Here is a 57671-nt window from a genome sequence, read left to right as displayed (position 1 = left end):
TGAGGGGATCATCCTCGACGACGAGCAGGCGCATGCATCCAAAGTCTCAGTAAGGGGAAGGGAAAGTGACAGGTTGATGAAAGGTCGCGCTCCTACCATGCCGGTATCGCAACTACCGCTGCGATATACCGATCAGACAGCGCCACCCTGTCGCCATGAACATAAAGCAAAAGGCGCTGTGAAGACAAAAACAACAGCCATCAGGAGCACACCATGCGCCAGTCCCGACGCCTGCCCTCTTCCCTTCGCGACATCACGCCGTTGCGCCTCGCCGCCGCCATGGCAGCGCCGCTCGCGCTGGCCGCGGCAAGCCTGGTCGCCATGCCCGCCGCCGCGGCCGACAAGAGCGAATGCATCGCCCCGGCCAAGCCCGGCGGTGGCTACGACCTCACCTGCCGCCTGGCCGCCAATGGCCTGCTGGAAACCGGCATCATCGACTCGCCGATGATGGTCACCTACATGCCGGGTGGCATCGGTGCGGTCGCCTACAATCACGTCATCGGGGTACGCAGTGATGACCCCAATCTGGTCGTGGCCGCCAGCACCGGTGCCGCCGTCAATCTGGCGCTGGGCAAGTTCGGCAAGTTCAGCGCCGATGACGTCCGCTGGGTTGGCGCACTGGGGGTCGACTATGGCGCGGTGGTCGTCAATGCAGACGCCCCGTGGCAGACCCTCGATGAACTGATGCAGGACCTCAAGGCACATCCCAGCGAGATTCCCTTCGGCGCCGGCGGCACCATCGGCAGCCAGGACTGGATGAAGGCCGCGCTGATCGCCAAGTCCATCGATGTCTCGCCGCGCAAGCTGCGTTACGTGTCCTTCGAGGGCGGCGGTGAAGCGCTGGCGGCACTGCTGGGCAATCACATCAAGGTCTATACCGGTGATCTGTCCGAGCTCAAGTCCCAGCTTTCCAGCGGCAAGATTCGCGTACTGGCCGCGCTGTCCGAAGAACGCATGGACGGCGCCTTCGCCGAGATTCCCACTGCTGCCGAACAGGGCTATGACGTGACCTGGCCGATCTGGCGTGGTTACTACATGGGCAAGGACGTCAGCGATGCCGACTACGACGCCTGGGTCGAACGCCTCAAGCAGTTGAGCGAAAAACCGGAATTCGCCGAGATCCGTGAAGCGCGCGGTCTGTTCCCGATCCAGAAGTTCGGCGCGGATTTTGACGATTACGTGAAAGGCCAGGTCGCCGACTTCAAGACCCTCGCCAAGGAAGTGGGACTGACAAAATGAGACTCGCCGCCGATCGCATCCTGGGCTTCGCCCTGATGGGACTGGCGGCGTTCATCGTCGCCCAGTCCCTGAATATCGAAGTGCCCTTCGCCTACGACCCGGTAGGCCCCAAGGCCTTTCCCATCGGCCTCTCGATCCTGATGGCCATCTTCTCGCTGGTGCTGATCCTGCGTCCCGGCCCGGAAGGTGACTGGCCATCCGCCAGCGTGATGCTGCAATTGGGGCTGGTGATGGTGATCCTGATCGCCTTCGCCTTCTTCTTCGTGCGCCTCGGCTACCCCATCACGGCCGTCGCCGCCATCACCGCCATCGCCCGTCTGTTTGGTGCCCGCTGGCGCGCTGCCTGCGTGACCGGGGTGCTGATGGCCGGCGCAAGCTACGTGCTGTTCACCGCCGTGCTGGAAATCTCGCTGCCGACCGGGCTGTGGTTTTCCTGATTCCGAGAGGGCTTTCTCATGTTTGATTTCATCCTCCAGGGCTTTGGCGTCGCACTGACGCCACTCAACCTTGGCCTGGCCTTCAGTGGCGCACTGCTGGGCACCTTGTTCGGTGCCTTGCCGGGCATCGGCCCCATCAACGGCATCGCCATTCTGATGCCGCTGGCCTATACCCTCGGCCTGCCGGCGGAATCGGCACTGATTCTGCTCGCAGGCATCTATACCGGTGCCGAATACGGCGGCCGGATGTCGAGCATTCTGCTCAACGTGCCGGGGGATGCCGGCGCCGTGATGACCACCCTCGACGGCTATCCGCTGGCCAAGCAGGGCCTGGCGGGACCGGCACTGGGCATCTCGGCGATCAGCTCCTTCGTCGGTGCCAGCATCGCGATCCTGGGTCTGACCCTGTTCGCCCCGATGCTGGCCAAGGTGGCCGTGCAGTTCGGTCCGGCGGAACTGTTCACCATGATGGTGTTCGCCTTCGCGTCCATGTCGGTGATGATGGGCAAGGACCCGGTCAAGACGGCGCTGGGCGCCATTCTCGGCGTGCTGATCGGCACCGTCGGCGTCGATTCCGGCACCGGTATCCAGCGCTTCACCTTCGATATCCCCGACCTCTACGACGGCATCGACTTCGTGGTGCTGATCATCGGCATGTTCGCGATCAGTGAAATCCTGCTGATGCTGGAAAGCCGCCTGCAGCATGGCAAGACCGGCGCCCTGCCTGTCATCGGCCGCGTCTTCGTGACGATAAAGGAAATCCTCTACTGCAAGGGCGCCATGCTGCGCTCCGGCCTGCTCGGCTTTTTGATCGGTGTGCTGCCGGGTACCGGCGCCTCGGTGGCGGGGGCCGTCTCCTACACCACCGAGAAACGTGTCAGCGACAAGAACAATACCTTCGGTACCGGCGACATGCGTGGCCTGGCCGCGCCGGAAGCCGCCAACAACGCGTCCGCAGCGGGCTCCTTCGTGCCGATGCTGACCCTGGGCATTCCGGGCTCCGGCACCACCGCCGTGCTGCTGGGCGCGCTGATGCTCTACAACATCACGCCCGGCCCGATGATGTTCAGCGAGCATCCCAAGGTCGCGGGCGGGCTGATCGCCTCGCTGTACATCGGCAACATCGTGCTGTTGCTGCTCAACCTGCCGCTGGCCGGCTTCTTCGCGCGCGTGCTGACCATCCCGCGCTGGGCACTGGTACCGGGCATCGTCATCCTGTCCTTCGTCGGGGTCTATCAGCTGCATTCCGACATGGGGGCCATCTACCTGATGCTGGGCATCGGCGTGCTGGGCTACCTGCTGCGCAAGCTGAACTTCTCGCTGGCCACCATCGTGCTGGGCTTCGTGCTCGGCGGACTGATGGAAGAGAATCTGCGTCGTGCCCTGGCCATCAGCGGTGGCGACAGCAGTATCCTGTGGCAATCGGGCATCTCGCAGGGCCTGTGGCTGGCCTCGCTGTTGCTGCTGCTCGGGCCTTTCCTGCTGTCACGACTCGGCAAGCGCAAGACGCGTACAGCCTGAGCAAGGCACCCCGTGTGGCACCCCCCAAGCCCCCGTTCTCCCTCAGGAGTCCGGGGGCTTCTTGGTGGCGGACTCCCCGCCTGTGGCATCATGGCCCTCTCCATCTACCAGACAAGCTCCGCCACGGATTCCCCCACAAGCCCTCACACAAGGATTGCCGCGTGTTCGAAACATCGTCTGCCGCCGATGCCATCAGCGTCACCCAGCTGAATCGTGAGTCCAAGCGCCTGCTGGAGCGAGGCTTGGGGGAGCTCTGGATCGAGGGGGAAATCTCGGGTTTCTCGCAGCCACGCTCTGGCCACTGCTACTTCACGCTCAAGGATGACAACGCCCAGGTGCGTTGTGCGCTGTTCAAGAGCCGCGCCCAGTTTCTGCGTGAGAAGCCCAAGGATGGTGACCGGGTGCGGGTGCGCGCCAAGGTGTCGCTGTTCGAGGCGCGTGGCGACTATCAGTTGATCGTCGAGGCGCTGCAGCAGGCGGGGCTGGGGGAGTGGCTGGCGCGCCTGGCGCGCCTCAAGGAGCAGCTGGCAGCCGAGGGCGTGTTCGCCAATCAGCGCGCCCTGCCCCACCCGCCGCGCCATCTGGGGGTGATCACCTCCGCGACCGGCGCGGCGCTGCAGGACGTGATCGCGGTGACCCGCAAGCGCTGGCCTCAGGCACGCCTGAGCGTGCTGCCGGTGGCGGTGCAGGGGCCACAGGCGGTACCCCAGCTGATTCGTGCGGTGGCGATGGCCAATCGCGACAGCGATTGCGATGCGCTGCTGATCACGCGGGGCGGCGGCAGTCTCGAGGACCTGTGGGCCTTCAATGACCAGCATCTGGCGCGCGCGATCTTCCACTCGCGCCTGCCGGTGGTGGCGGCCATCGGCCACGAGACTGACACAACACTGGCGGAACTGGCCGCCGACCTGCGCGCGCCCACGCCATCCGCCGCCGCCGAGGCGCTGTATCCGGATCAACGTGCCCAGATGCAGCAGCTGGCTGCCCTCACGCAGCGCCTATGGCGTGCTCAGCGCGGACGGCTCGATCAGGCGGCACAGCGACTGGATCACGCCCGCTCGCGCCTGCGCCATCCGGCGCGCGAGCTGCAGGCCCAGCGCCAGCAAGCCCGTGAACTGGAGCGCCGCCTGCACGCCGCAGTGCGCATGCGCATGACCAGTGAGCAGCAGAAGGCCGACCAGCTGACCCGCCGCCTGCAGCAGGCCAGCCCCGCACGTGATATCCAGCGCCATCGCCAGCAGCTGGCGATGCTGACAACACGCCTCGACAATGCCCTGCCGCGCCGGCTGGCAGCGGATCGTGAGCGACTGGAAGGCGCGATGCGCGCACTGAACGCGGTCAGCCCACTCAACGTGCTCAACCGCGGCTATGCCATCGTCGAGCGCGTCGGCGGCAGCCAGACGCCGGCAGCGGACGACAGCAAGGTGATCCGCGCCGCCCATCAGACCCAGCCCGGCGAGATGCTCTCGATCCGCCTCGGCGAGGGCCGTCTGGCCGTCGAGGTCAAGCGCCGCTACAAGCCCAGGCCCTGAGTACCTGATCGGCACTGATGCGCCACCAGACCGAAAAAAGCCCCGCTACCGGAACCGGTAACGGGGCTTTTTCATGGGCGGCTCACGTCAGATACACCGGACCGCTCTTGATCACTCGCCTTGCGCACCACTCACACTGACACGCGTGAACGGCTACGCAGGTCTTGACCCTGGTCTTTCGCGCAGCTTCGGGCGCGCTGGATCAAAAATCAGGCGGACCCTGCTCGGCGCCCGGCTTGAAGGCGCCCGGCTCCAGATCATGACGTCCCAGCAGCTTGTAGAAATCGGTGCGGTTGCGCCCGGCGATCCGCGCGGCCTGGGTCACGTTGCCTTCGGTGATCTTGAGCACCTTGATCAGATAGCTGCGCTCGAAACCGGCACGCGCCTCGGAGAAGGACGGCAAGGCGTTCTCTTCCGCGGCCAGCGCCTGGGAGACCAGCGCTTCCGGAATCATCGAGGAGCTGGTGAGCGCGACACACTGCTCGACCACGTTGACCAGCTGACGCACGTTGCCCGGCCAGGCACTGGAGGCCAGCAGATTGAGCGCTTCCGGCGAGAAGCCCTTCACGAACGGCTTGTGGCGGGCAGCCGCCTGGCTGATCAGGTACTTGGCCAGCAGCGGCACATCCTCGGCACGCTCGCGCAGGGCGGGCAGCTTGAGATTGACCACGTTGAGGCGGTAGTAGAGATCTTCGCGGAAGTCGCCGTCATGCATCGCCTTGTCGAGGTTGCGGTGCGTGGCGGAGATGATGCGCACATCGATGGGCACTGACGTCGTGGAGCCCAGCGGGCGGATCTGACGCTCCTGCAGCGCACGCAGCAGCTTGACCTGCAACGCCAGCGGCATGTCGCCGATCTCATCGAGGAACAGGGTACCGCCATCCGCTGCCTGGAACAGGCCCTGGTGCGCGCTGACCGCACCGGTGAAGGAGCCCTTGGCGTGACCGAACAGCTCGCTTTCCAGCAGTTGCTCCGGCAGCGCGCCACAGTTGATGGCGACGAAGGGGCGCGAGGCACGCGGGCTGGCGTTGTGGATGGCCTTGGCCATCAGCTCCTTGCCGGAGCCGGACGGGCCGGTGACCAGCACGCTGACATCGGAAGCCGCGACCATGCGTGCCTGCTCGAGAATCTGCTCCATCTGCGGGGAACGCGTGATGATGCCGGCACGCCAGGCATCGTCACCCTCCTTTACGGGCGGTGCCTGGGCCAGCGCCTCGTCGATGGCCGCGAACAGCTCATCCTTGTCGACGGGCTTGGTCAGGAAGCTGAACACGCCCTGACGAGTGGCACTGACGGCATCCGGGATCGAGCCATGCGCCGTGAGCAGGATGACCGGCATGCCCGGCTGACGCTTCTGCAGCTCGCCGAACAGCGCCATGCCATCCATCTCATCCATGCGCAGGTCAGACAGCACCAGGTCAGGACGCGCCGCCTCCAGACGGCTGAGCGCCTCACGGCCGCTACTGGCGGTGGTGACCTTGAAGCCACGGCTTTCGAGACGCATGCCGAGCAGCTTGAGCAGACTTGCATCGTCATCCACGAGCAGAATATGCGCTTGAGCGTATTTCACACTAACTCTCCTTGCGGGCCTGTCGCTCGGAAATCCCTCCGACGTCAGTCCCGCACAGTCTTGCGTCATGCAGCCGGTTGGGCCAATGACAGTTCGTGGCCAGACACGCCCGGCATCGGATTCAGGGCGTGGTCTGACGGCGAGAATTGATGGCTTCCTCGATGGCGGTCAGCGCCTCGAGCTTCTTGCTGAGCTGGGCGTTCTCGGCACTCAGCTTGCGGCGGACGCCTTCGCTCTTGTCGCGATCCGCGATCAGGCCGCGACGTTCCTCCAGCCCGTTGAGCCACTGGCGCAGCAGCGGCTGCAGACGACTCGGCGCGGTGGGCAGGTCCGCCTTGTAGAGGTCAGAGGCCAGTTTCCAATCGGACTCGTCTCCCCAGCTGAGCACGATGGCACGCGCCAGACGACGGTCATGGCGGTTGCCTTCCAGCTGCATCAGGGTGCTGTCGCGCCACTGATCGTTGCCGCGTTGAGCCTGCAGCGCAAAGGCGACCCACTCATCCAGCAGGCAGTTTCCTTCCTTGAAATCGGGCAGATCGCCCGCCCCATGACAGCTGTCCTGAACGCTGGGAGTATCGGCGACGTGTTCGTTGCCCGGCAAGGTGATATTCGACAGGGCGCCACAGGCACTGAGCAAGCTGACCAGCATGCCGGTGGTGATTCCCGTCAACAGTCGTTGACCCTTCATCACTTCTCTTCCTTGCGTGTCTGATGGCACTCTCGGGTGCCATTTCATGTGGTATGGGGTGCACTGTCACCCCCCAGCAGGACCTGCTCACCTTCCTGACCAGAGGAGGGTGAGCGGCTGGGGGTCGGCAAGGTCAGGCGGAAACAGACGTCGGCCTTGGCGTCCTCCACCAGCGCTAGTTGACCAAACTGGGCGCGAGCACTGTCGGCGGCCACCGAAAGACCGATACCGGAGCCCTTGAGCGGCCCCTTGCGCTTCACCGCGCCCTGATAGAAGGGCTGGAACAGGTGATCGCGGTCCTTCGGAGCGATCGGTTCGCCGCTGTTGGCGACCTCGATCACCAGCTGGCGACGCTCCTTGCGCGCCCTCAGCCATAGATCGCCGCCATCTTCCCCATAGGCGATGGCGTTGGAGATCAGGTTGTCGAGAATCCGGCCGGTACGCGGACGATCCGCCTCCCAGCTGAGGCTGGCGGGTGGCAGGTGCACGCGCATGCCCTTCTTCTCCAGTGCCAGGCGGTGCTTTGACAGCACTTCCTTGAAGACTTCGTGCACATCGAAGCGGCTACGTTCGAGCCCCTGATTGTGTTGCAGCAGATTGTAGTCCAGGAGCTGCTCGATCAGCTTCTGCAATTCCTTGCTGGAGTCATCCAGCAGGCCAAGAATTTCCATCTGATGCGGACTGAGCGGGCCGGCGACCTCATCGATCAACAGGCCGGTGCCTTCACGGATGCTGGCCAGCGGTGTCTTGAGCTCATGCGACATGTGACGCAGGAACTGCTGCTTCTGCTCTTCCAGCTCATCCAGGCGCGCCGCCAGCCAGTCGAGACGCTCACCCAGCTGGACCAGCTCGGCGGGCCCCTTGATGAGCGGACCCTCTCGGTCGGTGCCGCTGCCGAGACCATTGATGCGCCGCTCCAGCTGACGGATGGGACGAATGATCAGCCAGGTGAAGAACAGCATCAGCAACAGACTGATGGAGACGAGCGCGGCCGTCTGCCACCACAGTTGAGTCTTCACCTGGGAGGCGCGCGCACGAATGCCCTCGATGCGGGCATCGACGAGTTCACGGGTGGAGTTCAGAAGGCCGCTGGCCTGGATGGAGAAGGGACCGAAGTCCTCGAGATGACTGCTGACCTGCGCCACGCTCATCTCGGGCATGCGCTCGAGTTGCGACAGCGAGCCCTTGAGTTCGCTGACGCGCGGGTCTCCCTCGCCCAGCAGGCGCGCCTGCTCGTCCAGCAGCTCGCGGAAGGCACTGGCCTTGTCAGCGTAGATCTTCATCAGATCCGGATTTTCCAGCACCGCGTACTGGCGTGCGCTGCGCTCCATCTCGACGGCGAGATTGGTCAGGGTGCGGGCTCGGCGAGTCTGGTCAACCGCCTGGCGAGCGCTGACATCGGCCAGCTCCGAGAGCTCGGAGAGTGCCTGACCCGCCTGGAACATCAGCACTGCAATCGGCAGCATCACCACCATGAATGCCATCAATACCAATTGAAGCAGAGAGCGGGGGCGCCAGTGCCGTGTCACCTTGGAGGCCATTGAAAGAACTCTATGCAGGAAAGGGGTGGTCATCATCGAATCACGTCTTCCAAGGATACCAGAGTTCGCCAGCGCCCATCGCGGTTGCCAGTTCGTTAATCAATATGATTCTGATTTAATTCATCCCCGCTCGACGACAGAAACCGCGCCCGGGCAGGTGTCGTGGATGATTCACTTGACCCATCCTCGTGAAACGCACAAAAAGAGGGCCGGCAAGAGCCGGCCCAAGTACGCAGGGAACTGAAGGGTCAGTCATCACGACGAATGCCTGTTACCTGGAGAGCAGACCTCCATCGTGATTGCTGGGCCTGACAGGTGGTCTGCCTGTCGCTGGCCCGGGAGTCGCCAGTGCCACCTGGTGGTCGTTCCAGGTCAGTTGACACTCGCCTCGGACAGGGTCCGAGCTCCCTATCGGATACATCACAGGGGGGCGATGCATCGCAATGCTTGCGGCGCTCGCCGGGCACTTCCCGGCGCTCACCTGAATTCTGGGGATGGCGGTGACGGATCAAGCATCACCGCATCCAGTATCGGGCATCCATGCCCGGGCATCCTTGCCCTAAAGATACTTTCCATGCCCTCTGGGGGCCGTACCTGTCTCATCGCAACCTGAAGTCACACATCGCGTGGAGCAGACGCTTGGCCTGTCAGCGATCACGGAGCGCACAGGGTAGTGAGTACCGTCATCGCTGGAAGGCCGGAGAAAATGTCCATTTTCATGGGCACTCTCTCGTGCTCAACATGACTATTGCCAACGCCGTGCCAATAACCGCAAAACACATTCAAAAACAATGACTTGAAAAGACACAAAAACCGGAATCGGCGTGGATTCCCACGCACGAGACGTGAAACGATGAAATACACGTCCCTTTCGTCGCAAAATGCCAACAGTTATCGTTGGTATCCGATTTTCTCCTTCCATATCAATCAATTGAAACGTCTCTTTTGCAAGACATCGCGCCACTCACTGATCCAGAAGTGCGACATCGATCCAGAAGCGCGGCATCTTGCCGAAATTTCCTGCGTATCATGCGCAAGACCCCCGTCAGTCACCTGAAAGTTCAGGCGGCTGACGGGGGTCGAGAGTCTTGAGGGCGACGGCAAGCGTCTTGAGCGCCACGTGCTTGGGTCGTGACTAGAGCGCCTTGATCAGCACCTTGGAATTGCGCGCGGAGTTGTAGATCTCTCGTCGAATCGGCGGGAGGTCATCCAGGCCGGCCGACACGAAGCCGTGCTCGATGAACCAGTGCAGGGTATGCGTGGTCAGCGCGAACAGATGCGTGAGGCCACCACGCCGTGCACGCACCTCGATCTCGGCCAGCAGCTGCTCACCCCGCTGGCCACGCCGGTAGTCATCATGCACGGCCACGCAGGCCAGCTCACCCATGGCAGCGTCACGACTGACATGCAGGGCTGCACAGCCAATGATCATGCCGTCACGCTCGAGCACGACATAGTCGTCGATCTCGTGCTCGAGGCGTTCACGCGAGCGAGCGACGAGGATACCGCGCTGCTCCAGCGGCCCCAGCAATGCCAGCAATCCTCCGACATCCTCCAGGCGTGCCTTGCGCAGCTGTTCGTAGCCCTGGCGGGTGATCATGGTGCCGATCCCGTCGCGGGTGAACAGCTCGCCCAGCAACGCATCGCGATCCCGCCAGCTGAGCAGGTGAGTGCGACCGACGCCGCGCCGCGCCGCACCGCAGGCCGCGGCCAGATGACGAGACAGTTCGCTGTCATCCTCGCGTGGCGGTGCCAGGGCGGCGGCCTGTTCAGGGTTGAGCTGACGCAACAGTACGCCATGCTCATCGAACAGTCCCTCCCCTTCTCCCAGCAGGATCAGCTTGTCGGCGGCCAGCGCCACGGCCGCGTGCTCGGCCACCTCGGCCGCATCGAGGTCGAAGACTTCGCCGGTGCTGGAGAAGCCCAGCGGCGGCAGCACCACGATGGCCTGCTGGGAAAGCAGCCCCTGGATGGCCTCGCTGCGCACCCGACGCACCTCGCCACCGTGCAGGAAGTCGACGCCCTCTCGCACGCCCAGCGGCTTGGCCATCACCAGATTGCCCGACACGGCGGAGAGCTCGACACCATGCAGCGGGGTATTGGGCAGCCCCAGCGACAGGCTGGCCTCCAGGCGCAGGCGCAGCGTGGCGACCTGCTGCTCCAGATGCGCGAGGATGTCACGGGTGACGACCCAACGCCCCTGATGACGCTCGGCCTCGATTCCCACCCCCTCCAGCGCTTCCCTGACCTGCGGACGCACGCCGAACACCACCACCAGTCGCACGCCGAGGGTGTGCAGCAACGCCAGATCCTGAATCAACTGCGTTCGTCGTGAGGAAGACAGCGCATCGCCTTCGATCAGAATGACGAAGGTGCGCCCACGGTGAGCGTTGATGTAGGGAGAGGAGTTGCGAAACCAGTCCGCGAAGGGAAAACGCGTGTTCAAGAGCCAGCTCCGTGCAGGAGGGAGGAAAATGACATGTCAGGCATGCCCATGAATCATCATATCAGCGCCGCAGCCTGCACGGCGAGCGACGCCCCTGACATCCATGCGGCCTAAACGAGAAAGGCGACCCGAAGGTCGCCTCTCTTGTTTTTCAAAAACGTTTTTTCAAAAACGTTTTTCAAGTGCGTCTTGCCGATACATCTTGCCGATGCGTCTTGCCGATGCGTCTTGCCGATGCATCTTGCGTGTTTCTCTCATGCAGCGCCCTGTCGCACACCCCGTCGCAAGCCCGGGCGCTGAGGCAGATGTCGGCTTAGCCAAACATGCCCTTGAACATGAAGAAGAACAGGATCGACAGGATCGCGCCGGCCGGCAGAGTGATCAGCCAGGACATCACGATGGTACCGATCACACGCAGGTTGAGCGCTGCCATGCCGCGCGCCAGACCTACCCCCAGCACCGCACCGACGAGGGTGTGGGTGGTGGAGATCGGCAGGCCGGTGCCGGAGGCCAGCACCACGGTGGAGGCCGCTGCCAGGGTGGCCGCGAAGCCACGAGACGGGGTCAGCTCGGTGATGCCGGTACCGACGGTGGCGATGACGCGGCGACCATAGGTGACCAGGCCGACGACGATACCGCCGCCACCCAGCACCAGCACCCACCAGGGCATGCTGGCCTTGGCGCCGATCTGACCGGCGGAATCGACGACACTGATGATGGCTGCCAGCGGACCGACCGCGTTGGCCACGTCGTTGGAGCCGTGGGCGAAGGCCATGGCACAGGCGGTGAACATCATCAGCAGGCCGAAGACCTTCTCGACGCCGCTGAAGTCGAAATCATCCCCGGTGGCGCGATTCTTCTCCTTGAGGCGAGAACGCGCGACCTTGCGCTCCATCAGCACGCCGATCCCCATCACGATGGCACCGATGACGACGGCCAGCAGCAGGCTGGACTCGAAGCTCAGGTGCAGCCCGACATGCTTGAGGCCCTTGACCATGGTCACCATCGAGATGATGAAGCCGACCAGGAACATGTACATCGGGACATAGCGCTTGGCGGCCGCGAACGGGTCTTCATTGTCGAAGATCAGCGTCTGCACGGACTTGAACAGCACGAAGGCGATGGAGCCCGCCAGCAGCGGCGAGACCAGCCAGGAGGCCGCGATCTGACCGACCTTGGGCCACTCGACCGCATCCACGCCGAGACCCGCCGCCGCGAAGCCGACGATGGCACCGACGATGGAGTGGGTCGTGGAGACCGGCCAGCCCTTCATGGACGCGATCAGCAGCCAGATACCGGCGGCCAGCAGTGATGCCAGCATGCCGTAGACCAGGAACTGCGGATTCTGGATCAGCAGTGACGGGTCGATGATGCCCTTGCGGATGGTATCGGTGACTTCACCACCAGCCAGCCAGGCACCGAGGAATTCGAAGATCACGGCGATGACGATCGCCTGCTTGATGGTAATGGCCTTGGAACCAACCGAGGTACCCATGGCATTGGCGACATCGTTCGCGCCTACACCCCACGCCATGAAGAAACCGAATACGCAGGCAAGGATGACGAGCACATCGCCGTATTGAGCAATGATGGACATTAGGGAACTCTTGAGCAGATGGCAGGACGTCCTGACAGCGCTTAGCGCGCCATCAGGATCTGCAGTCGGGTACCGACCTTTTCAGCTTGATCGGCGACATCGCCGACCCAGTCGATAATCTTGTAGAGGAAGATCACGTCGACCGGTGGCAGAGCGGCTTCCAGCGAGAACAGGGTCTGGCGGATCGCGATCTGCTGTTCGTCGGACTGCTTCTCGAGCTCATGCAGCTCATTGATCAGCTTGTCGACCAGCTCGCTCATGTTGCGCCCGAAGCCGGACTCGACAAGATCTTCCAGCTCGCCCAGCGCACGGCGCGCCTGGCAGACCGATTCGACCGCAGTCTTCAGATACTCACGCATGGCGGGCACCAGCGCGGTGGGTATCTGCATGTGGCGACCCAGCATGATGCCGGCGATATCCTTGGTGACGTTCGCGATGGAATCCTGGACATGGATCAGCTCGAGAAGGTCGGAACGGGATACCGGCAGGAACAGCGAATTGGGCAGATTGAGACGCAGCTGCGTCTTCAGTTCGTCCGCTTCACGCTCCAGCTTGCTGATGGTCTGACGAATGCTGGCCGCCTGATCCCAATCACCCTGTTCGCAGGCGTCGAAGAAGGTCAGCAAGTGCTGGGCACAGTCGTCTGTCTTGATGATGTGGGTGTGCAGCGCCTTGAAAGGCGAGCGCCCGAACATCGAAGAGAAAGGGTTGGTCGTTACCATAGTGGCCGTCGGCGTTAAGGATTGACGCGCGGAGTGTAGCAAAGCCTTTGTGACGATCACATAACTTTCATCGTAACGACACGATACCGCCATGCTGTTGTACTTCACGCAACATCAGCGGCAGTCGGGGGGAACTCGAAGGATTCCAGAGGAGAGATTGTCATGTAGCGACAGGACGCGAGGTCGCTGACTGATTACATTGTTCATAATATAACCAAGGAGTTGGCGGCAGGCAATTCATGTCACACAAATGTCACGATAGTGTCATATCACTGTGATTCTGCTGACGGATCACCTGCCGTGGGAAGGCTGGCGACACGCTCCGCGCTTGCCTTGGCAAGGGACAGGCGCGAGCATGAAGCCGCCGGGGGCTGCCTGTCCCGGGATCTCGGACAGGCCGCCAGCGTCCTCGTATCGCTGTCGTCATCCATGCCCGGCCATCTTCATTCTTCATCTTCTCGTACAGGGAGTGCCGTCGTCATGGCGCAGGAAATCGAACTCAAGCTGGCGCTGACCCACAGCGGCCTCGGACGCACGGCGATTCTGGAACGTCTTGCGGACATCGCGGAACTGGCTGGCACCACGCCCCGTCGTCGCTGGCTGGCCAATACCTATTTCGACACGCCTGAGCATGCGCTGGAACGCGCCAAGATGGCATTGCGCCTGCGCCGCAGTGGAGAGGATGCCGACAGTCCGGGACCCTTGCGCCAGACCCTCAAGACCAGTGGCGAAAGCCATGGCGGCCTGCATTCGCGCGGCGAGTGGGAATGGGCGCTGCCCGACGGCCAGACAGGCCTCGATCTCGATGGCCTGCGCGGCCTTCCCCCTCTGCAGGCGCTTGAGGAAGGTGCGCGTGAGCACCTGCTCGGCGCCCTCGCCCCTACCTTCAGCACGGATTTCGAACGTCATGCCTGGCAGCTGGAACTGACGGTGACGCAGGATGGCCAGACACCGGGTGTCGGCGTCGAGATGGCGCTGGATCTCGGTCACGTGAAGGCAGCAGGTCGGGAGACGCACATCCGCGAGATCGAACTGGAACTCACTGGCGGTGACGACCTGAGCGCCGAGCAGCGCGAAGGGGTGCTGTGGACGCTGGCGGAATCCCTGGCCAGCCGACTGGCCCTGCGCCCGGCAGATGCCAGCAAGGCACGCCGCGGTGCCGCACTCAGAGATGGCGAATGGCACGAGAAGACGCTGGATACCACCGACACGAATGCCCTGCTCGCCGCGGCCATCGATGCCCTGGATGCACATGCCGACCGCCAGCAGCAAGATGACATGCGCTGGCACGATCACGCCCTGGCCGCCTTCTCGGCCCTGGCCTCGCGCCTGGCCGCCAGTCAGCATCCCGGTCATGTCCATGCGGTGGCGCTGACGGAGGCGCTGAGCGAATCCCGTGAGCAGGGCACGCCAGACAGCTGGATGACAGCGGTCTTCGGTCAGCACAGCCTGTCGCTGCTGGCGGCATTGCGCAGCCGAGGCCAGTGAGGCAGCTCATTAAAAGCTCAGTGAGACAGCTCATCGAGAAAGCTCGTTGAGAAAGCTCATTGAGAGACCCCGGTGAAATCGCTCGCTGAGCGCCTGGCCATCGCGCCCTCACCTGCCCTGCCCCCACCATCGCGTCGCAGCCCGCCCCGGCGCTGCGACGCCAGTCAAGGAAGCCCGCATGCCTGAACGCCAAGGGCCGGCCAACGAATACGGCAGTACGTCACAATCCGCCACCGCCCCCCCTCGCTCCAGCGATTTCGAGCCGGCCAGCGGCAGGCTGCGTGCCCGGCTGTTCCACTGGATCTTCGAGTCCGACACCAAGGCGGCCAAGGCCTTCGATATCGCGCTGGTCGCGATGATTCTCGCCAGCGTCGCCGTGGTGATGCTCGATAGCGTGCCGTCGCTGAATGCCCGCCATGGGGAGCTGTTCCGTATCCTGGAATGGACCTTCACCCTGCTGTTCACGCTGGAATACGCAGTACGCCTCTATTGCCTCAAACACCCCGGCACCTGGGCGAAGGGCTTCTACGGGGTGCTCGACCTGCTGTCGATCGCCCCGACCTGGCTCTCGCTGCTGATTCCGGGGGCGCAGGCACTGCTGGTGGTGCGCGTGCTGCGTGTGCTGCGGCTGTTCCGCGTGCTGCGCCTGATGGCCTTCGTCGGCGAAGGTCGCATGCTGGTCGAGGCTCTCGCGCGCAGTCGTCGCAAGATCCTGCTGTTCTTCATCACCGTACTCAGCATCATCACGGTGTTCGGCGCCCTGATCTATCTGATCGAACCCCCGGAAGCCGGCTTCACCTCCATCCCCAAGGCGCTCTACTGGGCGGTGGTGACGCTGACCACGGTGGGCTACGGCGATATCGCCCCCATCACGCCCTTGGGCCAGTTCATCTCGGCGATGATGATGATACTGGGCTATTCGATTCTCGCCGTGCCCACCGGCGTGTTCTCGGCCGAGGTGCTCAACGGCCTGCGCATGCAGCAGACCAGCGATGAAGCCTGCCCCGGCTGTGGCCGTGAGGGCCATGATCGCAATGCCAAGTACTGCAAGTTCTGCGGCACCTGGCTGGATGAAGACACGCGTGACCCACGCGAGCCAGAGCCTGAGGCAGACCCAGAACCCGAACCTGAGCCCGACGCCGAGCCGCCAGCGAAGGAGGAGGCCCCCTCCTCAGGCGACGATTCCCCCGACCGCGACCGCAGCTGACGAGGCCGAGTGTCACTCGGCACACGACAACGCCTCGGAAATGACAACGCCCCCGAGACCGCAAGGTCCGGGGGCGTTGTCATTCAGCCGGAAGCCGGCAAGGGCTAGCGGTCAGAGAAGGGCTTGTCCCAGGCGGTCAGCGTGGCCTCGCTCCAGCTGCCGTAGGAGGCATTCGGCAACATGATCCAATCCTTGCCGAAATGCTGCGCCTGCTCCGCGACCAGCGCCTTCTGCTGCTCGGGCGTCTTGTCGGAGAAGTCATCCGCGAAATCATGCAGGCTGTCGCCCAGCTGCATCACGATGTCGTGATCCTCCGCGATCGCCTGGCGACGCACCGACTTGCTCGGCCCCAGCAGGCGCACATGGGCGTCATCGACACCGGGCAGACCCAGGGCTTTCAGCGTGGTGACCGTGGCGTCCTTGTTCTCCTCGTAGCGATCCGACACGTAGTAGATCGCCACGCCACGCGATGCGGCAAGTTCGAGGAACTCCCTGGCACCCGGAATCAGGGTCGGCTTGCCCTCTCGCTCCCACGCCTTCCAGGTGTCCCAGCCCGTGAAGTCATGACAGGCCTTCAGATCACGCACCAGCAGCGCGGAGTTGTCGATCACGGTTTCATCAAGGTCGGTCATGATCGCGGCAGGTTTCTCGTCATCACGCGATGCCAGCAGTGTCTCCAGCTGACGTGTCGCCAGCGCATAGCTCTGACGCTGCAGGGCCGCGACTTCCGCCGATTGCTGCTGATAGCGCAGTGCCATGGCATATGCTGCCGGCGGACACTGCGCTGCCTCGGGTATCTCGGCCGCCTGACTGACGGGAGCGACTCCCAGGCCCATGATTCCTGCCAGTGTCGCGACCCTGGTGGCTCTCGCCAGCAATGAGACACGCGCTTGAGATGAAGACGTGATCGGCATCGATGATCCTCTGTGCATGATAGGTATGTCGTTGAATTATCAAGACAGCCGAATATTAACACTCAGCGTTATTGAATTCCTGTTCAACGACCTCGCCTGCCATGTCGCCACCCGCTTCTCGTCGTCATGAGCATCTCGCCACGCGCGTCACGCGGTGTGCCTCACTCGACGAAGTTCGAGATGTCGCCTCGTCCCTCACGCACGATGACGGGCGGCAGGTCGCGCAGGTCCACCACGCTGGTGGCCTCCAGACGGCAGGCCCCACCATCGATGATCAGATCCAGCGCATGCCCGAAGCGCTGACGGATCTCTTCCGGGTCCGTCATCGGCAGCTCCTCGCCCGGCGGAATCAGCGTCACGCTCATCAGAGGCTCGTGATGTGCCTCCAGCAGGGCATGCGTGATGGCATGGTCCGGCACGCGCACGCCAATGGAGCGACGCTTGGGATGCAACAGCAGGCGTGGCACTTCGGTGGTCGCGTGGAGGATGAAGGTGAAGGCTCCGGGCGTGTGGCTCTTGAGCAGTCGGAAGACGGCATTGTCCACCTTGGCGTAGGTACCGATTTCCGACAGATCCGAGCACATCAGGGTGAAGTTGTGCTTGTCATCGAGTTCACGCAGACGCTTGATGCGCTCGATGGCTTTCTTCTCGCCCAGGTGGCAACCCAGTGCATAGCCGGAATCGGTCGGGTAGGCGATCACGCCCCCCTGCCGAATGATGGCAACCGCTTGATCAATAAGACGTTTCTGCGGGTTTTCAGGGTGTATCTGGAAAAACTGTCCCATGCGGCGCTCCTTGCGTCAGCACAGTGCGCCGGACACTGGCGCACTGATCTCGGCGAACTCTCGGCGAACTCTCGGCAAATTCTCGACAAGACCGGCCTGACACGACGCGACACGTCAGCCAGGCCGGTCCGGCCATCTCTATCACATGGTGGCGGTGGCGGCCGCAAAAAAGGGTGCGAGGCGCGGATGACACCAGACGGGCGGCACCCTGGTGCGCGGTGGCGGACTCATGCTGCCGGGTGCCAGCGGCCCCCCCGGGAAGTGGAAATCACTGCCGACGGAAGCATAGAGGCCCAGTTCATCCAGCTGACGCGCCAGGTCACGCGCACGGTCGATGTTCTGGAAGCCGCTGACCAGCTCGGCGGCCTCACCGCCGGCAGAGATGAAGTCCCGCAGCAGCTCACCGCGCTTGGTGCGGGTGAGCTTGTAGCGCATCGGGTGCGCCATCACCGCGACACCGCCATCGGCACGTATCCATCCCACCGCCTCTTCCATCTCGGGCCAGTGTGCCTTGACGTCGCCCTTCTGGCCGGAGCCCAGGTGACGCTTGAAGGCATCCTGAAGATCACGGGCCAGCCCCGCCTCCACCAGCGCGCGCGCGAAGTCGGGCCGCGACAGGGGGCGGTCTCCCGACCCGCTGAGCGTGGCCTGCTCACGGGCACGCTGCATGGCATCACTCAGTCCCAGCTTCTCCATGCGCGCGGCGATCTCGTGACTGCGCCGCTCACGTGCATCATGTTGCTGCCTGAGGCCGGCGCTCAAGGCGTCTCCGGCGCCCTCGGGCATCAGCGCCACCAGGTGGATGGTCTGATTGCGCCAGCGCACGGACAGCTCGCAGCCCGGCAGCAGGGTGACGCCATGGGCGATTGCCGCCTGCTGAGCCTCGAAGATGCCTTCCATGCTGTCGTGATCGGTCAGTGACATGCGCGAGACGCCGCGCCGCGCGACCAGCGCGACCAGCTCTGCCGGCGCCATGCCGCCATCGGAGGCGGTCGAGTGCATGTGCAGGTCGATGTCCGGCACCTCGATGTCCGTCTCGAAACGCTGGGGCAGCGCGCGGGGGACCGGACGGGCAGGCGGTGGCGATGATGGCTGGTGAGCGGGCGACTCGGATGTCGGCGGATGGTCGGACAGGACGTCGGACACGGGAAAACCTCTCGGGATGAACGTCCAGAGCCTCGAGTTGCCGATCATGCTGGCAAGCCCTCGGCAGGGACGTCAGGGGCAGTGTTGACTGCCGTATATGTCTGGAAGCCACATGGGCTTTGTCAGCAGGCAGCAATGGCGGCAGAATGAACGCATGCAGGCAAGGGTGCGCCGCTGGTTGCCAAAGGATACCACTCGCACAAGCCCTTGCCTTCCCGACGGCACCGCCGTCGTGTCCAGGAGTGTGTGTTTCTCATGAAGATGTTGCTCGACTTTCTGCCGATCGTGATCTTCTTCGCCGTCTACAAGACGACTGGCGACATGATCATGGCCACGGCCGTACTGATCCCTGCCACCCTCGCCCAGGTGCTCTATATCTACTGGCGTCACAAGCGTGTCGAGAAGATGCAGCTGGTCACGCTGGCGCTGGTCGTCGTGCTGGGTGGCGCGACCGTGCTGTTCGGCAACAGCGCCTTCATCCAGTGGAAGCCGACCGTGGTCAACTGGCTGTTTGCCGTCGCCTTCCTGCTCTCGCCGCTGTTCGGCGGCAAGCCGCTGGTGGAGCGCATGATGGAGAAGGCGATCCAGCTGCCGCGTGCCATCTGGCACCGCCTCAACCTGGCGTGGGTGGTATTCTTCCTCGCCATGGGCGGCCTCAACATCTATGTCTTCAGCCACTATTCGGAAGACATCTGGGTCGATTTCAAGCTGTTCGGCATGCTTGGCCTGACACTGCTGTTCGTCATCGTTCAGGGCGTCTATCTGTCCCGTCACATGGTGCAGGCCCCTCAGGAAGAGTCTTCCTCTTCCACCTCTTCACATAAGGATGATTCGTGATGCTGTATTCCATTGTCTGTCAGGATGTCGAAGGTAGTCTCGAAGCGCGCATGGCAGCACGACCGCCACATCTGGCACGTCTTGAGGCCCTGAATGCCGCAGGCCGTCTGGTCATCGCCGGCCCCAACCCGGCCATCGACAGCGAAGCACCGGGAGACGCCGGCTTCAGCGGCAGCGTCATCATCGCCGAGTTCGATTCCCTCGAAGAGGCCCAGAAGTGGGCCGATGCCGATCCCTTCGTCATCGCCGGTGTCTATGCAAGCGCCGAAGTGAAGCCGTTCAAGCAGACACTGCCCTAGTCCTGACTGCCGCTCGGCCGCTGACCGGCGGCTTCGCCCCCTGACGACGGACAGCCTGGCTGTCCGTCGTCTGCGTTGGAGACGTTGCCAGGCCACTGCCCTGATGCCCTGCTCTCCCGCTCGACCTCCTGCCAGGAATGCCCGTGAACGATCGTCCCTCCTCCCCCCGCCAGCCCGCTTCCGCCACGTCTGAGCCGTCCGCATCGTCAGTGTCCGACGCGGCGCCGAAGGACAGGCCGGACGCCATGACACGCAAGCCTGCGACGACGCCACCGAGCGCGATCGACCCTGTCACGGCCCCCGGCGTGGTGCCGGAGGTCCCGCTGGCACCGCTGGCCGCGCTGGAAGAGGCACGCCTTGAATGGGATGACGCGGCCCCACAGGCCATGGATTACGGGGATGTGTACTTCTCGATCCACGATGGCCGCGCCGAGACCGTACACGTCTTCCTCGACAGCAACCGGCTGAGCGAGCGCTTCCGTGACTGGCGGGAAGCGCGCCCCTTCGTGATCGGCGAGACCGGCTTCGGCACCGGCCTCAACATCCTGTGCGCCGCCCAGCGCTTTCTGGCCACGGCACCCGCCGAGGCACGCCTGCATGTCGTCTCGGTGGAAAAGCATCCGATGCGTGCCGCGGATCTCGAACGCGCGCTGTCCGCCTGGCCGGATCTCGCCTCATTGGCGAAACCGCTGGTGGCACAATGGCCGGCTGCGGTACTCGGCGTGCATCGTCTGTGGCTGGATGAGCGCATCACGCTGGATCTGCACTTCGGCGATGCCGTCGAGCGCCTGTCACGCCTCGAAGGAGGCGTGGATGCCTGGTTCCTCGATGGCTTCTCGCCGTCGAAGAATCCGGAAATGTGGTCACCGGCGCTGTTCGCGGCCATGGCCGGCATCTCGCATCCCGAGGCGACCTTCGCCACCTTCACCGCCGCGGGCTTCGTGCGGCGCGGCCTGCGGGCGGCAGGCTTCGCCTGGCGCAAGGTGCCCGGCCATGGCATGAAGCGCGAGATGATCTGCGGCGAGCTGGACGCTGCCACCTCGGCGGCGCGCGCCGAGCTGATGGGGCTTGCCGAAAGGCAGGAACAGCATGACCAGCCCCGTCCCCCGCTGACATCGCCCGCACAGCGCGGGGTGCTTCATCCGCTGCGCCGGGAACAGCCCTGGACGCAGCCGCCCCAGCCGGCGCCCATCTCCCGCGAGACACACGTCGCGGTACTTGGCGCTGGCATCGCCGGCACCAGCTGCGCCGAGGCGCTGGCGCGGCGTGGCGTGAAGGTCACGCTGATCGACGCCGAAGCCCCCGGTGCGCGGGCCTCCGGCAATACCCAGGGGGCGCTCTACGTGAAGCTGGCCGCCGAGACCAACCCTGCCAGCCGCTTCCAGCTGGCCGCGTTGCAATACAGCCGGCGCTGGCTGGCAAGCCTCGACCCCGAGCAGACCCTGTGGTCCGCCAGCGGCGTGCTGCAGCTGGCCACCAGCGAGCGTGAGCGCAAGCGCCAACAGCGCTTCGCGGACAATCACCCGCTGCCCGAGGCGCTGCTCAGGCCGGTCACTGCTGGCCAGGCCAGCCAGATCGCCGGCAGCGAGATCACCTTCGATGGCCTCTTCTATCCCGTCGCGGGCTGGGTGCGTCCGAAGGCGCTGTGTCAGCATCTCGCCGCCACACCGGGCGTCAGCTTTCGGCAGGCGCGCATCGTGGCCATTCAGTCGCTGGGGGCCGAGGAAGGCAGAGAGGAAGGCGGAAAGACAGGCAACGGCGCGCCACGCTGGCAGCTTCAGGCCAGTGATGGCAGCTGTCTGGAAGTGGATCAGCTGATCGTCGCGCTGGGGGAGAAGACACACCTGCCCGAGCCGCTCGCGCATCTGCCGCTGCAGCCGATTCGTGGTCAGGTCAGCGAGATCACGGTGCCGCCCGAACAGGCAGCAGGGCTGCCCATGCTCGACAGCGTGGTGTGTGCCGGTGGCTATGTCTCGCCCTGTCAGCGTCACGCCGACGGCAGCGTGACGCTCAGCTTCGGCGCGACCTTCGCCCCGCGCGATGAGGATGACTCGGTACGTAAGGCGGATCACAGCGCCAATGTCGCCGAGCTGCGCAGTGCGCTGCCCGCCTTCGTCGCTGCCTGGGAGCAGGCGCGTGGCGTCAGGCTGGAAGACGATGCCTGGCAGGGGCGTGTCGCCTGGCGCGCCGCCAGCCCCGACAAGAGCCCGCTGGCCGGCCCGGCACCGAACGCCGCGCAATGGCGTGAGGATTACGCCGCCATGGCCTTCGATGCGAAAAAGCGCGTGCCATCACTGAGCGGCGCCCATCTGCCGGGGTTGTGGCTCTCCACCGCGCATGGCTCACGCGGCTTCACCACCGCACCGCTGTGTGCGGAGCTGATCGCCTCACAGCTGTGCGGCGAGCCGCTGCCGCTGGAGCGCGAACTGGCCGAGCACCTGCACCCGGGACGCCGCCTGATCCGCGATATCGTGCAGCGGCGCTGAGGCATTGGCGGACATTGGCAGACATGGGTGGGCATTGGCAGAGACACAGGGCTCGCCCTCCGATGACGTCCTTCAGGGGAGCCGGCACTGCCTGGCAAGCGCCTGACGATCGGTGACCTGAAAGGTGAAGGAGGGGCGGCCTATCTGGCCGTAGTGGAAGGCCTCGCTGAGCATGCCGCAGGCCGCCAGATGGCGCAGGTACTTGCGGATGGTCACGCGCGACATGCCCGTGGCGCTCAGCAACGCCTCGCTGGTGAAACTGTCTTCATCGCGTGGCAGCGCCTGGATGGCACCGGCGACCAGCGCCAGGGACGCCGCCGTCACACCCTTGGGCAGGCGGCCATCAGACACCGTCCCCACCGCGCCACTGACTGCCATGTGCGAGCCGAACAGCTGGTCCAGCTGCTGCTGACTGACCTCCCCCTCGAGACTCTCCAGCTGCTGGCGACCACGCCGTGCCAGTGCCAGCGCCTGCTGGAAGCGGGCGAAGCTAAAGGGTTTGACCAGGTAATCGCATACCCCGAGCGCATGCGCGCTGCGCACCGTATCCGCCTCACTGGCGGCGGTGATCAGGATCACCTGGATGTCAGGGGCGGCATGGCGTCTCAACCAGCGCAATACCTCCAGACCGCTGCGGCTGCGCAGATAGACATCCAGCAGCACCAGGTCCACCGCCTCCTGCGCCAGCACCTCCAGCGCCGCCGCGACATCCTCGCACTGGGCGACCAGGCGCATGCCATCGATACGATTGAGGTATTCGACATTGAGACGCATGACCATGGGGTCGTCTTCGACTATCAGCACACGCATGCGCTCAGGCTCCTTGATCATGCGGGGTCTTGGACGGCAGCCGTCCAACGACGTGAAATGCTCTCAGGGCGTCGCAGTGGGCGACCGCTGGCAGGGCAAGGTCAGCTCGACCAGGGTGCCGCCGCCCGGGGGCGAGTAGAAGTGCCAGTCTCCCGCGCGCGCGGTCACGATCTCCTGTACCAGCGACAGCCCCAGCCCGCGACCTTCACCACGACTGCTTACCCCCGCCGCGCGCGCCGTCTCCATGAGCTCCGCCGGCATGCCGGGGCCGTTGTCTGCCACGCTGATCGACAACTGGGCCTCTGACGCCTCACCCACGGATTCCAGCATCAGGCTCAGAGTGACGGCCGGGGCGTGTGTGGCATCGTCCATTTCCTCCAGCGCTTCGAAGGCATTGTCGAGCAGATTGCCGATCACGCTGACCAGATCATGGCTCAAGCTGCGCTCCAGCACCGGCAGCACGGCCTGAGACAGCTCGGCCTGAGACAGCGCTGCGCCGGGCATCTCCCGGTGCTCGGTCCGTGCATGATGCCACTCGACGTCCAGCTCGACATTGAGTGCGATGCCCCGCTCGCGAGCCTCACTGTGCTTGCCGATCAGCAATCCTGCCAGCAGAGGGTCCGCGATGCGCTCGGCGGCCGCGGCATCCGCTGGCAGCTCCCGCTCCACCAGCAATGCCAGGTAATCTCGCAGGCCGTCGAGGTCCTGCATCTGCGTCAGCCCTGACAACACATGCAACCGATTGCGAAACTCATGGCGCGCGGCGCGCAGTGACTCTGCCTGTCGGCGGACGCCGGTCAGCTCCTCGGCAAGGCGCTGCATGCGGTCGTGCTCACGCAATACCAGCACGCCGCCCATGAGATGCTCGCCATCATGCACCCGCTGGCAACGCACCCACAATCGCCGCCCGTCATGGGTGACCTGACGCAGGCGAGCCGCGTCCTGCTCCGCCACCGGCGAGTGCGCGGCTAGACACTCGTGCATGCCGGTATCGGGCAACCACGCCTCAAGGCATTCTCCCGGTTCGGGGGCCGTCCCCAGCAGCTCGCGCGCCGCGGCATTCACCAGGGTGACATGCCCCTCGGGGTCGACCACGATGATGCCCTCTTCCAGGCTGGCCAGCACCGCCTGATGCTCTTCCACCAGACGCGCGATGGCCGCCGGCTCCAGTCCCTTGAGCTGTCTGCGCAGATAGCGTGCCAGCCCCAGCGCCCCCAGCGTGCCGAACAGCATCAGGATGCCCAGCCCGATCAGCAGCTGACGCTTCTCATCGGCCAGCCGCCGCCCCAGCGAATCCAGCGTGATGCCGATGGCAACGGCGCCGATGACGGAACGCGCTTCGCCATCGGATGCAGAAGCCATCACCGGGGCAAAGCTGCGCAGGCTTTCGCCGAGCGTACCGCGGGACTCGGAGAGATAGGCCGCGCCTCCGAGCGCACGTTGCTCGTCTCCCCCCTGAAACGGCTGGCCGATCCGCGCGGGCTCCGGGTGACTGAGTCGCACGCCGTCCGGACGCATCACCACGATGAAGTCGACGGCATTCTCGCGGCGCAGCCGCTCGATGCGTGCCGCCAGGCGGCTATTCGCGGCGGGAGGCGCTGCCTGCGAGGCGTTGGCTTCGCTCAAGGTGGCGCGCACCTCAGGCAGCCGCGCGATGCGTTGCGCGAGGGCGGCGATGCGCTGCCCCTGTATCTCATGCTGGGTCCGCTCCAGCTGCGCACTGAAGAGCCAGGCCGCGACCAGCAGACTGACGATCACCATGCCGGCAGCCAGCAGCGAGGTCAGCGCGCTCAGTCCGGGTTGAGAAGAATGCAACACGCCAGACAGTCCACGTGCCCCCTTGGTGGCATGGCCAATTCGCCCAGCACGTGAGCGAGCCGCGCCATGCGGTTTCATAAGTTTCAAAAGGCTTTCTTTAATTCGCAAAACTTGGCCCTCGAAAGCCACATCGTAAGCTCCCTGTGACGCGCATCCACTGCGCGGACATGATGTCCCACCTTGTCCCAACCGATCCCGCGATGCCACGCCAGCGCATCCGGACATGACAACAGGTCCTGCAACGACAGAGTGCAGGACAAGGAGCCTGCATGACACATTCCTCGCAGACCGCCACGGCCACGCCTGCCGACGAGTCGCCTTACCTGAAGACACGCATCTTCGGCATGTCCCTGCCGATCTTCGCCCTGTCGTTTCTGGTCCTGATCGCCGCCATCGCCACCGATACCCTGCCGGCCGGCATGATCGGCGCCCTGATGGTCATGATGGTCCTCGGTGAGCTGCTGGGCTTTCTGGGTGATCGCCTGCCGATCATCAACAGCTACCTGGGAGGCGGAGCGATTCTCGCCATCTTCGGTGCCGCAGCGCTGGTCTACAGCGGCTGGCTGCCACAGGATGTCACGGCCAGCGTCAGCGAGTTCATGAAGGCCGGCGGCTTTCTGAATTTCTACATCGCGGCACTGATCACCGGCAGCATTCTCGGCATGGACTCCCGCGTGCTGGTCAAGGTCGGGGCACGCTTCGCGCTGCCGCTGCTGTGCTCGGTGCTGTTCGCGGCACTCTTCGCGATGCTGGTCGGCTGGATCATGGGCTTCTCGCCCAAGGATGCCGTCATGGTCATCGCCCTGCCCATCATGGGCGGTGGCATGGGGGCAGGCGCCGTGCCGATGAGCCAGATCTACGAGCAGCTGCTGGGACAGCCGGCCAGCTATTACATCTCGATCCTGGTACCGGCGCTGGCGCTGGGCAATGTCTTCGCCATCATCATTGCCGGGCTGCTCAACGGGCTTGGCAAGCGCTTCCCGTCACTGACCGGTGGCGGCCAGATGATGCCGGGCGTCGATGTCCGTGAAGAGAAGAGCGCGCCTGATCTCTCCCAGCTGGGTATCGGCATGGTCATCGCCCTGAGCTTCTTCGTCGCCAGCCAGATTCTCGGCAAGGTCATCCCGCTGCACCCCTACGCGCTGATGATCATCGCGGTTGCCGTACTCAAGTGCGCCAACCTGGTGCCGGAAAGCATCAACCAGGCCGCCGCTCAATGGTTCCGTTTCGTCGCGGGCAACTGGACCTTCGCGCTGCTGTTCGGCATCGGCGTGGCCTACACCGATATGGGCCAGGTGATCGACGCCATCACCATCACCTACGTGGTGATCGTCTTCGGTGTCGTCGCCGGTGCCGCCTTCGGTGCAGGGCTGGTGGGCAAGCTGGTCGGCTTCTATCCCATCGAGTCCGCCATCACCGCTGGCCTGTGCATGGCCAACATGGGCGGCACGGGTGACGTCGCGGTCCTCTCGGCGGCCAATCGCATGCAGCTGATGCCCTTCGCGCAGATTTCCTCGCGCCTGGGCGGAGCCTTGATCCTGCTGATCTCGAGTCTGGTCGTGCCGATGTGGTTCGCATGATCCGGCCTCGATTCGCATGATCCGCCCTCGATAGGAGCACCGACGCCAGGTGCCTCGACAGACGCGGCAGGAACGACGACGCCCCCGGCCTGTGCCGGGGGCGTCGTCGTTTCCAGGGTCAGGAGCAAGGTCAGGGCTTCGCCAACGGATCATGACCGCTGGCCGGGCTCAGTCGCCCTCTTCCTCATCGTCTGCCAGCTGGCGCCCGAAGGACTGCCATTGCTCCAGCGTCATCACCTCGGTGGATTCGGTGCCGATGTCATGGACGATCAACAGCTTGCCGCGTGACAGCTGGCCTTCCAGCTCCGCGACCCAGCCGGCCATGCCTTCGCCGACATCGGTGGTGTCATAGCCCTGACGGGTGACGAAGGTCTCCAGCAGGGCACGACGCGTGTCGGCGGGCAGCATGGTCTGCGGCACCTCGATGAAGCGATCCTTCGGGTCCATCTGATCAAGCGGCATCTGACTCATGGGTAGCTCCTGTTCATCCGTGGAACGTGACGCAGCCATTGGCGCCTGCGGTGCATCATTCAGCGTGTCCGTACTCATGCATCCTCTCCTGCGCTGTCTTGCGCATCGGCTTTCTGCGCGTCCGAATCTGAGCCTGAAACTGAGTCGGTGCCGGCTTCCCACTCGGCCAGACGCGCCACGAAGGCCGCTTCATCCAGCACCGTGAGCCCCAGCTGCATGGCTTTCTCGAGCTTGCTGCCCGCCGCCTCCCCGGCGACGACACCAGCGGTCTTCTTCGAGACACTGCCCGCCACCTTGGCGCCCAGCGCCTGCAGGCGCGCCTTGCCTTCATCACGCGTCATGCTGTCGAGACTCCCCGTCAGCACCCAGGTCTGGCCTGCCAACGGCTGGGGCCGCTCGCCGATCTCGACCTCTTCCCAGCGCAGACCACAGGCGAGAAGCGCCTCCAGCGTCTCGTTGTTGGTCGCTTGCTGGAAGAAGGTATGGACATGCGTCGCGACGATGGGGCCGACATCTTCCACGGCTTCCAGCGCGGGTTGATCCGCCGCGCGCAGCGCTTCAAGCGTGCCGAAGTGCGTGGCCAGATTCGCCGCGGTGGCTTCGCCGACTTCCCGGATACCGAGGGCATAGATGAAGCGCGCCAGGGTGGTATGGCGGCTCTTGTCCAGCGAGGCAACCAGATTGGCGGCGGACTTCTCGCCCATGCGCGGCAGCTCGGCCAGCGTGGCAGCGTCGAGATGGAACAGATCCGCTGGCGTCTTGACCAGCTCACGCTCGATCAGCTGCTCGATCAGCTTCTCGCCGAGGCCATCGACATCCAGCGCCTTGCGGCTGGAGAAGTGCTTGAGCGCCTCCTTGCGCTGGGCGGCGCAGATCAGTCCGCCCGCGCAGCGTGCCACCACCTCGCCTTCGAGACGTTCGATCTCGGAGCCGCACACCGGGCAGCCGTCCGGCAGCACGATGGCTTCACGGCTGGCCCCTTCGCTGGCGACCCGCACCACCTGCGGGATGACATCGCCGGCCCGCCGGATGATCACGCTGTCACCGATCTGCACGCCGAGACGTTCCACCTCATCCATGTTGTGCAGCGTGGCATTGGAGACCACCACCCCGGCGACCTGCACCGGTGCCAGCCGGGCGACCGGTGTCAGCGCGCCAGTTCGTCCGACCTGGAAATCGACGCCTTCCAGAGTGGTTTCCTGCTCCTGCGCGGGATACTTGAAGGCGATGGCCCAACGCGGCGCGCGCGCCACGAAGCCCAGCTCGCGCTGCAGACGCAACGCATCCAGCTTGATGACCGCGCCATCGATGTCGTGATCAAGCCCTTCGCGCTGCCCACCGAGGCGGCGGGTGTAGTCGATGATGCCTTGGGCACCGCGCACCACCTCAAGCTGCGGGCTGGTGCGGAAACCATAGTCATTGAGCAGCGCCATCAGGCTGGAATGATTCTGGCCGACCTCCGTGGCCAGCAGCGCCTCATCGAGGCGCGCGACCTGATAAGCACAGAACTCCAGCGGGCGCGAGGCAGCGATGCTGGAATCCAGCTGACGCAGACTGCCGGCGGCGGCATTGCGCGGATTGGCGAACACCTTGCCATCCTCGTCGCGGCCGCGCGCGTTCAGCGCCTCGAAGCCGGCGTGACTCATGTAGACCTCGCCGCGCACTTCAAGCAGCGCCGGCAGATCATCCCCCCGCAGCCTGAGCGGGATCGAGCGGATGGTGCGCAGATTGGTGGTGATGCCTTCCCCGGTACGTCCATCGCCGCGCGTCACGCCCTGCACCAGCACGCCATTCTCGTAGATGAGCGACACGGCCAGGCCATCGAGCTTGGGTTCACAGCAGAAGCTCAATGCCTCGCCTGCGTCTTCCGCATCGCCCAACTCCAGGGTTTTCGCCGCACGCTGCACGAAGGCACGCAGCTCATCGTCATCGAAGGCATTGTTGAGCGACAGCATCGGTACCGCATGCTGCACTTCCTCGAAACCGCTGGCCGGTGCGGCCCCGACACGCTGGGTGGGGGAATCCGACGTGATCAGCTGGGGGTAGTCGGCTTCCAGTGCCTCGAGACGGCGCAGACGCGTGTCGTAGTCGGCATCGGTCAGCGTCGGGTCATCCAGCACGTAATAGCGGTGGCTGGCCTCGAGCAGCTCGCGATGCAGCTGCGCGACCTCCTCCATCACCTTGGCAGGCACACCTTCCACCGCAGCCGGGGCAGCGGACTGAGGAACGCTCGAGGCGCTGGAATCATCGGCAGGGGCCGAAAACAGATCATCCTGGGCTGACATGACACTCACTCGAAACGGTGGCCTCATCAGCAGTGCCCAAAGGGCTGCGCTGATCGACCGGAAAGCGGGTGGCGACAGGTCCTCCGGCCTGAATCGCAGGGCCGGGGGATCGCCATGATGCCGTCATTGTACTCAAAGCGCTCGATGGACCCCACTCCCGGCTGAGAGGAAAGGCCCCAGATGACACATGGCATCAGGCGCTTCAGAACGAGGACGGAGAATCGCATGAAACACAAACGCCAACGGCGACCCGAAGGTCGCCGTTGGCGTTTGTGGCATGACGGACCCACTCAGAGAATGGCTCGCGAGTCGATCAGTTGGCCTGGTAGCGATGCAGACGATTGCGACGCTCGAACTCGTGCACCTGCTGGCGCTTGAACTCGATGGTCTGGGCCGTCATCACGCTGTGGTTCTCGTCCTTGAGCTCACCGCCCAGGCGACGCACCAGCAGCATGGCGATCTCGACCATGGTCTCGAAGGCCGCAGAGGTGTCGTCCGCGCCCGGCAGCGGCATCAGGAAGGTGACGCCATCCAGCTGACTGTCCACCATCTCGGCCGGCGTGAAGATCCCCGGCTTGACCACGTTGGCCATCGCGAACTGCAAGGGACTGTCGTCATCATCTTCCTCATGGCGCAGGAACAGCCCCATCTCGGAATGGCGCAGACCACAGGCCAGCGAGATGCCCAGCACGTCTTCACCGCTGAAGCCTTCCTCGCCACGCGCCATCACCGAGATGATGATGACTTCACTGGCATCGGCCAGGGTGTCACGGGCGAGCTGGTCATCGACCTGATTGCGCTCGGCACGCAGCACCAGCGGATGGCGATCATCCTCGGAAACTGTCGTGTCGGCAGCAGGCACGGCGGCCGCTTCCAGCGAAGGTTCCTTGCGCTCGGAAGCCGCGCGCTCGTCATCGGCCTGCTGGCCAGCGGAGGACGCTTCGGCCTTCACATCCTGACCTTCCTCGATCTCGGCCATCGGCTCGAGATCATCGGCCTGGGTGGAGGAGACGCTGATGCTGTCGTCCTCGGCGGTGATCACCGGCTTCTCATGGAAGTCCTCTTCGCGCGCCGTCTCTGACTGCTCGCTGGAGGCGGTGCCGAGCACAGGCTCGCGATGCGCCTCGTCATGCTCGTCGTCACGTCGCGCACCCAGACTGGCGGTCACGTCGCGCATCGACTGGCTGGCACGCGCCCCGAAGGCCGCCGCACGCTCGCCGAAGCCCTTGCGCTCCGGCGCTTCACGGCGCTCCATGGGCTGTGCCGGACGACTCGGTTGCGTCACCCGTGAGGCCTTGATGCCATGGGCATTGTCGAGCACGGCATCCTGCTCCGCCTCGGCCTGCGCTTCGGCATCGCCAACCACCCGGTAGCCGCCATTCGGCAGCTCCCAGTTGTCACGTTCTTCCTCTTCTTCCACCGCGGAAACACCCGCCTCTTCGGTGGAAACTTCCGTACCCGCTCGATCCAGTCGGGGTACTCGACGTTGACGTTGGAGCCTGCGCACACCGTCAACGACGATGATTGCGACCAGCACCAACCCCAACAAGATGAGCCACTCTCTCAATTCCATGGGTCATTAGCCTGTTTGCTTGGGCACCATGCACGTGAACAGCATAGCGCGATTGCAGAAAAAGGGGACATTTTTCGAATGTCAATCCTGTGGTGGTGACCTGCGCAATCGCCCTTCAATTATCCCTGACTGACACTATGACGCAAACTCGTAGTGCTTTCGATCTCTATGTGCAACACGATTTTGCCAACTTGGCCGCAAAGACGGCCGCTGGCTACCGCGCACAAGGATGACCTTGGCCTCCTGCACGGCTTTTCACTCACGCTTCAGCCAGTACCGCCGCTTCTTCGATCCCTACAGAGACAAGACGCGAGACGCCCGGTTCCTGCATGGTGACGCCCATCAACCGATCCGCCGCCTCCATGGCGATCTTGTTATGGGTGATATAGATGAACTGTACGCTTTCCGACATCTCTTTCACCAGCCTTGCATAACGCCCGACGTTGGCATCATCCAGCGGCGCATCCACCTCATCGAGCATGCAGAACGGAGCCGGATTGAGCTGGAAGATGGCGAAGACCAGCGCCAGCGCCGTCAGAGCCTTCTCCCCACCTGACAGAAGATGAATGGTCGAGTTTTTCTTGCCCGGCGGGCGTGCCATGATCGCCACGCCCGTCTCGAGCAAATCATCGCCTGTCAGTGTCAACCACGCGGTTCCGCCACCGAAGATCTTCGGGAAAAGCGTCTGGATTCCGGCGTTGACCTTGTCGAAGGTGTCCTTGAAACGCACCCGCGTTTCCTGATCTATCTTGCGTATCGCACGCTCAAGGGTCTCCAGCGCCTCGGCCAGCTCCGCATGCTGGGCTTCCAGGTAGTTGCGACGCTCGGCCTGCTGGTCGTACTCCTCGATGGCGGCGAGGTTGATCGCCCCCAGCCGCTTGATGCGCTCCCCGACCTGCTCCAGATTGTGGCTCCAGGCCGATTCGGTGGCGTTCGGGTCCAGCTCGTCCTCCAGCAGCGTGATCGCCGCCTCGTCATAGCCCAGCTCCAGCAGCTGCTCATCCTGCGCATCCGCTTTCAAGGTCAGGGCCTGCACCTGCATGCGCCCTTCCTCGAGGCGCTGACGAATGCCCTCGAGATTGCGTTCATGGGTCTGGCGCGACTGCTCGGCCTGGCGCATCTGTTCGACCAATTCATGAGTCTTGTCACGACAGGCATTCAGCTTGGTTTCCTGATAGAGGCGTGTCTCGAGCAACATCTCGAGCTGTTCGCGCTCTTCTTCCTGCGGCAGCGAGGCTTCTTCACGGCTGGCCTCGAGCAGCTCGATGCGCTCGGCGAGCTTCTCGCGCTGCTCGACGGCTCGCATGCGCTGGCCCTGCATGCCATCGCGCTCTGTCACCAGGCGCTGACGCTCCATGTCGAGACGGCTGACCTGCTCCCGCGCGGGCGCCAACTGGGCACGCAGCCCGGCCAGCGCCTCCTGATGCTCGCGCCGTGAGCGCTCCAGCGACTCACGCGACTGGGCATTGTTCTCCACTGCCTCCAGCGCCTGCTGCCAGCGCTCACGCGCCTCCTCAAGCGTCAGGGCATGATTCTCGCGGGTCTCCGCCAGCTGCTCGAGCTCTTCCTCAAGCTCGCGGGCGCGACCATCGACGTGCTCGAGTCGGCTGGCGAGCCCCGCCTCCTTGAGGCTCAGCTCACGCTGACGCTCGCCAAGCTCCCGCTCTTCGACCCGCAGATGCTCGAGCTGTTGCTCGGCGCCGGCAATCTGTTCATCAGCGGCAGCCAGCCGCGCCTCGATATCGTCGAGTCGCGACTCCAGCGCTTCCAGTTCCAGCACGACCTGCTCGAGACGCGCGCGCTGGCCGATCACGCTGTCGGCACGCTCGCCCGCTATCTGACGCCGGCTCCAGCCACGTCCCAACCACAGGCCGTCCGGTGTCAGCACGCTTTCATGGGCGGCCAGCGTATCGCGCCGGCCCCAGGCGGCGGCCTGTGACTCGACGCAGTGAATGCTGGATAGCCAGCCCGTCAGCGCCGGGGCACCGCTGATCCGCGCCGCCAGCGTGCCTTCAGGAGCCGTGGCATTCGTCTCCCCGGCAGCATCGACCAGCAACAGCTCGCCACCAGGCAACTCACTCATCAGGGCAGCCGTCACATCCGACTCTGCACGGGACATGCGTGCCTTGAGGAAGGGCCCCAGCACCCAGGCACTGACGGACTCCCAGCCCTCGGCGACTTCGAGCCCCTCGGCCAGCGCCGGGGCCTGCGCAAGACCATGTCGGTCCAGATGCGTCGCCAGGCTGTCATCGTCATCACGCAGCGCGGCATCGATCAGCGCCTGAAGCGAGGCCTGCTCGCCCTGCAGCACGTTGCGACGCTGGCGCAGTTGGTCACGCTCACCGTCCAGCGCCAGACGATCCGTCTGTGCCTGCTCACGGGATTCACTGGCCTGCTCGCGGCGCGACTCCAGCGATTCGCTGCCGAGCGTCAGCTCGTCGAGCTGCTCGCGCAGTTCCTCACGGCTTTCGCGCAGTTCGGCGACATCCGGCAACTCCGCCAGCTGCTGACGACGGCGCTCGCGCTGAATCTCGGCGTCACGAATGGCATTCTCGATGCGCTGGATCTCGCTCTGGGCACGCTCGGCCCCGCGCTGGGATTCGTTGTCGGCCTGACTGAAGCGCTCCCACTCGCTCTGACTGTCCTGGCGGCGCTCCTCGGCCTCCTCCAATGAAAGCTCAAGGCCTTCCAGCGTCTCACGCGCCAGCTCCAGTTCCGGCGCGATATCTTCCAGACGTGCCTCGATCATCTCGAGACGCTCGCCGTCCTCGCCCTCGACGCGCTGGATGTCGCTCAGCTCACGCCGCGCGATCTCGAGATCCGCCGCCAGCTGCTGCTCACGGGTTCGGGCGTGCTCGAGACTCTGCTCGAGACGGGCGATCTGGGCTCCGGTCTCATAGAAGGCGGCCTGATGCGTTTCCAGCTCACCGGCCAGCTCGTCGTGCTGATAGCGCTGCTCTTCCAGCTGGCTCTCGCACTGACGCTGACCGAGAATCTCGCGCTCGACGCCGGTTTCCAGCTCCGCGACACGTGACTGCTGCTCACGCTGCTGCGCGCGCAGGCCACGCCGACGCAGCACGGCCAGCTCGCCCTTGAGGCGGTATTCGTCCTGCTTGAGGGTCTGGTAGCGCTTGGCGGCTTCGGCCTGACGCTTGAGGCGCTCGAGCTGCTTGTCGAGTTCCTCGCGCAGATCATCCAGGCGTTCCATGTTCTCCTGGGTGCGCTTCATGCGGTTCTCGGTCTCGCGGCGGCGCTCCTTGTACTTGGAGATGCCGGCGGCTTCCTCGAGGGTGCTGCGCAGATCATCCGGGCGCGCCTCGATCAGCTGCGAGATCATGCCCTGACCGATGATGGAGTAGGAACGCGGGCCGAGCCCGGTGCCGAGGAAGACATCGGAGATGTCACGTCGGCGACATCTCTGGCCATTGAGGAAGTAGCCGGACTGGCCGTCACGCGTTACCAGACGCTTGACGGCGATCTCGGCGTACTCGGACCAGGCGCCACCGAGGCTGCCGTCGGCATTGTCGAAGGTCAGCTCGATGGAGGCCTGCCCCACCGGCTTGCGCCCGGTGGAGCCATTGAAGATGACATCCGTCATCGACTCGCCGCGCAGGTTCTTGGCGCTGGACTCGCCCATGACCCAGCGCACAGCATCGATGACGTTGGATTTCCCGCAGCCGTTGGGGCCGAGAATCGCCGTCATGTTGCTGTCGAAGGGCACGGTGACCGGATCGACGAAGGATTTGAAGCCGACCAGCTTGATCGATTTGAGCCGCATTGCGCCTGGCGCGTCCTTGAGTCTGGAGGAAGAAGAGCTGAAGCAGGAAAACCTGAACCGCCGCGGTCTCTCAGGTCTCCCGGTGGAGAGCCCGCGCCGCCGCAGGGTAAACATGTCCTAACGACGAAGCAGCCGCTCATCGAGGGCATTTCGAAAAACCAGCGCGCAGTCTACCCAAAAGCGGCGATGGCCCCAACCGGCGCAATGATGATCCACGTGATCAGATCGTCGAGTCGGGGCACATCGCGACTCACCGTGCGACGCGGTGATCGATACGCAGCATCAGCGGTGCGTCCGCAGCCTCGTGGCTGACATCAGCATCGGCCTCGGTGCTGCGAGTAACGATGACATTCTCGAGCTTGCCTTCAAGGTCCCCCGACTGCGCCACCGGCTGACCGGAAGCGGAGATGCGCGCGACGAGAGTGACGCGCTCCGCCATCGAGAGCCGCGCCATCGGGGCCATGGCGTCGTCATCCGAGAGCGTGACCGTCAACGGCAGCGTGTCTGCGGTGGTACGCACCACCGCCAGCGGCGGCAACTTGCCTTCGGCATCACGCGCCACGATGAACAGGGTCGCCTCGTCAGCACTCACCGGCATCGCCGCCAGCTGCGCCTCGAGTGCGGGGTCCAGCGACACCTTGAGGGTCAGACGTGCAGTGCCTGCCTGACTGTCCTGAGCAGCAGCCGTTGCCGGGCTGTCCAGCGCCACCGAGGCATCGACTTCACCGGCACTCGCCATGCGCTGACGCGCGGCCGCGATGCCTTCACGCAGGGCCTTGGCGGCATCGGGGTTCTCGAAACCGGCAATCGCCTTGCGCCAGTAGTCGATGGCCTCGGGATAGCGGGCTTGCTCGAACGCCTCGATACCCAACAGGCCGAGCACGGTAGGCTGACGCGGGTCGGCTGCCAGAACCTCGTCGACCAGCCCCTGCACCTCATCGGTCAGCGTGCGCTGCGCGGCGAAGAACTTGAGCTGCGCCAGCTGCGCGACCAGCGCGGGCACCCGACCTTCGAGCGCGATCAACGCCTCGAGAGACTGCATCGCCTCATCGAGGCGTCCGGCATCACGATAGAGCGGAAACAGTGCCATCCACACCTTGGCGTTGTCCGGCTGTGCCTCGGCCTCGGCGCGCAGACGCGCGATGCGCGCATTGAAGCTGGCGGCATCATGGATCGGCGTGGCGGCAATCGCCTGCGCCAGCGCCAGATCGCCGCTCGCCCCCTCGCGCTGATACCAGTAGAGCGAGCCCGCCACCATCGCTACCAGCAACACGGGCACCAGCACACGACCACTGCCGGCCGCCTTGAGCGAGGAGCGCCTCAAAGCCTCGGCGTCTTCCAGCAGGCTGCGTTCCAGCTCGACACGCCCTTCCGCCAGCGCCGTGTCATCCAGCTCGCCGCGCGCATGGCCGCGCTCCAGCGAGGCCAGTCGACGTCGATAGACACGCACATTCTCGGCACCGAGGCTGTCGTTGTCCTCGAAGGCCTGCTGGGCGGCATGCACACGGCGCGCGCGGCGCAGCGGCAGCAACAGCAGCCAACCGGCGGGAAGCAGCAGCACGGCGATCGCCAGCCATAACAGAATCATGAGCGCTCCTTGGCGTCTTGCGGTGCATTGCCGGCATCGCGGTGCCTGTCGAGCAGCGCCGACAGGCGTGCCTGCTCATCATCGTCCAGCGCACGCACCCGTGCCCGTCGCCGGGCCCGCACGATCAAGGCCACGATGAGCAGTCCGAGCGCGATCAGGGCCGCCGGGCCGCCCCACAACAGCCAGGTACGCCCATCGAGGCGCGGATTGTAGAGCACGTACTCGCCGAAACGCGCGACCATGAAATTCTGGATCTCGCTGTCACTGCGACCGTCATTGAGCAGATCCGCCACGTTCTGGCGCATGTCACCGGCGATGGGGGAATCCGAGTCACCGATCGCCTGGTTCTGACATTTGGGGCAGCGCAGCGCGGCCGTCAGGCTGTCGTAGCGCTTCTGCAGCACAGGATTGTCGAACTGATGTACCTCGATGGCAGCCTGCGCCTTGCCAGCCGCCAGCCACGAGAGAAACAGCAGCACGACCAGCACCTGCACCAGCGGGATGGCGACACTCTTGAGCACGGACTTCATGAGCTGGCCTCCTCGCCGGCGGCACCAGTCGCAGGTTTCGCGATCCGCTCCAGTGTCGGCAGGATGACATCACGGACGTCTTCCGGGCGGATATAACCGGTGTGGTGATAGCGGATCACGCCCTCGGCATCGACCAGGAAGGTTTCCGGTGCTCCATAGACGCCGAGATCAAACCCCAGGGTGCCGTCCGGGTCGAAGAGATTGACGCTGAACGGGTCACCGAATTCCTCCAGGAACTGCCGGCCCTTGGCACGCGTGTCCTTGTAGTCGACCCCGACCATGTGCACCCCGCGATTCGCGAGATCCAGCAGCTGCGGCATCTCGTGCTTGCAGGTCGGGCACCACTCGCCCCAGACGTTGACGAGGCTGACCTGGCCCTTGAGCAGCGAGGCATCGAGGCTTGCCTGCGGGTCACCCAGGGTACTGAGCGAGAATTCAGGGAAGGGGCGCGACAGCAGCGCGGAATCCCGTGCATAGGGGTCATCATCGAGGCGCTGATAGAGAAAAGCGCCCAGCCCCACCACGACCACCAACGGCAAGAACAGCACCAGACGACGAAGATTCATGGGTGAGCCTCCTGCGTGGTGAGTGAGGGATTGTCGCTCACCGTGCTGGCCTCGACACGCCGACGATAACGGCGATCCAGCACGGCGATCACACCGCCCGCGCCCATCAGCAAGGCACCCAGCCACAGCCAGCGCACGAAGGGTTTGACCTGGATGCGTACTGCCCAGCTGTCATCATCGAGCTTCTCGCCCATGGCGACGTAGAGGTCACGCGTGAAGCCGGCATCCAGCGCGGTTTCGGTCATCGGCATGCCGCTGGCCAGGAACAGGCGCTTCTCGGGATGCAGCGTCGTCACCGCCTCGCCATCACGACTGACCTCCACCGTGGCGCGGTCGGACAGGTAGTTGGGACCGCGATATTCGCCAAGCTCGGTCATGCGGAACTGATAGCCGCCCACGCTGACTTCCTTGCCCTGCACCATGCGCACGTTCTCGGCGACCTCGGTATTGGAGACCAGCGTCACGCCGACGATGGTCACGGCCAGGCCCAGATGCGCCAGCTGCATGCCCCAGTAGCTGGGCGTGAGGCGCTTGAGGCCCGCCCAGCGCCCTGCCTTCGAGGCACTCTTGTCCCACAGGTCGCGCAGCAGCGGCAGCACCACCCACAGCGCGATGACCAGCCCGAGCGCCACCGAGAGACTCCACTCGATATCCAGCAACAGCGGCAGCAGCCCGCCGATGATGAGTGCCGCGCCGCCGGAAAGTGCAAGCCGGCGCACGAGCTCGCGCCCCGGCATCTGCTTCCAGCGCGAGGCCGGCCCGAGCCCCATGAAGGCACACAGCAGCGTGGTCAGCGGCACGAACAGCGCATTGAAGTACGGCGGGCCCACCGAGATCTTGCCCAGCCCCAGCGAATCCAGCACCAGCGGATAGAGAGTGCCCAGCAGCACGGTGACCATCATCACCAGCAGCACGAGGTTGTTGACCAGCAGGAAGGCATCCCGCGACAGCCAGTGGAAGCCGAGCGTCGAGCGCACGCGCGGTGCGCGCAGCGCGAACAGCAACAGCGAGCCACCGACGGTGATACCGAGCAGCACGAGGATGAACAGCCCGCGGTCCGGGTCACTGGCGAAGGCGTGCACCGAGGTCAGCACGCCGGAGCGCACCAGGAAGGTCCCCAGCAGTGACAGCGAGAAGGCGAAGATCGACAGCAGCACCGTCCAGCTCTTGAAGGCACCGCGCTTCTCGGTGACCGCCAGTGAGTGGATCAGGGCGGTCCCGGCCAGCCACGGCATCAGGGAGGCGTTCTCCACCGGGTCCCAGAACCACCAGCCGCCCCAGCCCAGCTCGTAGTAGGCCCACCAGCTGCCCAGCGCGATGCCGACGGTCAGGAACGCCCAGGCGATGTTGGTCCAGGGGCGCGCCCAGCGTGCCCATGCCGCATCGAGGCGCCCGCCCAGCAGGGCCGCCATCGCGAACGAGAATGCCACCGAGAAACCGACATAGCCCATGTAGAGCATCGGCGGATGGATGATCAGCCCGATGTCCTGCAACAGCGGATTGAGATCCGCGCCATCTGCCGGCATGTCCGGCAGCAGACGTGCGAAGGGATTGGAGGTCAGCAGCACGAAGGCCATGAAACCGGTGGAGATCAATCCCATGATGCCCAGTACCCGCGCCAGCATGTCGCGCGGCAGATCGCGCGCACCCAGCGAGACGGCAAAGCCCCAGCCCGCCAGTATCAGGCTCCACAGCAGCACCGAACCCTCGTGACTGCCCCACACGGCACTGAACTTGAAGTACCACGGCAGCTGGCTGTTGGAGTTGTTGGCGATGTAGGCGACGCTGAAGTCATCCAGCAGGAAGCTCGCGGTCAGGCAGGCATAGGCGATCAGCACGAACAGGAACTGCCCCCAGGCCATCGGCTGGGCGAAACTCATCCACAGCGGGCGACGCGTGGCGGCTCCCGCCAGCGGCACCACCGCCTGCACACAGGCCAGACAGGCCCCCAGAATCAGCGCGAAATGGCCGATTTCCGGCAACAGTTGCGTCACCATCACTGCGCCTCCTGAGGTGTTTTCTCTGTCATCCCGGTGTCTATCCTGTCATCCGTCCTGTTGCCAGAGACATCACGTCCGGACGCCTTGAGAGCATCAGACACCTCCGGCGGCATGTACTTCTCGTCATGCTTGGCGAGCACTTCGCTGGCCTCGAGATGCTCACCATCGAAGGTGCCCATCACCACCACGCCCTGCCCTTCACGGAACAGGTCCGGCAGGATGCCCTGATAATGCACCGTCACGTCATGATCGAAATCGGTGACGGTGAAGATGGCATCCAGCGTCTCGTTGTCACGCCTGACACTGCCATCGCGCACCATGCCGCCTGCGCGAATCTGACGCCCCTGGGGCGCCTGGCCACTGGCGATCTGGGTCGGGGTGTAGAAGGCATTGATGTTGGCGCGCAGGGCATAGAGCGTGAGGCCCACCGCGAGGGCGGCCAGCAGCACGATGGCCGTGACGAGATACAGGCGCTGCTTGCGTTTGGGGGTCATGGTCAGGGCTCGATCAGGGCAAGGGACGATCATGCCTCTCGCGACCAGCGGGACGACTGGCACGGGAGGTCGAGAATGGATTCAGGAACGGGCGGATTCCCGACGCAGGCGGCGGCGGATATCGGCCTCCACCGCGCGACGGGACAGCCGCGTGGCGATCACCAGCCCCGCGAGGCATGCCGCCGTCAGCCCCCAGGCGGACCACACATAGAGGGCGTGCCCTCCCATGGCGAAGAACTCGCTGACACTCGAGAAGGCGACATCGGGCAAACTCATCAGTGATCACCCTCTGTGGAAACGGGGCCTGCAGGCGAATTCTGGCCGGGGCGTGAGTCCGAGTGCGGGCTCAGCAGGTCACGCACCCATTGCTTGCGACTCTCACGCCTCAGCACCTCGACCCGCGTGCGCATCAGCACCAGCGCACCGAACAGGGCGTAGAAGCCGATGACCATCAGCAGCAGCGGAATCCACATGCTGGCCGGCATCGGCGGTGCTTCACTCAGCGTGAAGGTGGCAGGTTGATGCAGTGTGCTCCACCAATCCACCGAATACTTGATGATCGGGATATTGACCATGCCGACCAGCGCCAGAATCGAGGCGGCACGCGAGCCGCTGTCACGACTGGCGAAGGAACCGCGCAGCACGATCACGCCCAGATACAGGAACAGCTGGATCAGCATCGACGTCAGCCGGGCATCCCAGATCCACCAGGTGCCCCAGGTGGGAATGCCCCATACCGAGCCGGAAAACAGCGCCAGCGCCGTCATCAAGGCGCCGACGGGGGCGGCGGCCGTGGCGACCATGTCCGCCAGCTTGATCTTCCAGACAAGGAAGATGAGCGCGCATGCCGCCAGCAGCATGAAGCAGGACTGGGCGAGAATCGCCGCCGGCACATGCACGTAGATGATGCGGAAGCTGTTGCCCTGCTGGTAATCCGCCGGCGCGAAGGCCAGTCCCCAGGCACTGCCGGCCACCAGCGCGATGATCGCCACGGCCCACAGCCACGGCAGCCAGCGCTGGCTGGCCGCGAAGAAGGTCGCCGGTGTGCCCAAGCGATGCAGCCATGGCCACAGCCCGCCCTTGCGCGGGCGAACCTTGCGAGCAGGCGCTTGATGAGAGTCGGAATCGGCGTTCACACGAGCCTCTTGTCAGGGGCGAAAGGATATCTGGCGAAGTGCTGGCGGCACTCAGGCCACCCTCTGCCAGCCGGCAGGGAGCAGGGACTAGCCATTGATGCTCAACCTCAGGCCGGCGGCGATGGCAAGCGGCGCCAGCAACAGTGCCAGCGCCAGCATCGCACCCAGCATGGCCAGGTGGGCGGCGCTGGGCATGCCGGTGACGGCGCTCTGCACCGCGCCGGCGCCGAAGATCAGCACGGGAATGTACAGCGGCAGGATGATCAGCGAGAGCAGCACGCCGCCGCGCCGCAGCCCGACCGTCAGCGCCGCGCCGATCGCGCCGATCAGCGACAGGCTCAGACTGCCCAGCGCCAGCGAGGCGATCAGCACCCCGAAGGCGCCGCTCGGCAGCCCCAGCATCACGCCCAGCAGCGGTGCCATCAGCGCCAACGGCAGACCGGTCAACAGCCAGTGCCCCGTCACCTTGGCCAGCACCAGCAATGGCAACGGCTGGGGGGTCAGCAGCAGTTGCTCAAGGCTACCGTCGTCGAGGTCCTGCCGGAACAGCCCCTCAAGTGACAGCAACGTGGCCAGCAAGGCCGCCACCCACAGCAGCCCCGGCGCCAGTGTCGCCAGCAACGCCTTGTCCGGCGAGATCCCCAGCGGAAACAGCGTGATCACCAGGGCGAAGAATACCAGCGGGTTGATCAGCTCACTGCGCCGGCGCAACGCCTGACGCAGGTCGCGTCGAAGTGTCGCCTTGAGTGCCCCTCCCAACGAGCAGGCAACGGGAGACTCGGACAATGGTGTCAGAGGATCATGTCTCATGCCCAGGCGCCCTCCCTCGACTCCGCGCCAGCGCGTTGCCCAAGGCCTATTCGGCGCAATCGCGAGACATCCGAGAAGCGATGGTGGGTCGTCATCACCACGCTGCCACCCCGCTCGGCGTGCGCCAGCAACAGCGCCTCCAGCGCCTGGACGCCATCGATGTCGATGGCGGTGAAGGGCTCATCGAGCACCCACAGTCGACGCGGTGTCAGGTGCAATCGCGCCAGGGCGATGCGCCGCTGCTGACCAGCCGACAGCTGCTGGGCCGGGACATCCTCGAAGCCGGCAAGCCCCACGGCGTCCAGCGCTGCCCAGGCGAGCGAGCGTCGCTCCGCGGCGTTTCGAGAAGATGCGGCGTCACCGAGCGCCTGATACCAGGCAAGATTCTCCAATGCCGTCAGCGTGCCCTTGATGCCGGGCTGGTGACCCAGATAGAGCAGTGATCCCAGAAAGTCGTCGCGCACCCGCGAGGCAGGCTGCCCCTGCCAGAGCACTTCGCCTTCGTGATCATGGAACTGCCCGGACAGAATCTTGAGCAGGGTGGTCTTGCCACTGCCATTGGGGCCTTCGATCTGCAGGATCTCGCCCGCCGCGAGGCTGAAGTCGAGCGCCTGGAACAGCCAGCGCTCATCGCGCTCACACCCAAGCGCCCGCACCGCCAGCAAGGGCGGCACGCAACGGGCTTCATCGCTGACTGGCTGGATCGACATCCCGACATCTCGCGGCTGGTCAGTCGCGGAGCGCGACATCAGAGGCTGGTCCCGAGGGATCCAATCGCGTCATTCTACGAGCTGAAGCCGGCACTGACCACCGGTCGCCCGAATGACGCGACCCGCACGCGTCGAGCCTTGCACGGGAGTCAAGTTCTCGCGCGCTCCATCAGCAAAGCATGGTGCACATTCATACGACACACCCATCGCCTGATTGGCATCGACGACCGACTCACCCCTTGCCACCTCGCGCTGGCTTGCTATGATGCAGACACTGTATACAAAAACAGTACTCATACAGTATCGTCATCGCATGCCTGGCATTGCCCGGGCAGCAGACCGAACGGGTCGGCTCTCATCGCGTTGTCATCATGTTCGCAGAGCCTATCAGGCCGCAGATGAACTCAGCCTGACGACCTTTCACGCTGCATCGCAGGTCGGCTCCCTCTGCCGACCGCACAGCATCAGGGGATAGCTCATGTCACGTCTTCACGCTCCACACTACCTTCAGCGCCTTCACAATCTGCCGCTCAATGACGAGGCCTGGCAGGAAATCACTGCCAGCGACATGATGGATATCCCGCTGCTCGGCAACATCACCGCCGGCATGCCCATCGAAGCCATCGCCGACTGCGGCACGATCGCCGTGCCGACGCGCATGGTGCGACGCAATACCTACGCCCTGCGCGTTCGCGGCCACTCGATGATCAACTGCAACATCCATGATGGCGACATCATCATCATCGAGCGCAGTGAAAGTGCCGAGAACGGTGAGACCGCCGTGGTGATGATCAACCAGCAGGAAGTGACGCTGAAGAAGCTGTATATCGAGAAGAGCGGTGTACGCCTGCAACCGGCCAACGACAGCATGGCCCCCATCTACCTCAAGAATGCCGATATCGAAGTGCTGGGCATGGTGATGGGTGTCGTACGCGGCAACGCCGTCACTCATTGAGGGCGACGCTTTGCTAAGATGGCACGATGAGCTATCAGATACCTGCACTGGCGCCAGAGGCGCATCACGAGCACAGCATCGAGATCGAGAAGAGCCGCTTCATCGCCTGGCTGGCCCACGCTCCGACACCAGACGCCATGACGCGGCTGCTGGTAAAGGCGCATCTCGCCCATCCCAATGCACGTCATCACTGCACGGCATTCATCGCGGGTGCGCCGAATGAGCAGAATGCCATCGGCTTCTCCGATGACGGAGAGCCGGGTGGTACCGCCGGCAGGCCGATGTATCAGGTACTGGAAGGCAGCGGCGTGGGGCAGATCGCATGCGTGGTGATCCGCTACTTCGGCGGCATCAAGCTGGGCACCGGTGGTCTGGCTCGCGCGTACAGTCGTGCCGTGCTCGACGCCCTCGAGCGACTGCCCACCACCACCTTCACGCCGCGTACACCCAGACGCCTCAAGGTCGGATTCGCTCATGAGGCCGACGTGCGTCACTGGCTGAACGGCTACGATGTACCGGTGGATGCCAGCGACTATGCCGCCGATGGCGTGGTGTTGACGGCCGGCTGGCCGCAAGGCGGCGCTCAGCCACCGCTGGAAGAACTGCATGCGCGCCTCAAGGGCGCACTGGAAGTGCTCGAAGACCAAGGCTGAGCGTTTCCAGCCACTGTCTCCTCCCCCAGTGACCTCTGCTTCCCGATAGCACAAACGCCACCGCCGCTCCTCTCAGAGCGGCGGTGGCGTTTTCATTCATCATGCTCAACCAATGTGACTCAGCTACGGCAGATACACCGGGTCAGAGAGCATCCACGTAGTTGGCGATGCCTGTCCTGGCCTCTGACAGAGCTCCCACCTTTTGCTCATCGCCCATGTTGAGGCCTTCAGCGTATACGAAGTGCTGATCCGTGATGCCCATCAGCCCAAGCATGGATGTGAGATGCGGCGTCTGGGAGTCCAGGTCACTGCCCGCATACATCCCGCCACGTGCTGCCAGCACCAGTGCCTGCTTGCCTTCCAGCAGACCTACCGGCCCCTTCTCGGTATAGCGGAAGGTCTCGCCGGCACGCAGCACCCGGTCAAACCACGCCTTCATCTGCGTCGGCAGGCCCAGATTGTAGAGCGGTGCCGCGATGACCAGCAGGTCTGCCGCTCTCAGCTCGGCCAGGAAACCATCGGACAGCTCGGCGAGCTTGCGTTGCTCGGCGCTTCGCTCATCCGCCGGCGTCATCCATGCCTGCATCTCGGCGGCGCCCAGGTGCGGAAGGTCGCGCTCGACCAGATCATGATGCGCCAACTGATGCTCGTGACCGGACGCCTGCAAGGCATCCACGAACGCGGAAGCCAGTTCACGAGAGTTGCCTTTTTCTCCGAACAGGGAAGATGAGACCAGCAGAACATTGAGCGGTGTGGCAGACATGGCAGGTTCTCCGCAGACAGAAAGGACGATTTCCCATCACGAGCCAGGCTTGGCATCCGTTGCCCGTGATGGAGAGCTGCCCGCCATGATAGATGAACTCCGTGGCACGAAAAGCGATAAAGATCGCACCAACCATTCGAAAAAATCGACGAAAAGACGTCATGTCAGGGGAGGTATGCCTCACCACAGCCACTCAGATCTCGAGACTCTCCTCCTTTTCGCGTCAGAGTCAGCTCGGAGGTCAGCGGATACGGGGTACCTTGCATGGTGTCGAAGCAGGCACCCGGCGTCAGGCTCAGTTTCAGCCACCCCCTGCCGACTGAAGCGCGCGGCAAGCGCGCCGACAGCACCTTGCCATGCTTGCCGTCGTCATTGACCCGATAGGGTAACGTCAGCTGACTGAGCGACGATGACTCCTGCTCCTGCTTGCCGCTCTCGTTCCCGGCAACGCCAGAGCTGCCGTCATCGGCGCCTGTAGCGTCCTGCGACACCCGCGCCTTGCCTTGCACGGCACCCAACAGGTCGGGCGATGCCGTCACCGTCATCCGGTTATGCGCTCGATCCAGACTGATACGCCACTCAGGCTCGTGACCCTGTGCCACCAGCAACGGCTGGTCATCGGGGATCTGGATGGTGCGCTGATCATCCTGAACGCACTCAAGATTGCCGCGCGCATTGTGCAGCGTGGCTTCCCGCCCCTTGAACCAGACTTCCAGCTCACGGGCTCCCCCCTCCGCCTGTTGACGCTGCCGCTCGGAGACCGGGGCGTCATTGGCCCGATAACGGGCGCCGGAAGCACTCACCACATGCCCCAAGGCGTAGGCGTGCTGACGCGACCATAGCCGCAGCCAGCCTTCAGCAGTCGCCTCCTGAGGGGGGTCCTTCGCCACAGAGACGGGAGGCCTGCCCCTCGCGTCCTGTCCATCACTGAAGGCCATCAACAGATCCTGCGCCGGCGTACAGCGCCAGACCTGATACTCGCTGGCCCCCCGGGGCGGCAGGAAGGTCGCGGGCAATGTCACCGCCGGCGCCTGACCCAGCGACTCGGCACTGGGTGCCCTGGGCTTGTCTGGTTTCGTGACAGGACGCACTTCAGGGATCTTCAGCGGTGCCGGCATCACCTGCGCACTCGACGCATCACGCGATTCATCCGACAGCATGGAGCAGCCACTCAGCAGCGCCATCATCGACACGCACAGGAGATTGGCCGGTGCGCCTGTCGAGATACCTGTCGCAGTACAGGTCGAGATAGCGGCCACCTGACGCCCGCCACGACGAGGCGAGACATCTGGCGCCGAACAGGCAGCGGCCCTCGTATGATCCGGGCGCGAGTGAAACGGAAACATGAAAAGCCCTCCCTGGGCATGCCTGACGACAGAAAGTAACGCACCGCACTCCGCTGGAGGCGGCGACACAGCGTGATTTCAAGGCGTAGAGAGCAACGCCATCCTGGCGCATGAAGAAAGTCTATCAAGCGCAGCCAGCCTTGTGGGCCTCGATTCACGGCAATTCCCATGAGGTGCCGTCATCGTGAAGACACTGGCACTGCCTGCATGAGACGCCTCCCTCTGCGATGGCCATGCCGAGATCCATCAGGCTCAGGGGGAATGCCCAACGGAGCTCATTGACGCTTCCTCGCGCAGCAGCGATTGACCTGCGCAGCACTTCGCCCAAGAATTGAATGAAAATGAACTGTTCACTCATCCAAATGAGCAAAACTCATCATGCTCGAACTACGCCATCTCCGCACGCTGCTGGCACTGCGTGATGCCGGCTCGCTGGTCGAGGCTGCCGAGCGCATCCACCTCACCCAGTCCGCCCTCTCACATCAACTGAAGGACCTGGAAGAGCGCCTGGGCACGCCGCTGTTCATTCGCAAGACGCGCCCGGTCGAGTTCACCCGTGCAGGGCAACGCCTGCTGTCACTGGCAGAACAGGTACTGCCGCAATTTCGCATGGCAGAGCGTGACATCGCGCGCATGGCAGGCAGTGAGCAAGGACGGCTGCATATGGCCATCGAATGCCACAGCTGCTTCCAATGGCTGATGCCGACGGTGGATCGCTTCCGGGATCACTGGCCGGAGATCGAGGTCGACATTCCTTCGGGCCATAGCTTCTCTCCCCTCCAGGCGCTGGGTCGCGAGCAGCTGGACCTGGTCATCACGGCCAATCCGGTGGAGATGACCGGTATCCAGTACCTGCCGCTGTTCCGCTACGAAGTCATGCTGGCCGTGGCACGCCAGCATGCACTGGCTCTCAAGGGCCGTGTGGAACCGGAAGACCTGCAAGAAGAAGTGCTGATCATCTACCCTGTCGAGCATGACCGGCTGGACGTGTTCACCCAGTTCCTCGAACCCGCCAACATCAGCCCTCGCGAGATCCGCCATGCCGAGATGACGGTCATGATGATGCAGCTTGTCGCCAGCGGTCGCGGCGTGACGGCACTGCCCAACTGGGCATTGGCCGAATACCTGACCCGCGATTACGTTCGCGGCCTGCCTCTGGGCGACGGAATCTGGGCGACGCTCTATGCCGCGGTGCGAGAGGATCTGCTGGACACTCCCTGGATGGATGATTTCCTGCGCACTGCCCGCGAGACCTCCTTTGAGGTGCTCAGCGGCGTAAAGCCAGCCTGAGCCAATGCCCCAGGGCATCTCCGGACAACCACTTGAACGACAAGAGCCCCGCCCCACTGCGCTTCTCGTGCAATGGGACGGGGCTCTTGTTCATGGCATGCCCCTGCGGGGCGTACCAGGTCACCGATACTGCGTTTTTCACGCACACAAACAGAAGCGCCCCAGCATGAGCTGGGGCGCTTCTAGACATCTATCATCTCACACGGAACGGATTCCGCAGCGAGTGATGATCAGTCGATAGCCTTGACGTTGGCTGCCTGCAGGCCTTTCTGGCCCTGAGTCACGTCGAAGGAGACCTGCTGGCCGTCCTGCAGGGTCTTGAAGCCTTCTGCCTGGACTTCGGAGAAGTGAACGAACAGATCGTCACCGCCGTCAGCCGGAGCAATGAAACCAAAACCTTTCGCGTCGTTGAACCACTTAACTGTACCAGTTGCCATGAGAAATTCCTCTCTGATTAGCATGTTTGAAATAACGGGCATTACCCGAAGAGCGTGGGCAAAGCAAAACCATGCATCAAATCAGCGAGGCATTTCGGGGCGCTCAAGGCGTTTTACCGAGCAGCACAGGCGACTGAGTGGTGCGTCTTGCTATCCAACAGGGGTTACCTTGCACCTTAAGCCATGATCCCGTCAAGCCTTTTCGGTAATGATGTCATCTATCATGAAGACGCTGCCAGGCAAGCCAGGTGGTATAGCCCCCTGCAGGCAGCTGAAGATTGGGCGCGTCCGTGCCCAGCAGCAGTGACTCTCCGGTGAGCTGGACTCGCCGCGCCAGCGTCACGCCACTCCAGTCCGCGATGCTCGCGACGTCTACCTGATGACGGACCTCCTGACGCCGCTCATCCCAGCACCAGCGCCCACAATAGGCAAAGCCCTGTCGAAAGGCCGCCATCAATTGATCATCAGTGGGCGCCACCCCAAGAGGCTCACGCTCACGAGCCGCCAGCTGAACGCTCATGAAGCCATTGGGGAGATAGTGCAGCTGACCCGCACACCTCCCCAATGGCTCCCATTCACGCCCATCCGGCCAGGCATACCAGAAGCGTTGCAGCTCCCAGGAGCCGATCAATGCGTCATGCAGAGCCCCGACGTCACGGCTCGCATCTTGCAGATTCATCCACTTGCCCTCCTCGCTGATGACATCGCTTCGCACCACTGCGTATCACGATAGAGTAGCATCGCTCAGGTGCGCTGCCCGTCATCCCCCTCCCCGGGGGTCACGGGCGGCAAGGAAGGAGGTGCCTCACGTTTCAGCTTGCTGCTGGACAAGGGCAGCAGCAGGCTGAAACGTGCCCCTTTCAGGGCGATGCCCCGATCGACCACCACGCTTCCGCCATGAGAGTGCATGATCTTCTGCACGATGGAGAGCCCCAGACCATAGCCACCTGAAGATCGCGTGCGTGAATCATCCAGTCGCGCGAATGGCTTGAAGACCTTCTTGCGGTCCTCCTCGCCCACGCCGGGGCCATCATCCTCGACATCGATGCGCACCACCTGCGGGTCTCTGGAGATGCGCACCAGCACACGTGAATCTGCATGCCGACAGGCATTCGAGACCAGATTCTGCAGCGCACGCTGCAGATAGCGTGCCTCCGCCTCCACATCAAAGGCACCGCCTTCAATGCTCAGCAGCAGCTCAGGATGCAGTGGCGCCAGGGTTTCACAGACCTGCTCCGCCACTTCCCGACAGTCCACCGCCCCCAGATCCAGCTGAACCCCGGCGGCGTCATTGAGGCGTGCATAGGTCAGGATCTCGTCGATCAGCTTGTCGAGCTCCTCGATGTCACCATCGGCGCCCTTGATCTGCCGGAGCACGAAGTCATCATCCACCATGTCCTCGATCATCTGCAGCGCGAAGCGGATACGTGCCACCGGGGTACGCAGCTCGTGGGAGACGGCGCGAATCATGTCCTGCTGGGCTCCCAGCAATCCCTGCACGCGTTCGGCCATGCCATTGAAGGCCATGCCGAGACGGCCAAGAAAGTCATTGGTCTCGATCCTGACCCGCGTATCGAGGTAGCCGCCGGCAATCCGGGTCGCCGCCTTCTCCAGTCGAGTCAACCGTGCCTCCAGCGAACGCACGACCAGATAGATGACACCCCCCAACAGGCTGATGACGGCCAGAATCATGGCAACGATCAATGCCGCCGGGGTCGTCTCGAAGACCTGCAGCGGCCCGACCTTGATCAGGTTGTGACCCTCCAGGCGGGTATAGAGCGCCAGCGCCTGCCCATGGCTTGCCATGTTGAGCACCACTCGCTGGTCGTTGATCCGCCCGACCTGTTGCGCATCCAGCCCGTTGGGCATATCAGGCAATTGAGCGAAGGCCAGCCCGGAGGCATCCTGCAGCTCCGACAACAGAGCGACACGCTGCTCCGGTGCCATGGGCAACAAGGTTTCCCGCAGCAACGACATCAATCCCCGCAACTGTCGCTCAGCCAGATGCAGCAGCCTGAGCTCCAGCACCTGCTCCTCGCCCGGCACCTGCATCAGTAGCTGCCAGCCGGCATCCTGATGCTCATGCACCAGAGGCCGGCCGGCCGCCAGACGGCGCTTCTCCCACCAGTTGAGGTCGAATACCTCAACAGGCGCCAGCATCAGCCGCGCATCCAGCAGGCGCGAGGAGCGCTCCAGCAGGCTCGACCTTTCGGCAGGAGGCGCCTCGGCCACCTGCCGGGTCAGCAGCAGCATCGGCGCCGCCCCCAGGCGGGTCTGGTAGGCCTCGAGTCGGACAGCGTTGGTCAGCTGATAACCGCCCAACGCCACGCCCAGCGTCAGGAGCAACGCCAGCAGCAGCACCACGTAGACGCGCAGGAAGATACTGTCAGACAGCGCACGCCGCATGAATCAGAGGTCCTTGACGAACAGGTAACCCTTGCTGCGTACCGTCTTTATCCGCTCAGGGTGATTGGGATCATCACCGATCTTGGGCCGGATGCGCGAGACGCGCACGTCAATGGAGCGATCCTGGCCGTCATACTTGATGCCACGCAGTGCCGAGAAGATCTCTTCACGAGTCAGCACGCGCCCGGCATTGGAAGACAGCAGCCACAGCAGATCGAACTCGGCACTGGTCAGCTCGATACGCTCACGCGCCAGCCAGGCTTCACGGGTAGCGTTGTCGATCTCCAGGTCATTGAAGACGAGACGCGTCTCGCCTGCCGCCTCTTCCGGGCCGTCGGCCCGCCTGAGCAAGGCACGCATGCGCGCCAGCAACACGCGAGGCTGCACCGGCTTGGGCACGTAGTCATCGGCGCCCATCTCGAGGCCCAGCACCTGATCCATGTCATCAGTACGTGCCGTCAGCATCAGAATGGGGCCGGAGAACTGGGGCCGCACGCGACGACAGATGGACAGGCCATCCTCGCCCGGCAGCATCAGATCGAGGATCACGATGTCGGGGCGCAGGCTGATGATCAGGTCCACTGCCCGGCCGCCATCGTGTTCGACGCTGACGCGGAAGTTGTTGGCTTCGAGATACTCACGCGTCAATGTCGCCAGACGCTCGTCATCCTCGACAATCAGTACATGTTCTTGCGCATTGGTATCCAAGGGCATTCCATCCGCATCGTTGGGTCGGCGTGGCCAGCGGCTCACAGGGAGTTACCGTCCTGTGCCACGTCGTAACCTTTTCAGGGTGATTTGTCACGAATGATACGCCAATTTGGGGATTTACGCGCCAGCTGTCCCGCACACATGCGCACTGACGAGGGGCAAAGAAATTAACACGCAATGTCTTGACATCCCCGGGCGGCAGGCACGGATTTTCAACCACACCTTACCCACAAGTTATCCACTTGCACGACCCCAAAAACAACACTATCTTGTGTCCAAACTCAGCTCACACCCCATATGTAGGGTTTTGGCGACGTCCGCACCCATAAGTCGGAAAGGCAATTTTCAAGCCTCAAGTCAAGCCCGAAAGAGATGATTCAGCAGATGGCGCGGCAACGCATGATCTGCCGCGACCAAGCTGTCATCGGTACCGAATTTCCTGTCTGACCGCCTTTCAGTGGCCTGACGGGTCATGCCAGCCGAGACAGCGATCAGACGATATGTCAGCCAGCCGTGCGTGATGGCACGCCCTACCGGGTGCCTCGCCGGCAGTGACACACGCTTTGCCCACGGGCCCTCGCCGGGCAACGATTCACCTTCAGACGATTCAGGAAGGCGTCATGGATTCCACTTTCAGCACCGATCAGGCGGCAGTCGACGTGACCGCACCCCAGCGCCTGCGCGTCATCAAGCGCACTGGCGATGTTGCGCCCTTCGATGCCAGCAAGATCTCCGTCGCACTCTCCAAGGCGTTCATCGCCGTGGAAGGCGATCAGGTCGAGTCCAGCTCGCGCATCCGCGATCTGGTCCAGCAGCTGACCAGCCAGATCACCGATGCCTTCCAGCGTCGCATGCCTGATGGTGGCACTCTGCATATCGAAGACATCCAGGACCAGGTCGAACTGGCCCTGATGCGCTCCGGCGAGCACAAGGTGGCCCGCGCCTACGTTCTCTACCGTGACGAGCACGCCCGTGCCCGCAGCGCGCAGAACGACGGCATCGCCAAGCCGCACCCGACCATCAATGTCACGCACCTCGACGGCAGCGTGCGTCCGCTGGATCTGGGCCGTATCGAGACACTCGTGTTCGATGCCTGCGCCGAGCTCTCCAACGTCGACGCCCAGAAGATCGTCGATGACTCGCTGAAGAACCTGTACGACGGCGTGCCGGTCGATGGCGTGTCCACCGCGCTGATGATGACCGCGCGCACGCTGGTCGAGAAGGACCCGAACTACACCTACGTCACCGCCCGCCTGCTGCAGGACAACCTGCGCCGCGAAGCCCTGAGCTTCCTCAAGGTCGCTGACGAGGCCACCTTCGGCGAGATGAAGGACCACTACCCGGTCGCCTTCAAGGCCTACATCGAGAGCGGCATCGCCTTCGAGCAGCTGGATGAGCAACTGGCCACCTTCGATCTGGATCGCCTCGGCGCCGCCATCGATCACACACGTGACAACCAGTTCACCTATCTCGGCCTGCAGACCCTGTACGACCGCTACTTCCTGCACCAGAACGACGTGCGCTATGAGCTGCCGCAGGTCATGTTCATGCGTGTCGCCATGGGTCTGTCCCTGAACGAGGAAGACCGCGAAGGTCGCGCCATCGAGTTCTACGAGCTGCTGTCCAGCTTCGACTACATGGCCTCCACGCCGACCCTGTTCAACGCCGGTACCCGTCGCAGCCAGCTGTCCAGCTGCTACCTGACCACCGTGCCGGATGCCCTAGACGGCATCTACGGTGCCATCCGCGACAACGCCATGCTCTCCAAGTGGGCCGGCGGTCTCGGCAATGACTGGACGCCGGTGCGCGCACTGGGGTCCTACATCAAGGGCACCAACGGCAAGTCCCAGGGCGTCGTGCCCTTCCTGAAGGTCGTCAACGACACCGCCGTTGCCGTCAACCAGGGTGGCAAGCGCAAGGGCGCCGTCTGTGCCTACCTGGAAACCTGGCACATGGACGTCGAGGAATTCCTCGACCTGCGCAAGAACACCGGTGATGACCGTCGTCGTACCCACGACATGAACACCGCCAACTGGGTGCCGGACCTGTTCATGAAGCGTGTCTTCGATGACACCGAGTGGACCCTGTTCTCGCCGTCCGACTGCCCGGACCTCCACGACCTGTACGGCGCGGCCTTCCAGGCGCGTTACGAGCAGTACGAGGAGATGACCCGTCAGGGCCAGCTGAAGCTGTTCAAGCGCGTCAAGGCGCGTGATCTGTGGCGCAAGATGCTCTCCATGCTGTTCGAGACCGGCCACCCGTGGATCACCTTCAAGGACCCGTGCAACCTGCGCAGCCCGCAGCAGCATGCCGGTGTCGTGCACTCGTCCAACCTGTGCACCGAGATCACCCTCAACACCTCCGAGGATGAGATCGCGGTCTGCAACCTGGGCTCGATCAACCTGGCGCAGCACGTCATCGACGGCAAGCTGGATGGCGACAAGCTCAAGAAGTCGGTACGTACCGCCGTGCGCATGCTCGACAACGTCATCGACATCAACTACTACGCCGTTCCGCAGGCGCGTCGCTCCAACATGCGTCACCGTCCGGTCGGCCTCGGCATCATGGGCTTCCAGGACGCGCTCTATGCGCAGTCCATCGCCTATGCCTCCGAAGAAGCCGTGACCTTCGCCGACGAATCCATGGAACTCGTCAGCTATCACGCCATCGAAGCTTCCAGTGATCTGGCGGCCGAGCGTGGCCGTTACGAGAGCTTCGACGGCTCTCTGTGGAGTCAGGGCATCCTGCCGATCGATTCCATCGAGAAGCTCAAGACCGAGCGTGGCGCCGACTACATCGAGATGGACGAAAGCCAGACTCAGGACTGGGACTACATCCGCGAGAAGGTCCGCACTCAGGGCATGCGCAACTCCAACGTGATGGCGATCGCGCCGACCGCGACGATCTCCAACATCTGTGGCGTCTCGCAGTCCATCGAGCCGACCTACCAGAACCTGTTCGTCAAATCGAACCTGTCTGGCGAGTTCACCGTGGTCAACGCCTACATGGTCAACGACCTCAAGGCGCGCGGCCTGTGGGACGAGGTCATGATCAACGACCTCAAGTACTACGACGGCAGCGTCCAGCCGATCGAGCGCATTCCGGAAGACCTCAAGGCGCTGTACGCCAACGCCTTCGAAGTCGAGCCGAAGTGGATCGTCGAAGCCGCCTCGCGTCGCCAGAAGTGGATCGACCAGGCGCAGTCCCTGAACCTGTACATCCAGGGCGTGTCCGGCAAGAAACTGGACGTGACCTACCGCATGGCATGGTTCCGTGGCCTCAAGACCACCTATTACCTCCGTGCTCTGGGTGCGACCGCCGTGGAGAAGTCCACCGTCGATCGCAGCAAGCACAACGCCGTCGGCAACGCACCGACTCCGGCTCCTGCTCCCGCGCCGACCCCGGCACCGGAAGCCAAGCCGGAACCGCGTGGCATCGAAGACTTCCTGCAAGGCAAGAGCGGTCAGCGTGCCCCCTCCGCCAGCAACATCGATGAGCTGGGCTGTGAGGCCTGTCAGTAAGCGATTGCGCAAGACTCGAGTCAGGCCCTGCCTGACTCCCCGCCTGCGATGACATCCCCGGCAGGCGGGCTGCGGCACTTTCTCAAGACCGAGCCTGGCTCGGTCTTGTGCCGACACAACAATCACTGCCTCCTGACATTGTCTCGAAACACGGCCCGGGCCTGACCTTCCCTCTCGGCAGATCACGCCTCTCGATGGCGCCAGCGTCGCAGGACGCACCGCCAACGCCTTCTTGTCACGCTGATTGCCCGCGTGACCACTACGAACACGAGGAACGCAACATGTTGAACTGGGACGATTTCCACGAAGACGAAGCCCCCGCTGCCGAGAAGCCGGCCGCTGCCAAACCGGCGCCGCAGGCCGAAACCCCGGCGGCTGAAGTTGCCGTCGCGAGCGAGAACAGCGAAGGCTACGCGGTCAGCGAAGCGGAACGCATCGCCCGCGCCCAGCAGGCGCTGGACGATCTTGACGTGGCCAAGGGTCTGGAAGAACTGGAAATGGGTGCCCAGCGCATTCAGGTCGACGAGAAGCGCATGATCAATGCCCGCGCCGACGTCAACCAGCTGGTGCCCTTCAAGTACGACTGGGCATGGCAGAAGTACCTCGACGGCTCCGCGAACCACTGGATGCCGCAGGAAGTGAACATGAACGCGGATATCGCGCTCTGGAAGAGCCAGGACGGCCTGACCGAAGACGAGCGTCTGATCGTGATGCGCTCGCTGGGTTACTTCTCCACTGCCGACTCGCTGGTCGCCAACAACCTGGTGCTGGCCGTCTACAAGAACATCACCAACCCGGAGTGCCGTCAGTACCTGCTGCGTCAGGCCTTCGAAGAGGCGATCCACACCCACGCCTACCAGTACTGCATCGAGTCCCTGGGCATGGACGAAGGCGAAGTCTTCAACATGTACCGTGAAGTGGACTCCGTGGCGCGCAAGTCCGCCTGGAGCCTCAAGCACACCCAGGCGCTGGCGCGTGCCGACTTCCACACCGGCACCCCGGAAGCGGACCAGGAGTTCCTGCGCAACCTGATCGGCTTCTACGCCGTCACCGAAGGCATCTTCTTCTACTGCGGCTTCTCCCAGATCCTGTCCATGGGTCGTCGCAACAAGATGACCGGCGTCGCCGAGCAGTTCCAGTACATCCTGCGTGACGAGTCCATGCACCTGAACTTCGGCATCGACGTGATCAACCAGATCAAGGTCGAGAACCCGCACCTGTGGACCGCCGAATTCCAGGACGAAGTCACCCAGATGATTCTGGAAGGCACCCAGCTCGAGATCGAATACGCGCGTGACACCATGCCGCGCGGCGTACTGGGCATGAACGCGGCCATCATGGAGGAATACCTCCACTTCATCTGCAACCGTCGCCTCGCGCAGCTGGGCCTCAAGGAGCAGTTCCCGGGCGCCAAGAACCCGTTCCCGTGGATGTCCGAGATCATCGACCTGCGCAAGGAGAAGAACTTCTTCGAGACGCGCGTCACCGAATATCAGGTCGGCGGTGCCCTGAGCTGGGATTGATACAAAGAATTTGGGCTCTACCTGTTTCAGGGAGAGCCCAATAGAAAAGGCCTAGGACTGACGCCCTAGGCCTTGTAGAAAGATGGAGGTCGCAGTCCATCTTCCTTGAAGCAGGCTGATCGCCCACCAAAAGCAAAGCAATTCTGGCCGTGATGCCTGCCTGAGTCAACATTTCTCATCAGCAAAGCGGAGGCTTGAAAGCCATGCATATCGATGCAGCGTTAGTCGAGGAGCAAGGTGTCAGATTTGCGGTTATCTCAGTCAAGGGGCATGTACTGAACTCAGCTCTTGAGAGCCATCAGTTCAGTAAAAGCATCGCTCAATGTTTTCCACGGGGCATACCTATTATTTTGATGGGTTCGAATGCTCAAGGTCGGGTCGCATATAGAGGCAGAAAAGATATTGTGCGATTCCTATCCAAGGTAAACATCACTCGTTTACCTTGGAAAAGGTACCACTTATCTACTCGAACTCTGCGGCAATGATCGACAACGCAGCATTAGGTGTCCACTCATTGCCCCTATAGATCTAGTGGCTAGAAAATAACGAACGGGCCATGTCATTGATATGGCCCGTTTTTGCGTCCAGCGCCCGCACAGGGTAGGCTTCGCGCCGTCCCGACTCTCCCCGGCTTCACGTGAAAGGAACGAACATGCAACTCGGTATCATCGGACTCGGCCGCATGGGCGGCAACATCGCCCGCCGCCTGATGCGCAATGGCCACGAAGTGGTCGCCCATGACCGTGACGAGGCGATTGCCCAGTCACTGGTCGCTGACGGCGCCACCCACGTCGACAATCTCGCGGCGCTGGTCCAGCAGCTGAAGGCACCGCGTGCCGTGTGGGTCATGTTGCCGGCGGGCGAGATCACCGAGCAGACCATCAGCGCACTGGCCGAGCTGATGGAAGCCGGCGACACCATCATCGATGGCGGCAACACCTTCTACAAGGACGACATCCGTCGTGCTGCCACGCTGAAGGACAAGGGTCTGAACTACGTGGACGTGGGCACCTCCGGTGGCGTGTGGGGCCTGGAGCGCGGCTACTGCATGATGATCGGCGCCGAGAAGGCCGTGTTCGATCATCTCGAGCCGCTGTTCGACACCCTCGCCCCCGGCTATGGCAACCTCGAGCGCACCAAGGGTCGCAATGCCCCGGATGAGCGCGCGGAACGTGGCTATATCCACGCAGGCCCGGTCGGTGCCGGCCACTACGTGAAGATGGTGCACAACGGTATCGAGTACGGCCTGATGCAGGCCTACGCCGAAGGCTTCGAGCTGATGCAGAGCAAGGGCTCCGAGGACCTTCCGGAAGACCAGCGCTTCGACCTCAACCTGGCCGACATCGCGGAAGTCTGGCGTCGTGGCAGCGTCGTCTCCTCCTGGCTGCTCGACCTGACCGCCCAGGCGCTCGCCGGCGATGCGCGCCTGGATCACTACAGCGGTGCCGTCTCCGACAGTGGC

General features: G+C 63.8%; 47 protein-coding genes (2 of these 47 only partly in view). 16 read left to right on the top strand and 31 right to left on the bottom strand.

Annotated features, from left to right (window positions below; genetic code table 11):
- Positions 1-34: the 5' portion of a response regulator gene (locus QD172_RS12650; protein WP_077378999.1), read on the bottom strand. The gene continues 638 nt to the left of window position 1, outside the view; only the first 34 of its 672 coding nucleotides appear in the window; its start codon is at positions 32-34; its stop codon lies off the left edge, out of view.
- A 179-nt stretch (positions 35-213) separates the two neighbouring features.
- Between QD172_RS12650 and QD172_RS12645 the strand changes: the two genes are divergently transcribed.
- From QD172_RS12645 to xseA, 4 genes are all read left to right on the top strand, one after another.
- A complete protein-coding gene (locus QD172_RS12645) occupies positions 214-1239 on the top strand; it encodes a tripartite tricarboxylate transporter substrate binding protein (protein WP_255304463.1) in 1026 nt (341 codons plus the stop codon).
- Positions 1236-1676: a tripartite tricarboxylate transporter TctB family protein gene (locus tag QD172_RS12640; protein WP_084209370.1), complete on the top strand. Its 441-nt coding sequence runs from the start codon at positions 1236-1238 to the stop codon at positions 1674-1676. The genes QD172_RS12645 and QD172_RS12640 overlap by 4 nt, the downstream gene beginning before the upstream one ends.
- Positions 1677-1694: 18 nt before the next feature.
- Positions 1695-3197 (top strand): tripartite tricarboxylate transporter permease, encoded by a 1503-nt coding sequence (locus QD172_RS12635; RefSeq protein ID WP_279855897.1) that lies wholly within the window; start codon positions 1695-1697, stop codon positions 3195-3197.
- A 161-nt stretch (positions 3198-3358) separates the two neighbouring features.
- Complete coding sequence (gene xseA / locus QD172_RS12630) at positions 3359-4729, top strand: exodeoxyribonuclease VII large subunit (protein WP_279855896.1); 1371 nt, start codon at positions 3359-3361, stop codon at positions 4727-4729.
- Between the two features lie 202 nt (positions 4730-4931).
- Here the strand turns inward: xseA and glrR are convergent, their stop codons facing one another.
- The 6 genes from glrR to QD172_RS12600 form a co-directional block, all read right to left on the bottom strand.
- Positions 4932-6299, bottom strand: coding sequence for a two-component system response regulator GlrR (glrR, locus tag QD172_RS12625; RefSeq protein WP_127736341.1), 1368 nt, complete (start codon positions 6297-6299; stop codon positions 4932-4934).
- 121 nt (positions 6300-6420) lie between these two features.
- On the bottom strand, positions 6421-6987 hold the full coding sequence (locus tag QD172_RS12620; RefSeq protein WP_279855895.1) for a hypothetical protein: 567 nt from the start codon (positions 6985-6987) through the stop codon (positions 6421-6423).
- Positions 6988-7031: 44 nt separating this feature from the next.
- Positions 7032-8528 (bottom strand): HAMP domain-containing sensor histidine kinase, encoded by a 1497-nt coding sequence (locus QD172_RS12615; RefSeq protein WP_077378985.1) that lies wholly within the window; start codon positions 8526-8528, stop codon positions 7032-7034.
- 1135 nt (positions 8529-9663) lie between these two features.
- A complete protein-coding gene (argA, locus tag QD172_RS12610) occupies positions 9664-10974 on the bottom strand; it encodes an amino-acid N-acetyltransferase (protein ID WP_279855894.1) in 1311 nt (436 codons plus the stop codon).
- 313 nt (positions 10975-11287) lie between these two features.
- Positions 11288-12571 (bottom strand): inorganic phosphate transporter, encoded by a 1284-nt coding sequence (locus tag QD172_RS12605; protein WP_077378980.1) that lies wholly within the window; start codon positions 12569-12571, stop codon positions 11288-11290.
- 41 nt (positions 12572-12612) lie between these two features.
- A complete protein-coding gene (locus tag QD172_RS12600; RefSeq protein WP_077378976.1) occupies positions 12613-13293 on the bottom strand; it encodes a TIGR00153 family protein in 681 nt (226 codons plus the stop codon).
- Positions 13294-13773: 480 nt separating this feature from the next.
- Here QD172_RS12600 and QD172_RS12595 point away from each other — a divergent pair, with 480 nt between their 5' ends.
- Both QD172_RS12595 and QD172_RS12590 read left to right on the top strand, forming a co-directional pair.
- Complete coding sequence (locus QD172_RS12595; protein WP_279855893.1) at positions 13774-14781, top strand: CYTH domain-containing protein; 1008 nt, start codon at positions 13774-13776, stop codon at positions 14779-14781.
- A gap of 178 nt (positions 14782-14959) precedes the next feature.
- Positions 14960-15988 carry an ion transporter gene (locus QD172_RS12590; protein WP_279855892.1) on the top strand — a complete coding sequence of 343 codons (1029 nt, stop codon included), beginning with the start codon at positions 14960-14962 and terminating at the stop codon, positions 15986-15988.
- Positions 15989-16092: 104 nt separating this feature from the next.
- On the opposite strand, the gene QD172_RS12585 is transcribed toward QD172_RS12590, so the two are convergent.
- The 3 genes from QD172_RS12585 to QD172_RS12575 form a co-directional block, all read right to left on the bottom strand.
- The gene (locus QD172_RS12585; RefSeq protein ID WP_279855891.1) at positions 16093-16902 is read right to left on the bottom strand and encodes a 5'-nucleotidase, lipoprotein e(P4) family; all 810 of its coding nucleotides are present in this window, start codon (positions 16900-16902) and stop codon (positions 16093-16095) included.
- Between the two features lie 161 nt (positions 16903-17063).
- The gene (locus tag QD172_RS12580; protein ID WP_077378966.1) at positions 17064-17687 is read right to left on the bottom strand and encodes an L-threonylcarbamoyladenylate synthase; all 624 of its coding nucleotides are present in this window, start codon (positions 17685-17687) and stop codon (positions 17064-17066) included.
- A 141-nt stretch (positions 17688-17828) separates the two neighbouring features.
- Positions 17829-18833: a PHP domain-containing protein gene (locus QD172_RS12575; protein WP_240499608.1), complete on the bottom strand. Its 1005-nt coding sequence runs from the start codon at positions 18831-18833 to the stop codon at positions 17829-17831.
- 255 nt (positions 18834-19088) lie between these two features.
- Between QD172_RS12575 and QD172_RS12570 the strand changes: the two genes are divergently transcribed.
- The 3 genes from QD172_RS12570 (at position 19089) to mnmC (ending at position 22455) form a co-directional block, all read left to right on the top strand.
- On the top strand, positions 19089-19670 hold the full coding sequence (locus QD172_RS12570) for a septation protein A (protein ID WP_077378961.1): 582 nt from the start codon (positions 19089-19091) through the stop codon (positions 19668-19670).
- The gene (locus QD172_RS12565) at positions 19670-19969 is read left to right on the top strand and encodes a YciI family protein (RefSeq protein ID WP_077378958.1); all 300 of its coding nucleotides are present in this window, start codon (positions 19670-19672) and stop codon (positions 19967-19969) included. Before QD172_RS12570 ends, QD172_RS12565 begins: the two co-directional genes overlap by 1 nt.
- 245 nt (positions 19970-20214) lie before the next feature.
- Positions 20215-22455: an FAD-dependent 5-carboxymethylaminomethyl-2-thiouridine(34) oxidoreductase MnmC gene (gene mnmC / locus QD172_RS12560; RefSeq protein WP_279855890.1), complete on the top strand. Its 2241-nt coding sequence runs from the start codon at positions 20215-20217 to the stop codon at positions 22453-22455.
- 72 nt (positions 22456-22527) lie between these two features.
- Here mnmC and QD172_RS12555 read toward each other — a convergent pair whose 3' ends face one another.
- Both QD172_RS12555 and QD172_RS12550 read right to left on the bottom strand, forming a co-directional pair.
- Entirely contained in the window at positions 22528-23265 is a 738-nt protein-coding gene (locus tag QD172_RS12555) for a response regulator (RefSeq protein WP_279855889.1), read from the bottom strand.
- Between the two features lie 63 nt (positions 23266-23328).
- Positions 23329-25083 carry a sensor histidine kinase gene (locus QD172_RS12550; RefSeq protein ID WP_279855888.1) on the bottom strand — a complete coding sequence of 585 codons (1755 nt, stop codon included), beginning with the start codon at positions 25081-25083 and terminating at the stop codon, positions 23329-23331.
- 269 nt (positions 25084-25352) lie between these two features.
- Between QD172_RS12550 and QD172_RS12545 the strand changes: the two genes are divergently transcribed.
- Positions 25353-26663 carry a 2-hydroxycarboxylate transporter family protein gene (locus tag QD172_RS12545; protein ID WP_279855887.1) on the top strand — a complete coding sequence of 437 codons (1311 nt, stop codon included), beginning with the start codon at positions 25353-25355 and terminating at the stop codon, positions 26661-26663.
- A 168-nt stretch (positions 26664-26831) separates the two neighbouring features.
- Here QD172_RS12545 and QD172_RS12540 read toward each other — a convergent pair whose 3' ends face one another.
- The 13 genes from QD172_RS12540 to ccmA form a co-directional block, all read right to left on the bottom strand.
- A complete protein-coding gene (locus tag QD172_RS12540; protein ID WP_240499610.1) occupies positions 26832-27134 on the bottom strand; it encodes a YheU family protein in 303 nt (100 codons plus the stop codon).
- A gap of 74 nt (positions 27135-27208) precedes the next feature.
- Complete coding sequence (gene ligA, locus QD172_RS12535) at positions 27209-29311, bottom strand: NAD-dependent DNA ligase LigA (RefSeq protein WP_279855939.1); 2103 nt, start codon at positions 29309-29311, stop codon at positions 27209-27211.
- A 421-nt stretch (positions 29312-29732) separates the two neighbouring features.
- Positions 29733-30968, bottom strand: coding sequence for a cell division protein ZipA C-terminal FtsZ-binding domain-containing protein (locus QD172_RS12530; RefSeq protein ID WP_279855886.1), 1236 nt, complete (start codon positions 30966-30968; stop codon positions 29733-29735).
- A 283-nt stretch (positions 30969-31251) separates the two neighbouring features.
- Positions 31252-34770: a chromosome segregation protein SMC gene (smc, locus tag QD172_RS12525; protein WP_279855885.1), complete on the bottom strand. Its 3519-nt coding sequence runs from the start codon at positions 34768-34770 to the stop codon at positions 31252-31254.
- A 250-nt stretch (positions 34771-35020) separates the two neighbouring features.
- On the bottom strand, positions 35021-36358 hold the full coding sequence (gene ccmI, locus QD172_RS12520; protein ID WP_279855884.1) for a c-type cytochrome biogenesis protein CcmI: 1338 nt from the start codon (positions 36356-36358) through the stop codon (positions 35021-35023).
- Positions 36355-36888 (bottom strand): cytochrome c-type biogenesis protein CcmH, encoded by a 534-nt coding sequence (locus tag QD172_RS12515; RefSeq protein ID WP_279855883.1) that lies wholly within the window; start codon positions 36886-36888, stop codon positions 36355-36357. Before QD172_RS12515 ends, ccmI begins: the two co-directional genes overlap by 4 nt.
- Positions 36885-37454 (bottom strand): DsbE family thiol:disulfide interchange protein, encoded by a 570-nt coding sequence (locus tag QD172_RS12510; RefSeq protein ID WP_176493675.1) that lies wholly within the window; start codon positions 37452-37454, stop codon positions 36885-36887. The genes QD172_RS12515 and QD172_RS12510 overlap by 4 nt, the downstream gene beginning before the upstream one ends.
- Positions 37451-39451 carry a heme lyase CcmF/NrfE family subunit gene (locus QD172_RS12505; RefSeq protein WP_279855882.1) on the bottom strand — a complete coding sequence of 667 codons (2001 nt, stop codon included), beginning with the start codon at positions 39449-39451 and terminating at the stop codon, positions 37451-37453. Before QD172_RS12505 ends, QD172_RS12510 begins: the two co-directional genes overlap by 4 nt.
- Positions 39451-39948 carry a cytochrome c maturation protein CcmE gene (ccmE, locus tag QD172_RS12500; protein ID WP_279855881.1) on the bottom strand — a complete coding sequence of 166 codons (498 nt, stop codon included), beginning with the start codon at positions 39946-39948 and terminating at the stop codon, positions 39451-39453. The genes QD172_RS12505 and ccmE overlap by 1 nt, the downstream gene beginning before the upstream one ends.
- Positions 39949-40029: 81 nt before the next feature.
- Complete coding sequence (gene ccmD, locus QD172_RS12495; RefSeq protein ID WP_077378928.1) at positions 40030-40224, bottom strand: heme exporter protein CcmD; 195 nt, start codon at positions 40222-40224, stop codon at positions 40030-40032.
- Positions 40224-41021 (bottom strand): heme ABC transporter permease, encoded by a 798-nt coding sequence (locus tag QD172_RS12490; protein WP_279855937.1) that lies wholly within the window; start codon positions 41019-41021, stop codon positions 40224-40226. Before QD172_RS12490 ends, ccmD begins: the two co-directional genes overlap by 1 nt.
- A gap of 150 nt (positions 41022-41171) precedes the next feature.
- Entirely contained in the window at positions 41172-41894 is a 723-nt protein-coding gene (gene ccmB, locus QD172_RS12485; RefSeq protein WP_279855880.1) for a heme exporter protein CcmB, read from the bottom strand.
- Entirely contained in the window at positions 41891-42604 is a 714-nt protein-coding gene (gene ccmA / locus QD172_RS12480; RefSeq protein WP_077379364.1) for a cytochrome c biogenesis heme-transporting ATPase CcmA, read from the bottom strand. The genes ccmB and ccmA overlap by 4 nt, the downstream gene beginning before the upstream one ends.
- Before the next feature lie 478 nt (positions 42605-43082).
- On the opposite strand from ccmA, the gene QD172_RS12475 reads away from it, so the two are divergent.
- The gene (locus tag QD172_RS12475; protein WP_077378921.1) at positions 43083-43559 is read left to right on the top strand and encodes a LexA family transcriptional regulator; all 477 of its coding nucleotides are present in this window, start codon (positions 43083-43085) and stop codon (positions 43557-43559) included.
- A 26-nt stretch (positions 43560-43585) separates the two neighbouring features.
- Positions 43586-44212: a YigZ family protein gene (locus tag QD172_RS12470; protein ID WP_136939070.1), complete on the top strand. Its 627-nt coding sequence runs from the start codon at positions 43586-43588 to the stop codon at positions 44210-44212.
- A gap of 142 nt (positions 44213-44354) precedes the next feature.
- Here QD172_RS12470 and QD172_RS12465 read toward each other — a convergent pair whose 3' ends face one another.
- Together QD172_RS12465 and QD172_RS12460 are read right to left on the bottom strand one after the other, a co-directional pair.
- The gene (locus QD172_RS12465; protein WP_279855879.1) at positions 44355-44975 is read right to left on the bottom strand and encodes an NAD(P)H-dependent oxidoreductase; all 621 of its coding nucleotides are present in this window, start codon (positions 44973-44975) and stop codon (positions 44355-44357) included.
- A 164-nt stretch (positions 44976-45139) separates the two neighbouring features.
- Positions 45140-46321, bottom strand: coding sequence for an MliC family protein (locus tag QD172_RS12460; RefSeq protein ID WP_279855878.1), 1182 nt, complete (start codon positions 46319-46321; stop codon positions 45140-45142).
- 378 nt (positions 46322-46699) lie between these two features.
- On the opposite strand from QD172_RS12460, the gene QD172_RS12455 reads away from it, so the two are divergent.
- On the top strand, positions 46700-47611 hold the full coding sequence (locus tag QD172_RS12455; RefSeq protein ID WP_279855877.1) for a LysR family transcriptional regulator: 912 nt from the start codon (positions 46700-46702) through the stop codon (positions 47609-47611).
- Positions 47612-47841: 230 nt separating this feature from the next.
- Here the strand turns inward: QD172_RS12455 and QD172_RS12450 are convergent, their stop codons facing one another.
- The 4 genes from QD172_RS12450 to QD172_RS12435 all read right to left on the bottom strand — a co-directional run bounded on the left by QD172_RS12450 (position 47842) and on the right by QD172_RS12435 (position 51168).
- On the bottom strand, positions 47842-48048 hold the full coding sequence (locus QD172_RS12450; RefSeq protein ID WP_077378903.1) for a cold-shock protein: 207 nt from the start codon (positions 48046-48048) through the stop codon (positions 47842-47844).
- Positions 48049-48262: 214 nt separating this feature from the next.
- Positions 48263-48727, bottom strand: coding sequence for a lipocalin-like domain-containing protein (locus QD172_RS12445; protein ID WP_139345494.1), 465 nt, complete (start codon positions 48725-48727; stop codon positions 48263-48265).
- A gap of 65 nt (positions 48728-48792) precedes the next feature.
- Positions 48793-50454 (bottom strand): ATP-binding protein, encoded by a 1662-nt coding sequence (locus QD172_RS12440; RefSeq protein ID WP_279855875.1) that lies wholly within the window; start codon positions 50452-50454, stop codon positions 48793-48795.
- A gap of 3 nt (positions 50455-50457) precedes the next feature.
- Positions 50458-51168 (bottom strand): winged helix-turn-helix domain-containing protein, encoded by a 711-nt coding sequence (locus tag QD172_RS12435; protein ID WP_077378895.1) that lies wholly within the window; start codon positions 51166-51168, stop codon positions 50458-50460.
- A gap of 617 nt (positions 51169-51785) precedes the next feature.
- Between QD172_RS12435 and QD172_RS12430 the strand changes: the two genes are divergently transcribed.
- The 3 genes from QD172_RS12430 to gnd form a co-directional block, all read left to right on the top strand.
- A complete protein-coding gene (locus QD172_RS12430; RefSeq protein WP_084209391.1) occupies positions 51786-54686 on the top strand; it encodes a ribonucleoside-diphosphate reductase subunit alpha in 2901 nt (966 codons plus the stop codon).
- 281 nt (positions 54687-54967) lie between these two features.
- Positions 54968-56209, top strand: a complete 1242-nt coding sequence (locus QD172_RS12425) for a ribonucleotide-diphosphate reductase subunit beta (protein WP_279855874.1) — start codon at positions 54968-54970, stop codon at positions 56207-56209.
- Positions 56210-56861: 652 nt separating this feature from the next.
- On the top strand, positions 56862-57671 hold the 5' portion of the coding sequence (gnd, locus tag QD172_RS12420; protein ID WP_077378886.1) for a phosphogluconate dehydrogenase (NAD(+)-dependent, decarboxylating). 174 nt of this gene lie beyond the right edge of the window; the window shows 810 of its 984 coding nt (coding positions 1-810); its start codon is at positions 56862-56864; the stop codon falls past the right edge of the window.

The organism is Cobetia sp. 10Alg 146 (genome assembly GCF_029846385.1).
GTDB lineage: Bacteria > Pseudomonadota > Gammaproteobacteria > Pseudomonadales > Halomonadaceae > Cobetia > Cobetia marina.
The sequence above is the reverse complement of the archived record's forward strand: the minus strand, read 5'-3'. Positions and strand labels throughout refer to the sequence as shown.

What these genes read in the sequence shown, in the direction of transcription:
- QD172_RS12425 (WP_279855874.1), top strand. Translation starts at nt 54,968, where the DNA reads ATGTTGAACTGGGACGATTTCCACGAAGACGAAGCCCCCGCTGCCGAG.
- QD172_RS12445 (WP_139345494.1), bottom strand. Translation starts at nt 48,727, where the DNA reads ATGAATCTGCAAGATGCGAGCCGTGACGTCGGGGCTCTGCATGACGCA.
- QD172_RS12470 (WP_136939070.1), top strand. Translation starts at nt 43,586, where the DNA reads ATGAGCTATCAGATACCTGCACTGGCGCCAGAGGCGCATCACGAGCAC.
- QD172_RS12545 (WP_279855887.1), top strand. Translation starts at nt 25,353, where the DNA reads ATGACACATTCCTCGCAGACCGCCACGGCCACGCCTGCCGACGAGTCG.
- QD172_RS12640 (WP_084209370.1), top strand. Translation starts at nt 1,236, where the DNA reads ATGAGACTCGCCGCCGATCGCATCCTGGGCTTCGCCCTGATGGGACTG.
- QD172_RS12430 (WP_084209391.1), top strand. Translation starts at nt 51,786, where the DNA reads ATGGATTCCACTTTCAGCACCGATCAGGCGGCAGTCGACGTGACCGCA.
- QD172_RS12540 (WP_240499610.1), bottom strand. Translation starts at nt 27,134, where the DNA reads ATGAGTCAGATGCCGCTTGATCAGATGGACCCGAAGGATCGCTTCATC.
- QD172_RS12585 (WP_279855891.1), bottom strand. Translation starts at nt 16,902, where the DNA reads ATGCCGATCACGTCTTCATCTCAAGCGCGTGTCTCATTGCTGGCGAGA.
- QD172_RS12510 (WP_176493675.1), bottom strand. Translation starts at nt 37,454, where the DNA reads ATGAATCTTCGTCGTCTGGTGCTGTTCTTGCCGTTGGTGGTCGTGGTG.
- QD172_RS12505 (WP_279855882.1), bottom strand. Translation starts at nt 39,451, where the DNA reads ATGGTGACGCAACTGTTGCCGGAAATCGGCCATTTCGCGCTGATTCTG.
- QD172_RS12435 (WP_077378895.1), bottom strand. Translation starts at nt 51,168, where the DNA reads ATGCCCTTGGATACCAATGCGCAAGAACATGTACTGATTGTCGAGGAT.
- QD172_RS12605 (WP_077378980.1), bottom strand. Translation starts at nt 12,571, where the DNA reads ATGTCCATCATTGCTCAATACGGCGATGTGCTCGTCATCCTTGCCTGC.
- QD172_RS12600 (WP_077378976.1), bottom strand. Translation starts at nt 13,293, where the DNA reads ATGGTAACGACCAACCCTTTCTCTTCGATGTTCGGGCGCTCGCCTTTC.
- QD172_RS12645 (WP_255304463.1), top strand. Translation starts at nt 214, where the DNA reads ATGCGCCAGTCCCGACGCCTGCCCTCTTCCCTTCGCGACATCACGCCG.
- QD172_RS12440 (WP_279855875.1), bottom strand. Translation starts at nt 50,454, where the DNA reads ATGCGGCGTGCGCTGTCTGACAGTATCTTCCTGCGCGTCTACGTGGTG.
- QD172_RS12455 (WP_279855877.1), top strand. Translation starts at nt 46,700, where the DNA reads ATGCTCGAACTACGCCATCTCCGCACGCTGCTGGCACTGCGTGATGCC.
- mnmC (WP_279855890.1), top strand. Translation starts at nt 20,215, where the DNA reads ATGACACGCAAGCCTGCGACGACGCCACCGAGCGCGATCGACCCTGTC.
- QD172_RS12570 (WP_077378961.1), top strand. Translation starts at nt 19,089, where the DNA reads ATGAAGATGTTGCTCGACTTTCTGCCGATCGTGATCTTCTTCGCCGTC.
- QD172_RS12460 (WP_279855878.1), bottom strand. Translation starts at nt 46,321, where the DNA reads ATGTTTCCGTTTCACTCGCGCCCGGATCATACGAGGGCCGCTGCCTGT.
- QD172_RS12450 (WP_077378903.1), bottom strand. Translation starts at nt 48,048, where the DNA reads ATGGCAACTGGTACAGTTAAGTGGTTCAACGACGCGAAAGGTTTTGGT.
- ccmI (WP_279855884.1), bottom strand. Translation starts at nt 36,358, where the DNA reads ATGATTCTGTTATGGCTGGCGATCGCCGTGCTGCTGCTTCCCGCCGGT.
- QD172_RS12580 (WP_077378966.1), bottom strand. Translation starts at nt 17,687, where the DNA reads ATGGGACAGTTTTTCCAGATACACCCTGAAAACCCGCAGAAACGTCTT.
- QD172_RS12555 (WP_279855889.1), bottom strand. Translation starts at nt 23,265, where the DNA reads ATGCGTGTGCTGATAGTCGAAGACGACCCCATGGTCATGCGTCTCAAT.
- QD172_RS12515 (WP_279855883.1), bottom strand. Translation starts at nt 36,888, where the DNA reads ATGAAGTCCGTGCTCAAGAGTGTCGCCATCCCGCTGGTGCAGGTGCTG.
- QD172_RS12465 (WP_279855879.1), bottom strand. Translation starts at nt 44,975, where the DNA reads ATGTCTGCCACACCGCTCAATGTTCTGCTGGTCTCATCTTCCCTGTTC.
- QD172_RS12595 (WP_279855893.1), top strand. Translation starts at nt 13,774, where the DNA reads ATGGCGCAGGAAATCGAACTCAAGCTGGCGCTGACCCACAGCGGCCTC.
- QD172_RS12620 (WP_279855895.1), bottom strand. Translation starts at nt 6,987, where the DNA reads ATGAAGGGTCAACGACTGTTGACGGGAATCACCACCGGCATGCTGGTC.
- smc (WP_279855885.1), bottom strand. Translation starts at nt 34,770, where the DNA reads ATGCGGCTCAAATCGATCAAGCTGGTCGGCTTCAAATCCTTCGTCGAT.
- ccmE (WP_279855881.1), bottom strand. Translation starts at nt 39,948, where the DNA reads ATGACCCCCAAACGCAAGCAGCGCCTGTATCTCGTCACGGCCATCGTG.
- QD172_RS12565 (WP_077378958.1), top strand. Translation starts at nt 19,670, where the DNA reads ATGCTGTATTCCATTGTCTGTCAGGATGTCGAAGGTAGTCTCGAAGCG.
- QD172_RS12615 (WP_077378985.1), bottom strand. Translation starts at nt 8,528, where the DNA reads ATGGCCTCCAAGGTGACACGGCACTGGCGCCCCCGCTCTCTGCTTCAA.
- ligA (WP_279855939.1), bottom strand. Translation starts at nt 29,311, where the DNA reads ATGGAGGAGGTCGCGCAGCTGCATCGCGAGCTGCTCGAGGCCAGCCAC.
- QD172_RS12475 (WP_077378921.1), top strand. Translation starts at nt 43,083, where the DNA reads ATGTCACGTCTTCACGCTCCACACTACCTTCAGCGCCTTCACAATCTG.
- QD172_RS12635 (WP_279855897.1), top strand. Translation starts at nt 1,695, where the DNA reads ATGTTTGATTTCATCCTCCAGGGCTTTGGCGTCGCACTGACGCCACTC.
- ccmD (WP_077378928.1), bottom strand. Translation starts at nt 40,224, where the DNA reads ATGAGTTTGCCCGATGTCGCCTTCTCGAGTGTCAGCGAGTTCTTCGCC.
- ccmB (WP_279855880.1), bottom strand. Translation starts at nt 41,894, where the DNA reads ATGAGACATGATCCTCTGACACCATTGTCCGAGTCTCCCGTTGCCTGC.
- QD172_RS12590 (WP_279855892.1), top strand. Translation starts at nt 14,960, where the DNA reads ATGCCTGAACGCCAAGGGCCGGCCAACGAATACGGCAGTACGTCACAA.
- ccmA (WP_077379364.1), bottom strand. Translation starts at nt 42,604, where the DNA reads ATGTCGATCCAGCCAGTCAGCGATGAAGCCCGTTGCGTGCCGCCCTTG.